Source organism: Roseibacillus ishigakijimensis, assembly GCF_016595415.1.
Classification (GTDB): domain Bacteria; phylum Verrucomicrobiota; class Verrucomicrobiia; order Verrucomicrobiales; family Akkermansiaceae; genus Roseibacillus; species Roseibacillus ishigakijimensis.
The window spans coordinates 113,082-170,752 of the sequence record NZ_JAENIO010000001.1; the positions used below are offsets into that span (position 1 = coordinate 113,082).

Here is a 57,671-nt window from a genome sequence, read left to right on the forward strand (position 1 = left end):
GCAGTCGCCTCCCTTTGGGTTGACCCCGGTCAGAGCGTGCTTTCCTTCCCCAGAGCCTGCCGGATGCGGCGGGCCACTCCAATGCGGACCTGGTGCTGCTGGCGGAAGTCGGCCAGCGAGCGCGTGAATTCCTCATCACTATAGTCGTCATCCTCCTCCACCGCGATGGCGAGGGGAATCTCCGCCACCAACTGCTCACCAAGAGCAAGAACCTCAAAGAGAGGCTCGCCTTCCGCCCTTTGCTCGAGGCCATTCAAGGCCAAATCAGCCAGCTGGTCGAAACCCAAGAGGTAGGAGAGCTGCTCCTCATCGGGGATGAGTGATTTTCTAGCGAGAAGGCTGGAGATCTGATGGCGAATCACCAGCAACTGCTCCATCGCTTTCCGGTGAGCAAGAGCACCATTGGCGGCCAGGACTTCCACCCGACCCCGAAAATACAGGGCCCGCTTCTTTTGCCAATCCCGCCACACCCGCACTCGCCGGGTCGCCCTCGAACAAGCTAGAATGACGATCTGGTAGGCGAGGGCGGCAGAAAAGACACCCCCGATCGCCAGCTTTACCGGCCAGATCAACTCCCAGGTAGTGACGAGAGGAAGAATCACCAGCGTAGTGAGGGTGAAAAATCCACTCCACCGAGTGAGCCAAGAGCGGGTCAAGGCCCGATATTCACTAGCGAGAATTTGACTCTCGCTGGGAGGGGAGGGGAGTTCCGTCATCTACTTGAAATCGATTGATACCCCTCATAACCGAAAGTAGACCCAGCGAAAAGAAGAGAAACGGTGCCGGGCTCTGATATCGGAAACGTGCCCTCCCGCCTCCCCTTTTTCGTTAATTTTTCTTAACAATCAATCGGTATTTCGCTAAGGTCCGTTCTCTAGCGTGGTGTTTTTCGTTGCAAGCACTTGACCAGAAGTTGCCTTTCCTCTAAGGGGCTTGCCCTGACGACGCCACCAACCCCCACTGAGTGAACCCCAAGACCCCGAAAATGACCGTCCGAATCTTCCTGACCGCCTCCGCCACCCTCTTACTCGGTTGGATGGCTGCAAGTTACTTGAGCGTCGCCCCTCTCGACGGCTATCTCTCCCACTCTCCCGGTGGCGAGCAGCAAGCCTTGGCTCTCTCTGACTCGGAGTGACAAGAACTCGCCGCGAATCGACTATGATTTGCGTGGAAAGATGACGCGGTGCCGTCCGCAGACAGGATTTTCCCTCGGATTTTTGGGAGATTTCTTGCTATTTGCGCACTGGACGGTTTGCTCTTACCCTCTTTCGAAGGGTTTCATCTTTCATGTCTGTTCTACTCAAATGCGCGGCCTGCGGGCACCAGGTTCCTTTTCAAGACGGCGAACTCACCACCGAAGCAATCTGCCCGGGTTGCGAGGTGTTGCTCCGACGGCGATCGTTGGATGACCTCATGGCCATCCCAGTGAGCATGGCTCTTCCGGATCGCTTCGAGCCCGCTGACCTGAATCGCGTTCCCAAGCACACCCGGGAGCTGATTCATCGCTACCGCAAAGAACCGGGCCGAGCCGGAAAAACTGGGGATCCCCTCAGCGATAGCAATCTCGTCCTTGCTCAAGCCATCGAGAGATTGGCCTTTGCCATTGAGGGAAAGGGCCTTCCCGGAACGCCGACGCAAGCTGGAGAGGAATCCTTCCAACCCCAGCGGACTTCCTTCAATGCAACCGCACCCCAGACTGGCGAGGCCGCACAAGGTCACACCCAGGAACGAGGGGCAAATGGCAAAACTGCCGCCGTCAGCGAAAGCGGAAAAGCCCTCCCGGTTGGCGCTCCCGTCCTCGTGCGGCGGGAAGCCGCGGCCGAGGCTCACCGTTTCCAGCGCCGCACTCAGGCCGATACCGACGTCAAGGGCCCGCAGAAGTCATCACTCAACCGATGGGTGGAAGACCACCCGCTGACCATGATGCTCCTCGGCCTCGCGGCCCTCATCGCGCTTGTGGTCATGACCACCATCCTGATGAATCAAATGGATGACCGCGAACAAGCTCGGGAAGCCTTCACCCCGACCATGTCCCAGGAAGCCCAGGGAGCAGATCCGGACTTTGCCCACGCCGAGCGCGAGGCCCGGGGCTTCCTCAATGCCATCGCTCTCAATCCCGCCAAACCCTACATCTATCAGGCGGACGCCATCCTTCCCAAGCTCGAAAGATTCTACCAGCCCCTCCCGGACCCGGCCAACTACACGCTACAGCTGAAAAGCCGCCAGCAGCTGGAGAATCGCGCGGTCTATATCTACCACGTCACCTCCTCCAACCGCACCCAACCTCTGGTCGTTTTACAAGAGGACAGCCGCTTCAAGGTCTTTTGGGAATTCGGAGCCGGGGTAGGGGACCTCTCTTGGGAGGCCTTTCTCACCGACGAACCCTCCGAAGCGGTGCTGATGCGCGCCTTCCTGCGACCAGAGCCCACCGCCAACGCGGCCTATCCCGCGAACACTTGGAGCTCCTGGTTGGCGGAGAACTGGGATGGCTCGCAATCCGCCCGCGTCTTCGCTCGCCGGGACAGCCCGGAACACCGGCGCTTGCAGGCTGCTTACGAGAGCCATCCCGTGAAACGACGCAGCTCTTCCTGGGTCATGGCTCAGGTCCGGCTCAAGCACTCCGGGATGGGTATCAACGCTGCCGAAGGTTCCTACGACAGCGCCGAAGTAGTGGAAGTGCCGCTGGGCAGCTGGTTGCCTGAAGAATACGTCGTGGGCGACACCATTTATTCCGCCAAAGACAAGCTCAAACCGAGCAAGGAGAACAACCAGGGCCTGCCCGACCGGGAAACATTCTAAGGCTGCATGCGGGTCCGCACCTCCCGCCCCCCGTCCTTCTCCCGAATTTCCAGCCAGATCGTTTCGGGGGGGAAAAGGTCCGGAAAGAGGTCCGCCCATTCCGCCACCACCACTCCACCAGCCTCAAGGTAGTCATCCCAACCGAGATTCAAGACCTCGGCCTCATGCTGCAAACGATACAAATCGAAGTGAAAAACCGGAAGGGAACCCCCGGAGTATTCCTGCAGGAGCGAAAAAGTCGGGCTCGTCACCACCTCCGGGCTACCCAAACCGGAAAGCACTCCTTTCGTCCAATGGGTCTTTCCCATCCCAAGCCCGCCCACCAAGGCGACAACACTGCCGGGCGCTAATTTTTGGGCGAATAGTTCAGCTTCCCTAACTAATTTTTCGGCAGTAGGGCAAAAAATTTGAAATTCCATCTTCATTTCTGTCAAAAAAAACTTGCTGTTCGAACCAGGGTATGGTGAATTCCCCGCCCGTCGCGAGACTAGACCGTTCGAACCGTGTGTCGAACCTTGCTCCGGGCAATTTCAACTTTTTCAGAGAGAACACTATGGCATACGCAGTGATCAAGACCGGAGGCAAGCAGTACCGCGTAGCGGCTGGCGACCAAATCGACGTTGATAAACTCGACCTAGAGGTCGATAGCGAAACCAGCTTCGATCAGGTCCTGATGGTCAACGATGGCAATTCCATTCGCATCGGTAGCCCCGTGGTAGAAGGAGCAACTGTCTCCGCCAAAGTCGTCAATCAATTCCGTGGTCCCAAAGGCGTGGCGTTCAAGTTCAAGCGCCGCAAGGGCTTCCACAAAACCAAAGGATTCCGCCGCCACTTCACCAAATTGGAGATCACCGGCATCAACGGCTGAATCCCCTCAACCTACAACCCTTCTAGAAAGACTTCAGGCTATGGCTCACAAAAAAGGACAAGGATCTGTTAAAAACGGACGCGACTCACGCAGCAAGCGTCTCGGCGTTAAGAAGTTCGGTGGTGAAGCAGTGATCGCTGGCAACATCATCGTGCGCCAGCGGGGCACCAAGTGGCACCCCGGCAAGAACATCGGCATGGGCAAAGACCATACTCTCTTTGCCTTGGTCGACGGCAACGTCTACTTCGACCGCGAAGGTCGCCGAGTGAACGTGGCTTCCGACCAGGAAGCTGTTGTTGCCAACTGAAGCCTGTTTCTCCTCTCACTTTCAAGAGCGGTGCTCCCTTCTGTGGGTCGCCGCTTTTTCTTTGCCATCATGTTTGAGATTGTCCTCGTCGAACCAGAAATACCCCATAATGCCGGGGCAGCAGGACGTCTGGCGGTCGCCACGGGCTCCCGCCTGCACCTCATCAAGCCGCTCGGCTTTTCTCTGGACGAGAAAGCGGTCCGGCGGGCCGGCCTCGACTACTGGAAGCATGTCGACCTCGTCGTCTGGGAAAGCTGGGCCGACTACCAGGCCGCCCATCCGGAGACGCGGCAATGGTTTCTCAGCACCAAAGGAACGGGCCACCTTTGGAAGACTCCTTTCGCCCAGGGGGACCACCTCATCTTCGGCGCCGAGACGCGGGGACTCAGCCCCGAAATCCGCGCCAGCGCCTCTCCTGGGCAGTTACTGCGCATCCCCATGGCCGCTGGTCCCATTCGCTCCCTCAACTTGTCCACCAGCATCGGCATCGTCCTCTACGAAGCCTGTCGGCAAGTCGGGGAAGGCCTCAACTGAGCCAGCCTCACTCTCATCCCGGGACGCTACAGATCCCCCTCCCGCACCTGGCCGTCGACGTTGGTCTGGAAGTAATGGCCCGTCTCCACATGCAAGCCCGTCAGCCAACCTCCCCGGCCAGGATCGGTATCGATACAAACGGCATGGCCAAGGTTGAGGGGGAGATGTGATTTCTGCGCCGTGTGGCCGCAAATCATGATCTTACCCGAAAAATGAGGCTTGGGCGGCCCATAGAGAGGGTGATTGAACTTTTGATGAAGAAGAATATAGGGCAATTGCTCGGAAACCGGAACTTCGGCCTCCAAATAGGCATGCACGAAAATATGGCTCTCGGTCTCCACGAAGGGCTTGTTGCGCAGGAGAAACTGCCAGTGCGAATCCGGCACATCCTCCATCCCCCGGGGACCGTATGAATCCAGGGTTTCCTGCCCACCCCAAACCGCGACCCAATGGGCGTGGTCAGTCTTGTCGATGCGGGAAAGCACAAACTTTTCCTCGTGATTGCCGCAAAGACAGTCAATGCGATGGCTGCGGCTCTTCTCAATGAGAAAGTCGATGACGCCCTTGGAATCGGGTCCCCGGTCGACATAATCACCAAGAAAAATCACGTGGTCTTCGGGCTTTGGAGCCAGAACGTCCCAAAGCTGTTGCAAAGGGGCCAGACAACCGTGAATGTCACTGATAGCAAGGGTTCTCATACGAATCAAAGAGGATTGGATTTGGAGCTTTACCCTAGCTTCACCGAGTGCTTTTTGGAAAGACGAAGGATGTCACCGACCTGCAGGACAGGCACGGCATTGGGATCGGTCATTTTTTCCCCGTTGATTTGCACCGCTCCCGGTAGGATGGATTGCTTCTTGAGCTCACCGTTTGACTTCTTGAGCTGGAAAGCGGCCTCATAAGCAAAGGAAGCAATCTGGAGCACCGAGCCTCCTGCCGGAAAATCCGCCAGGGGAACTTCCTTGGCCCCGGCGGCATCATCGCGTTTGGAGAAACGGGCCTCCCATGTCGCCCGGGCCTCGTCCGCCGCAGCAGAATCGTGGTAACGGGTGGTCAACTTGTGAGCCAACTGCTTCTTGGCCTCCATGGGATGGAGAGCGTCGTCCCGCTGTTCGCCGAGAAGCAATTGATAGTAGCGGTCCATCAGGGTGTCGGAAGTCGACATCAGCTTCCCGAACATCTCCGCAGCGGGCTCGGAGACCCCCACATAGTTCTGGTAGCTCTTCGACATTTTTTTCACCCCGTCCAATCCCTCCAGCAGCGGCATCGTCATCACAATCTGCGGCAGCTGACCCTCTTCCTTCTGTAGATCACGACCGACCAGGATATTGAAGAGCTGGTCGGAACCGCCGATCTCAACATCGGCCCGCACTTCTACCGAATCCCAGCCCTGCACGATGGGATATTGGATTTCGTGCAAGCGGACTTCCTGCCCGTTGTCGATGCGGCTGCGGAAGTCTTCCCGCTGCAACATCTGCTGCATGGTCACCCGGGAATTGAGCCGGAGAACGTCCTCGAAAGTCATTTTGCGGAACCAATCGCCATTGTAGACGATCTCGGTCTTGTCCCTATCCAACACCTTGAAAGCCTGGCTGGTGTAAGTCTCCGCATTGGCGAGAACCTCTTCCCGCGAGAGGGGAGGGCGGGTCACCGAACGCCCGGAAGGATCACCAATGGTCGCAGTGAAATCCCCAATAATGAGAACGGCCTGATGGCCAGCGGCCTGGAATTGACGCAATTTCTCTAAAACCACGGTGTGACCCAAGTGCAGATCGGGAGAAGTCGGGTCAACTCCCAGTTTGACCCGCAAGGGACGACCCTCTTTGGCGCAAAGCTTCAATCGCTCGCCTAGTTCTTTTTCAGAAAGGACCTGGGCCGTCCCCGCCAGAAGAGTACTCAATTCGTCGCTCATGTTGGACCGCTTTGTAAACATGACCCGCCCTCCGAGACACGTCTTCTTTTCAGGAAATCTCCCTCCTCTTCCCGCCCCGGTGCCATTCCCCTCACTTTCTCACTAAAAAATTGCTTTTTCCGCTTGAATCCCTTGGCTGGTGGAGTATGAAGCTCGCCCGCTATTAAGTTGGTGGCCGTAGCTCAGTTGGTAGAGCCCCTGATTGTGGTTCAGGTTGTCGCGGGTTCGAGTCCCGTCGGTCGCCCCATTTTCCAGGCGGGACCGTGGTTGTCCATGCTTGGGCTCCCTGCTTGCCTGTGATGTCCATCGAGTCCAATCTTTCCTATCACTTCCGCGACCGGCTCCTACTGACCACCGCCTTGACCCATCCCAGTCTGACGGCCGAATCAAAAGAGGAAATCACTGACAATCAGAGACTTGAGTTTCTGGGTGATGCTGTTTTGCAGCTTACCGTGACCGAAGAACTCTATCGCAGATTTCCTGAGGAAGGGGAAGGGACACTCACCAAATGGAGAGCGCGGCTCGTCTCCAAACCGGCCTTGGCGGAATTCGGGAACAAACTCGAGCTTGGCCAAGCCCTTCGCATGGGAAAGGGGGAGGCTGCCAGCGGGGGGCGGGAACGGCCCTCATCCCTCGCGGATTGCGTGGAAGCACTCTTGGGCGCGGTTTATCTCGACGGCGGTTTCGAAGCGGCCCGCCAAGTGGTCCTCGGTCTCATTGAGGGTGCTTTCGAAACAGTGACCCAAAGTTCTGCCAGCGGAAATCCCAAAGGCGATCTTCAGGAGATCCTACAAGCCATTGCTCCCGCTAATCCCGTCTACGAGATTCTTTCCGTCACCGGTCCCGATCACGACCGCCATTTCAAAGCCGTGGTCACGTGGAACGATCTCACACTGGGGCATGGAGCGGGCTCAAGCAAGAAACTGGCGGAAGCTGCAGCAGCGGCCGACGCCCTGAAGACGCAAAAGTGGACAACCCAGCCCTGAGAGATCCCTGCCCTTTTCTCCCCGCCATCGAACGAGTGTGGAGAGCGCGAGACTTGGCGCGCTATCGAAAGGCCGAGGATAAGCGGGACGATTTCTATCTGAGTGCCCTGTCTTTCGCCCAATCCCTCTATCTGGAAGGAAAGCCCGCCCAAGCTCTCCTCCAAATCAACAAATCATTCTTCGCCCATCACCCCAGCGAGGAGATGCTGACAATGTGGCCTCCCGCCTACCGAGCCGTTTGCTGGATCATCAGCCGCGAACAGGCGCGAGGGGAGAATGAGCTTTTCCTCGGGAACCCCGTTCGCCATTACCAGCACCTCGCCAGTCGCATCAGTGGTCCTCAGGCAAGGGCGCGCCGCTGGCGAGCCTGGGCCTGTTTCCATTTGGCAAAAAAAGTCGCACCCGGTTTCCCGAGAGACGAAAGGCAAATCGCCCAGGAAAGGCTCACGATCCCCAGTTTCCCTCACACTCTCGGGCGATTGGAAACACTGGGCTGGAGAGGGGAAGGCAATGTTCTACATGGAACATGGAAGGACTTGGTCACACCCGGCAAGTGAGACAAGCGGTCCCCACCTCAAGCCAAGCCGCGTCCAGGCTTTTTTCTCGCCCTTAGGAATCGCGTCCAGCCAAGTCCCGTTTCTTAAGCCATACCGACAGGACGGCGACGTCGGCTGGGGTGATGCCAGCAATGCGACCGGCCTGTCCCAAAGTGGAGGGGCGGATCTCGGAGAACCGCTGCCGGGCTTCCATCTTGAGACCTCCCACCGCGTGGTAATCCAAATCTGCCGGCAGAGCCAAATTCTCCAACTTGGCCATGCGCTCAATCTGTTGGGCTTGCCGTTGGATATGACCGGCGTATTTGAAATCGCTTTCCAAGACCGCCCAATGTTCCATGTGGAACTTGCTCCGGATCTCTTCGGGAAGATTTTGCCACAGATTCTCGGGGCGCCGGAACCAAGCCTCAAGTTTGGTGCCTTCGTAAGTGGTTTCCCGAATGAATTTGCTTCCTTCATCAAGAAGACTCTTTTTTGTGCTGAAACGCTGCCAACGCTCTTTGCTGATGAGTCCGGCCTCGTGGGCGAGGGGCGTCAAACGCTGATCCGCCGTGTCCTGCCGCAGCAGGAGACGGTGCTCGGCCCGGCTGGTGAAGAGCCGATAGGGCTCGGTGCAACCCTTGGTGACGAGGTCATCAATCATCACCCCAATGTAGGCTTGGTCACGCTGAAGAATAAGAGGATCCCTGCCGAGCACCTTTAGGGCAGCATTGGAACCAGCCAACAAGCCCTGCGCGGCTGCCTCTTCGTAACCCGAGGTCCCGTTGATCTGACCGGCGAAGTAAAGACCAGCCACCCGTTTGGTCTCCAGAGTGGGGTAGAGCTGGGTCGGTGGGCAGTAATCATATTCGACCGCATACCCAGGCCGAATGATCTCCGCCTTTTCCAACCCCGGAATGGAGCGGATAAAATCGAGCTGAACGGAATAGGGGAGGGAGGTCGAGACCCCGTTCACGTAAAACTCCCTCGTGTGACGGCCCTCGGGTTCCAAGAAGACCTGGTGGCGCTCCTTGTCGGCGAATTTGACGACCTTGTCCTCAATGGAAGGACAGTAGCGCGGCCCCACCCCCTCGATGGAGCCCCCATACATCGCGGAGAGATGAAGATTATCCCGGATATGATCATGGGTTTGCCCATTGGTCCAGGTGATCCAGCAGGGGAGCTGTTCCACATGGAACAAGCCATCCGCAAAGTGATTGAGCGAAAAAAGATCGTCCCGACCCTTGACCAACTCTTCGGGGTGGTAGGAAAACAAGCTGGGCCTTTCGTCACCATCCTGTCGCTCGCAGCGAGAAAAGTCCAGCGAGCGCCCGTTCAGACGGCAAGGAGTGCCGGTCTTGAATCGCGCGACTTCAAAGCCCAGTTCTTTGAGAGAATCGCTCACCGTTGAAACGGCATCCCCTGTGCGACCCCCGCGTTCGGTCTGCTTGCCCACGTGCATCAATCCCCGCATGAAAGTGCCCGCCGACAATACGATGGACTGGGTGACCAAGTGCAGCCCCATGTTGGTTTCGAGGCCCACCACGGCGTCGTCTTCCACCAACAGGCGAGTGACGTTTCCCTGATGCAGATCCAAGTTTGGAGTGCTCTCCACGATGTTTTTCAGGCGAAATTGATAGGCCTTCTTATCACATTGGGCCCGCGGAGCCCGCACACTGGGCCCTTTGCCACTATTGAGCAGCCGCCATTGGATGGCAGTGGCGTCGGTATTTTGCGCCATGATGCCCCCAAGGGCGTCAATTTCCCGCACGACATGGCCCTTTGCCAAGCCCCCGATAGCAGGGTTGCAACTCATTTGCCCGATGGTGTCGAGATTTTGGGTGAGCAAAGCAACCTGGCAGCCCATGCGGGCCGCTGCCAATGCCGCTTCTACTCCCGCATGACCAGCGCCGATGACGACGACCTGATAGGATTTGGGAAAGGTGAACACCGCGCCATCATAGCGACCGGGGCGGGGGAGGGGAAAGCCAATATCGCGGCCTGCCTTTTCCCGTGATCACGAACACCGGGGATCATGTTTCACATGGAACATTCCCTCTCCAAATCCCTGCTGCTGCGGTAGGCTTGGCGCGGAACAGCGGCTTCTCTCACGAAGCAGTCCTTGTTCCGATTTCGGTTTGGCATGGCGCGGGACTATGCTAAACACCGCTCCATGACTCCCACAGTTCGCAGCGCTCTCTTCGTCGCGTTTCTCTTGGTTCTCCTATTCGGACGCCAAGTGGCAACGCACTACGAAATTCAGCATTTCCAGCCCTACCTCGCTCTCTGCTTCGCCTTGGCCGCCCTCAAGCCAGCGCGCTGGCTCGCCCTTCCATTTCTCGGTTACTTGCTCTCCACCCTCTTCACGCAGGGCAACCTCGGGATCTGGGCCCTTCCCACCCTGCTCAGCTTCGCCCTGATAGCCCTCCTCGGCCGTCAGTTCCGCCAGATCCGCCGCACCTCCCTCTTGCTCGCCGGATCCCTGGCAGGCGCAGCCGTTTTCTATCTCGTCACCAATTTTGCCAGCTGGCTCGCTTCCCCGGGTTACGCGAAAAGCTGGACCGGACTGGCCCAGGCCCTTTGGACCGGTCACCCGGGATATCCTCCCACGTGGAGCTTTTTCCGCAACGATGCCCTGTCCACCCTCCTTTTCACCGCCCTCATCCTTGTGGCCAATCGCCTCGCTTTCCCAAAAAGCCTCGCGGCCGAAGGCGAACTCACCCCGGTAGCCGCCCGCTGAATGCCGCCCAAAAGGCCACCGGAGCCACTCGGGATTTTCATCAGGGGAGGGGAGAGCCACCAGTAGGGGCACCAGAGTGACCCCGATTTGACTTCCCTTTTCTCCCGACGCCCAAAAAACCCTGCCTTTGGGGGTCAAACGCGGCTTGCCTGATGGGCATGGAGCGGGTATTCCCTCCCTGTAACATGATCGCATCACCCCAAACGAACGAAGGACTCGACTTCTCCGATTCGCCCATCAACAAATCACTGAGCAGCGAAGAAAAGATCGAACTCTACCGCACCATGATGCGGATTCGGCGCTTCGAGACCATCTCGCTGAAATATTACAACTCAGGAAAAATGGGGGGATTCCTCCACCTCTACACCGGGCAAGAGAGCATCGCCACCTCCTGCGCCTCCTTGATGGGGGATCACGATCACATGATCACTGCCTACCGCTGCCATGGTCATGCCCTCGCAGTGGGCATGAACATGAAGGAATGCATGGCCGAGCTTTACGGGAAGAAAACTGGCTGCTCCAAAGGCAAGGGAGGCTCCATGCACTTTTTTGCTCCTGACAAGAATTACTGGGGCGGGCATGGCATCGTGGGTGGCCAGATTCCCCTCGGAATCGGTCTTGCCTACGGCATCAAATACAACGAGCAAGTGGGCTGTTCCCTCTCCTTCATGGGCGACGGGGCAGTGAACCAGGGAGCCGTGCACGAATCCCTCAACCTCGCCGCGCTCTTCGAGCTTCCTGCCGTCATCATCATCGAGAACAACGGGTATTCCATGGGCACCTCCCAAAAGCGCTCCTCGGCCTACCGCGATTGCCTGGCGCAACGGGCCGAATCCTATGACATGGCCTGGGACCTCATCAACGGCGAGGACATCTATGAACTCCGCGCCAAACTTCACATCGCCATGGAACGGGCCCGCAAGGAATCCCTGCCTACCGTTCTTGAGATTCAGACCTACCGCTGGTATGGCCACAGCGTAGCCGACGCCAACGCCAAGAAATACCGCACCCCGGAAGAGATTCAAAAATACAAGGATGAACACGATCCGCTCATTCTTTGGGAAAAGAAGCTCATCGCGGAAGGTCTCCTCACCGAAGAAGAAGCCAAGCAAATCGGCAAGGACGCACTCCAAGAAGCTACCGAAGCGGCCGAATTCGCCGAGAGTTCACCCGCCCCCACCGCCGAAGACATTCAACAGCATGTCTACTGGGAGAGCGACAATGACACCGAGGCCTCCAAGATTGGCCGTCACTTCTTCAATGATTAACCTGGCCTGTTCCACGTAGAACACCGAACGAAACCAACTTTTACCCTTACTGAACAAATGCGCGAAATCGAATACCGCGATGCTCTCAATGAAGCCTTCGACGAGGAACTGGAACGCGATCCCAGTGTCGTCCTGATGGGCGAAGAAGTGGCTCAATACAACGGAGCCTACAAAGTCACCCGTGGCCTCTGGGAAAAATGGGGCGACAAACGAGTGGTCGATACCCCCATTTCCGAGGCCGGCTTTATCGGCATGGGCATCGGAGCCTCCATGCTCGGCGTCCGCCCGGTGATGGAACTGATGTTCTGGTCCTTCCACTCCGTTGCCTTCGACCAATTGGTCAACAACGCCGCCTGTGTCCGCTACATGTCGGGCGGCCTTATCAATTGCCCCATCGTGATGCGAGGCCCGGCCAATGGCGGCACCAATGTGGGCGCGACCCACTCCCATTGCCCGGAAGGCCTCTTTGCGGCTTTCCCCGGCCTCAAAGTCGTGGTGCCAGCTACCCCAGCCGATGCCAAGGGCTTGATGAAATCGGCCATCCGCGACAACGATCCGGTCTACGTGATGGAGAACACCCTGCTCTACGGAAACAAGGGCCATGTGCCTGATCCTTCCGAAGGGGACTTCACCATCCCTCTCGGCAAGGCAGACATCAAACGCGAAGGAAGCGATATCTCCCTCATCGCCCATGGCCGCAGCGTCCTCCACGCCCTCGAAGCCGCCGAGACCCTGCAAAAGGAGCACAACATCTCGGCCGAGGTCCTCGACCTCCGCAGCATCCGGCCCCTCGACCAAGATGCCATCATCAAGACCGTGCAGAAAACCAATCGTGCGGTCCTGGTCGACGAGTCCAAGCCCTTCAATGGCGTCTCCTCCCAGATCGCCACTCTCATCCAGGAACACGCTTTCGACTACCTTGATGCCCCGGTGAAGCGCGTTTGCACCGTGGACGCACCCGCCATCTACTCCCCGCATATCGAGAACGAGCAACTCCCCAATCCTCGCCGCGTGGTCGAGAAAGTCCTCGAAATTGCTTGAGGCCGGCTTCCTAATCTCTAGTTATTCCAAAAAGCCTAACTGTGCCCGTTCTTTTCTTGCGGGGACTGTTAGGCTTTGTTATTTAACTAGGGATGAAATTGGGACGTCGCCTTTGGTCCGCACTTTTGGGAAGCCTGCTTTTCCTGAGCTTTGTGGCCCTGGCCGTCGCCCCCATTCCCAGCGTGAAGGCCCGCTGGTTCATCTGCGCTCTCGGCCTCTTCCTCCTCCTTCTCCTTTTTCTCGACTGGAATCAGCCCCGTCGGCATGAACACGACCTCCTCAAGCGCCTTCGCGTTGCGGAACGGGAACGGGACGAAGTCGAACGCTATTTCTCGGCCTTGATGGACTCCGTGCCCTCGAACATCTACTTCAAGGACCTGGAGTCCCGCTTTGTCCGCGTCAATCAATCCATGGCCCATTGGGTCAAAGTCGGCCACCCCCGCGACCTCGTGGGCAAGAGCGACCACGACCTCTTCAAACCCGAACACGCGGAACAAGCGCGGGCCGATGAGCTGGAAATTATCCGAACGGGGAAAAGCATCGAAGGATACGTGGAGAAAGAAATCTTTCCGGATGGCAAAGAAGGCTGGGTCCTCAGCACCAAGTTGCCTTTCCGCGACCACGGAGGAAAAATCGTGGGAACCATGGGGATCTCCAGCGATGTGTCCGAAATGGTCTTCACCTCCAAAGCGCTCGAAAGGGAAAGAAACACCCTGCGCTCCCTCATCGACAGCATCCCGGACAATATCTACATCCGTGATCGCGACGGAAAATACGTCGTGGTCAACAAAGCCCTGGCAAACTTTGTCGGTATCGATGATCCAGAAGCGGTCTGCGGGAAAACACCGGGAGAACTCTTCGGCCCGGAAAAAGGAGAGGCCTTCATCGCGGAAGACAAGCAAGTGATGGAAACAGGCGAGCCCGTTCTCAACCGCCGCAGCCAACTACGCAACAACAAAGGGGAACTCCGCGACCTCCTCATCTCAAAAGTGGCTGTCCGCGACGAAGAGGGGAAGGTCTTCGGCATCGTCGGCATGAACCGGGACATCACTGCCGAGATCAGCGCGCGGAGGAAACAAAAACAGGCCGAACGGCAGATGCGCGAAATTCTCGAACACAGCCCCGCGCCCATTTACGTCAAATCGCTCAGTGGCCGTTACCTCATGGTCAACGAGCGTTTCGAGCGGCTCTTCAACCTCAAGGAAGAGGATATTCTCGGGAAAGAAGACAAGGAAGTCTTCAAAAACATCGAATCAGCGGAAACCGTTCGCGAACTGGACAGGCTGGTTATTGAGTCCGGGAAAGCTCATCAAACCGATGAAGAACTCATCACGCCGGAAGGACCCAGAACCTACGTGTCCTCCAAGTTCCCCATGCGCGACGCCCAGGGACGCATCTATGCCGTAGGGGGCATCTCAATCGACATCACAGAGCGCAAGGAGGCAGAGGAAGCCATCCGAAAAATCAACGATGAGCTGCGCCAAGCCAATGAGAACCTAACCAAGGCCCATGAACAACTCATGATGGCTGAAAAAATGGAATCCGTCGGGCGCCTTGCAGCCGGCGTGGCCCACGAGGTCAAAAATCCCCTCGCTATGATCGGAATGGGACTGGAGCTCCTCGCGCGGCGTATTCCGGAAGAAGACACCAAAGCAGCCGATACCGTGGAAAGAATGCGGCGGGGGATTGAGCGGGCCAAAACCATCGTCAAGGGATTGGTCGATTTCTCCTCCGATCGTTCCCTTGACATCAAACCAATCTCTGCCAAGCACATCATCGAGAGCTCCCTTGATCTGGTCGACTACGAGCTCCAAAAGGCCCAAATCAAGATCATCTGGGAGCAGGACGAACCGCTACCCGAAATCCTCGTCGACCAGGTAAGGGCCGAGCAAGTTCTCCTCAACCTCATCATGAACTCCATCCACGCCATGGAGGGACCCGGAAGCATCACCATCGAAACAGATATCGTAACCTTGGAGGGCGTGATTTTTGATGCCGGTTCCCGCCAGCGCGAGCGTCCTAAAGATGGCGATCTGCGGCTCCGCATTCTTCTCCGCGACACCGGACCGGGAATTCCCGAGGAAGTCCTCGACAAAATCTTCGACCCCTTTTTCACCACCAAAGAAACAGGGAAGGGGACCGGACTTGGCTTGGCGGTCTCTAACAAAATTATTGAACTGCACGGTGGGAAGCTGGCCATGCGAAACCGCAGCGATGGTGCGCAAGGAGCGGAGGCCGAAGTTCAATTCAAAATCGCCACCGGCAAAGAATTCTCCTGAAAGAATCACTATTAACCTGAACCTGAAGACCAATGATACTAAACCCACGGAAGTCAGCCAAAAAGAACCTGACCAAAATCCTGCTCATCGATGACGAGAACGACTTCACCGAACTGCTGGCCGCCAACTTGGAAGAAGCCGGCGACTTCGAAGTCAAGCAAGTCAATGATCCCCGCCAAGCTCTTCCTACTGCCCGGGAGTTCAAGCCCGACATTTGTCTGGTGGACCTTGTGATGCCCAAAATGGATGGTGGAGACGTCGTCAACGCCCTGCAAAAAGATCCCAACCTCAAAGAAACCCCAGTTGTCATGCTCACTGCTTTGGTGGAAGAAAGCGCCGACAATCCAGGGGAGGCACAGGTGAGGGGAGGCCTCCCTTTCATCTCGAAGACTTCCGACCTCAGCGTGATTCTGAAAACGATTGCTGACCGCGTCCAAAAGTCGGCTTCTTGAGAAAAGCCGCCCAGAGCCTCCCTTTCCTCTTGTCAAAGAAGCCGCCCTGCCGATTGCTAACGGCAACCGCCGTGAAACCAAAAAAGTCTCCTTCCTCCCAACCAAGTGCGCCCCTTGACCATAAGGAAACGAACGGGCAAAAATCCCTCCGGCCCCTCAACGGCTGGGGGGCATTTCTCGTCTTCGCCCTCCTCCTCTTTTTGCCCGCTTGGCTCATTGTCGATATTTGCCAACGCATCGACTGGCGCTACCCGCTGGCCTACCTCGTTCTCATCTCGATCTTAACCGTCACCTTTTACCTCATCGACAAACGCAAAGCCCGCGACAACGCGTGGCGCATCCCGGAAGCCAATTTGCACCTCTTCGAGTTCCTGGGAGGCTGGCCAGCAGCCCTTGTCACTCAACGATTTCTCCGTCACAAGACGCGTAAAAAACGCTACCAAATCGTCTTTTGGGTCATCATCATTAGCCACCAAATCATTGCCTTTGAATTACTTACCGGTGGCCGGATAACACGCAGCCTCTCTGAGGCGCTCAAAGCCGCCTAGAGGCCAGCAGCCACCCGCGACCCACCTGATTAAAAAAAGAAGCCGTTCCGGGCTTTCTTCCGTCATAATTTGTTTGCATCGCTTCATCATTTCTTCGTAGCCTCAAGTCCACACCATGAAACATTTCGCACTCATCGTTACTTCGGTCTTCGCTGCATTGGTTTTCACCTCCTGCTGCGGGTCACCATTCAGCCTCTGCGGTAAAAACGTGGAACTCAAGAATTGCTCGGACTGTGGACACAAGCAGACTTTCCCCCATCAGGGTTGTGAAAATCAGCGCTACGTCGAAAAGCAGATCACTGAATATGTCGAAGAACAAGTCGTCATCGAAGGCAAGGGTGGCAAAGGCGGCATGACCACCGAAACCATCACCGTTCGTCGTCCCGTCGTGAAGACCGTGCGCGAAGAAGTGCATTGCGGTGATTGCGGTTCCAAGTTCTGCGCCACTCCCGATTGCTGCGGAATCGTTCCCGTTTCCGTTCTCAGCCGTGCCACTGCACAAGGTGCCACCGGCGAACCCCACATCGGAACCATTCCGACCATGAAGGTTCTCGTCGAAGGCGCGCGTGAAAACAGCTCGCTCTAAGAATCTCTTCCCCTGGTGAAAACTTTCAAAGAAGCCGGACCACTAAGGTCCGGCTTTTTTGCGTCCCTTCTTCTGGCCACGACTATCCTCAACCAACTATCCTGCCAGAACCAGCAAGGTCCCCTGAACCACCCCCAGCCCAACCAAAGGGACAGGCCTGCGAGCCATTCCTTTCTCGGCCTCACCGAGCAAGAAGCCAACAGCCGGGCCCAGCAATTGGGATTGCAAGCCCGGGTGACCCGCCGCGATGGCCAAAGCTTCATCATCACCAAAGAATTGCGGCCCGATCGAATCAACTTCGAAATCGACCGCAACCAGGTCACCAAGGCCGACTATTACTGAGGCTCTTCCCCAGCCAATAGTGGCGTCACCGCCGGGAAGGAATCCGAAACCTGCTTCATACCCCCGGATAGGATGCGGGAATGAATCTTTGTCGCCCCAGGCAAATCGCGAAAGAAAAGAGGATCCACACAAGCAGCAGTCGCCAAGGGGTCGGCCATGAGTCCATTTTCGGCCACTACGGTAGCCATTAAGGAGTCGGTCAGACCAAGCCCAGTCTTGGAATCGATGATGTGGGAATAGCGACGGGAATCAATCACAACAAACTGCTCCAGATCCCCAGAGGTCGATACCGCACACTCGGATACCGAGATCGTCCCCGCGATTTCACCTTTCTCTCCTCGCAAGCCAACCACCCAGCCCGCAGCATTGGGCGGAGCAAGACCGCAACGAACGTCGCCCCCAATCACCACCAAAGATTGAGGCAAGCCGCTACTCTGCAAGGAAGCCAGCATTTGATCCGCCGCATAGCCTTTGGCCAGTCCGCCCAAATCAAGCCGCAGCCCTTCGGCCAAGCGCCGCACCCGACTTTGATCAAAATCGACCTCGATCTTCTGCCAACCACTGGCCTCCAGCGCGGCCTGCAGAACCTCATTGGCCGGCAAAACCCCCGACTTTTTCGTCTCCCGCCAAAGATGAGTGGCCGTTCCCAAGGTCGGATCGAAAGCTCCCTCCGTTTGCTCGGCCAATTCCACCGCATAGCCAACCATCATCACGAAATCAGAAGACGCCTCGAACCACTCCTCCACCGGACTGCGATTGAAACGACTCAACTCGCTATCTGGCAGGTAGTCTGAAGCAATTTGGTTAATCATTTCCCCCCGCAAGAAAGCCTTCTTCATCGCAGCTTGCGCGATTTCCTCGTCTTCCGCATAGACCGTGATTTGAACTGTCGTTCCCATCAGGGCCTGCTGCTCGTGAAAGCGGAGCTTCTCGACCACTGTCGCCGCCGACTTTTCCCAAGGCTTCACCTCGTTCCGCGACAACCACCACACCAGCCCTCCCAAGAAAAAAACCAGAGAGAGAAAAGTGAGAAATTTTGCTTTCTTGCGACGAGGGCGTATAGATGAGGACATGAAGAGATTGATTGCTTTCTGGACGAGTTTAATCGCAATGACCGGATTGGTCCAAGCCGGAGAATTGGCAGTCGGAGCCAAGGTTCCCACTGTTAAAGTCAAAAATCAAAACAACGAAACCGTCGATATTGCCCAACAAGCGGCAACGGGTTGGACTCTCATCTATTTTTATCCCAAGGCAGACACCCCTGGCTGCACCAAACAGGCCTGTTCCCTCCGCGATTCCTACGCCCAACTGACTGAGCAGAGGATCAAAGTCTTCGGCGTCTCCACCGATTCCGTGGCGGACCAGAAGAAATTTGCCGAGAAATACGAGCTCCCTTTCGATCTCTTGGCCGACAAATCCAAAAAGCTCGTCACCGCCTTTGGAGTGCCCGCTGGAATGGGTTTTGCCAAACGCCAAGCCTACCTCTTTCATGAGGGCAAGCTTGTCTGGCGCGACTTGAAAGCCTCCACCGAGCAGCAGGCCGCCGATGTCCTTGCCCAAGTGCGAGAAGACTGACAAAGCGAGAAAAGACATTGCCAAGCCCCCGCCGTCTCCCTTGACTTCAGCCATGGAACACCATGTTTACTTTTGGCTGAAAGAGGAAAAGCAGGATGCCGAAAACCGGGCCGCGTTCGAAAAGGGCTTGGACAATCTTTTCAAAATCGCGGGAGTAGCAGGAGGCACTTGGGCTGTTCCTGCCGACACCGCCGTCCGTCCGGTCACTGAGAAATCCTGGCACTACGCCCTCTCAATGAAGTTCGACACCATGGAGGCGCACGATGCTTACCAGGTCGACCCCGACCATGACGTTTTCATCGACCAGTTCAAAAGCTGGTGGGACAAAGTCCAGGTGATGGACTTGGCAGGCCAACGATAGTTCCACCACCCACTTGCAGGAACTGGCAGCCGATCTATCTTTTCAGCAATATGAAAAGAATACTTGCTGCCATTGATTTTTCGGACGTCAGTTCCGAAGTGCTGGCCCAGACGGCCGCTCTTGCCCAGGCCACCGGAGCTCAGGTGACTCTCGTTCATGGTATCGAACAGCTTGCGGCTTTTTACGATATCTACGGCTACACCATCCCGGATGTCACCTCTTTCGAAACCCACGCCCGGCAACGGGCCCAGAAGGCTTTGGAGGAACGAGCCCAAGAACTCCAACTCAGTCCCGATCGCTATCAAACCCGGGTCTTGACCGGCCCTCTCGTCGATAGCCTCATCGACTGTGCCCGCGAAATTGATGCCGACCTCATCGTGCTGGGTAGCCATGGCCATGGCATCGTGGCGCGCATGTTATTAGGGTCGACCGCCCAGCGCATCGTCAACGAAGCGGTCCTGCCTAGCCTCATCGTCCCGGCCTGATTGAAAAACCATTTCCCGGATGGTGCCCCTCCCCGAAACACGCTACCTTGCGAGTGTGAAAGAAGCACGCTTGCGATTTCTCCATCGGAACTACAGCCGGACCGGACGTTGGGGCTGGCGGATGAGCAGACGCATCCGGCCCTTTGGTTGGGGAATCCTTCTCCTCACCATACTTGCTGCCGTCCTTGGAGCGAACATCGAAAACTCCGCCGTCTATATGATGTTCACCCTCGGAGTCTCCTCCATGGGTTTGGCTCTTCTCTGGTTGGCCTTTCGCCAAGGAAAAATTTCCGGTCACCGCCACTTGCCGGAGTTCGCCAGCGTGGGGGAAGAGCTCCACTACACGGTCACAATTAAGAACGAGCACCGCCGGAAACTCGTAGTCATGCTTTTCGAAGAATGGCCCCCTGATCCCAGCCCCGATTACAAAACCTTTGCCACGACCCCGGAACCGGGGGAGGAGAAGAGAAATCTCGTCGATCGATTTCTTCTCTACTACCGCTGGACTTGGCTTCAGGAAAGAGAAAGAGGGTTTTCCCTCATTGAGGCCCGGCAATCCCCGCGTCAACTTGCTTCCGGAGAGGTAGGACATCTCCATTTCACCCTAATACCCCAACACCGGGGCCTTCTGAAAATCGAAGACTTGAGACTCCTCTTACCCGACCCCATGGGTCTCTTCCAACGCTCTCTGCCCACCCGCATTCCTCCGGAGCACATCGTAGTGCTGCCCAAGCGCTATCCCATCACCAACTTGCATCTCCTGGGAGCCGCGCATCACCATCTGGGGGGTGATTCAGCTTCCAACCGTTCCGGTGACAATGGGGATTTCCTTCATCTCCGGGACTATCAAAACGGCGATGCCATGCGATCAGTCGATTGGAAATCCTGGGCTCGCACCGGACAACCGGTCGTTCGCGAATACGAAGATAACTATTACCCGCACTATGGCATCATCCTTGATACCAATGCCCCACTCCACCAGGCGTTCGAAGAGGCCGTCTCGATCGCCTCATCTTTTGTGGTCTCAATGAACACTCAAGAATGCCTCTTGGACCTCCTCTTTCTCGGTGATCAGAGCTATCGCTTGACCGCAGGGCAAGGAGTGGCAAGGAGAGCCAAGCTGCTTGAAGCCCTGGCAACGGTCACAAGCAACCAGCAGGACAATTTCAAAGATTTGGAAGCCCTCATCAAGAAGGAAAGCTCCCATCTCACCGCCCTCATCGCCATCTTTCCCGACTGGTCACCCAGCCGCCAGCTTTTGGTCCAGTCACTCCAGGCGCGTGGAATGGTCATTCATTCTCTCATTGTCGGGGATGATCAGGTGAGCGCGACCTTCGAACAATTTCCCGTGCCTCAAGCTCATCTTCTTTCCCTTTCTCAGATTCCAGCCGATTTGGCACGGGCCACGCAAAAATTTGCCCCATGACAACGACCTCTCCCTCTTCCTATCCTGCGCCCCCCAAATTTCTTCTGGGTCTCGCGGTCATTATCTGGGGTCTGCTCACGGACCATCTCTTGACGGGTTTGGTTACCGCCCTTCTGGTGGAAGGCCGCCACTGGTTGAACTGGAGATGGCAATTCAAACTCCGGGGCTACTCGCGAGCTTGGATTCTCTCACTCATCGTCCTTGCCGGTGTGGTGGCCTATCATTCCCTCAACTTATCCGGGCCGACCGCCGCTTTGGCCTTCATCGAATGGCTGCCCTTAATCTTTCTGCCCCTTATCCTTGCCCAACAATACGGTGAGGAAGAAGCAGTGCCGACAACCGTTTTTTCCCTCGTCGCCCGCCGTCGCTTGCAACGAGAACGTCGTCTCGGAAAGATCATTCCCGAGTCCTACATCCAGCTCGGTTATCCCTATTTCGCCTTTATCCTCCTGGCCACCGGCTTCACCGCCAGCGGGCAAAGGGATCAACTCACCTTTTTCCTCATTCTCATCGCTCTCGTCGCATTTGCCTACTACTTTGGTCAACAACGAGATCAACGACGACTCTGGCCAACAGTGGTGGCCATGATTCTCGTTGCCACAAGCTCCTATTTTATGAGTCAGGGTCTGGTGCAGCTCTATTACTGGCTCAAACATGGTCACTTCCTCTCCAGCCAAGGCAAGGATCTGCCGATTCAACAACGAACAGCCATTGGTCAATTGGGCGAACTCAAGCAAACCCGCCGCATCCAATGGCGCCTCAACGTGCCTAAACAAACCCGGCCTCCCAAGTTGCTCATGACCGCAGGCTACAACGCCTATCGAGCGGGAAAATGGCAGGCCTGGGATCCTGATTTTCCTGATCAGGACCGAACTTACGTGGATCTCCTGACTCTAGCTGGAGAAGAGAATGAAGGAGAATTTGCCTTCGATACCCAGGGTTTCGAACTCAACAACGACGACAGCCCATCACCACCTCCCATCCGAATTCGAGGGGCCATTGCGACCAACGAGAAAACCCTACCTGCTCCCTCTTCACCGGGTCTCTTTGCCCAAGCCCACGAAATTGATAGTATTGAACAAAATCGACTCGGCACACTACTTGCCATCAATGCCGGCAGTGTTGTCGACTACCATGTTTGGGAAAGCCGCCATCCAGAATGGCGAGAGGCTCCTCCCATGGAGCAAATTCGCCCCAACGAAGAACCTGAGATCATTGCGCTATCCCTCCCGAATAAAAACGAATTCTATAACGAACGCCAAGCCATTGAAGAAGTCGCGGAAGGGCTGAAACTGGCAAGCCTCCCAGAGGAGAAACGAATTCAGACTCTCAAGGATTACTTTCAAGAAAACTTTCGCTATTCCACCCATTTGCGCATCTCCGGAGCAGATGGTCGAAGTGCCTTGGCGGATTTTCTCACTGAAACCCGGGAGGGACATTGCGAATATTTTGCCACTGCCACCACTTTGCTTCTGCGTGCCTCGGGAATCCCCGCTCACTATGTAGTCGGCTACGCAGTGCATGAAAATTCCAAAGAACCAAACGAATACGTCCTGCGAGGAACCCACGCCCATGCCTGGTGCCGCGCTTATCTGGGAGGAAAAAGTGAAGTCATCGTTGATGAACGCCAGGTCGAAAAAAATGGAGAATTGACCACTCTCTCCTTCACCCGAGTGGTTTGGAGTGGAGGACAGTGGACCGACATTGATTTGACCCCGCCCAATTGGTTCCAAATCGACTCACCTCCTCCCAACTGGAAAGAACGTCTCGCTGACCAACTTCAACGGGGTCGAGAGGATTTTCAGGTTTGGCGATCCAATGAAGCCAACCGGGGCTGGGTGAATCTTCTCTTGGCCGTAGTTGCTTCCGCAGTGCTCATTTTTATTGGCTGGCGTCTCATGACCACGCGACTGAAAAAAGATTCTCCCTCACCCCATTCAAGAGCCGAAAATTTCGGTTCCAGAACTCTTCTGAATGAGAAAATTCCTACCTTGGAACACCACCTCGGCAAGCGTCGGCCCGGAATGAGTTTGGATCGCTGGCTTGCCGAAAATCTCCCTGATTTCCCGGAGTCGAATCTCGCAACGATTTTGAGCTATCAAGCAGAACAACGCTTTGCCGATCGCAAGTTGACTCACAGCGAATATGTGGAATTCGAGCGCTTGATCGAGAGTCTCGTGGAAAGTTGTTCCCAGAGGAAGGAAAGGTCTTTTTAAATTTGGAAAGAAAACCCTTCTTCCTCTCCTTGTGAATAAGCTCTCAAAAAGTCTGTTCCTCGTTGATTTCATCAGTGTTCCCCAAGGCCAACAAGTTCTGAAACAACTGGGAGAATCCCAGCCATAAGCCCGTAAAGTTATTCACAGAAGAGTTGCTTCCAAATTGCTCCCAACTTATTCACACCCTTTTTCGCAGCTTTGAGTAGTTCTTCACAATCGGATTTGATGGCCCAGGCAATCGTCGAGGGAAGCAAAGGGGTGGGCTTGACCGCGCCCAATCCCTCCGTTGGCGCAGTGGTGGTTCGCGAAGGAAAAATCGTTGCCCGTGGGTTTCACCGAGGCGTTGGTCAGCCTCATGCCGAGATCGAGGCCATTGCGGATGCGGACCGCAAAGGGGTCAATCTGAAGGAATGCGAAATTTTTATCACTTTGGAGCCGTGTTCAAGCTACGGTCGCACTCCACCTTGCACGGCAGCGCTCATCGCAAACGGCTTTCGGCGTGTTGTTTGGGCTGCTGACGATCCCAACCCCAACCATAGTGGTCGGGCTTGGGAAATTCTTCGAGACGCTGGAATCGAAGTGGACAGGGGTCTACTTGCAGAAGAAGCGGCTTATCTTCATCGTGCTTTTTTCAAAGTTCAGCGAAAAGGTCTCCCTTGGTTGATTGTGAAGACCGCGATGAGCCTTGATGGTCGACTGACCCGCCCGCCGGGTGAAGGACAATGGTTGACCTCGCCTTCAGCCCGCGAGGATGTTCAGAAGCTTCGGGGGGAAGCCGATGCCATTCTCACTAGTGGAGAAACAGCTCGCTCGGACAATCCCCGTCTCAATTATCGCGGACCCAGAGCGGAAAAAAAACAGCTCAAGCGAGTCGTCCTCACGCGTATTCCCGAGGCGGGTTTATCTGCGGGTGCTCACCTTCTCAATCCCACTGAGTCTGGTCCGACCCGTTTTGAGGGGGGTGACATTGAGCAAATTTTGCGCAATCTTGCGCAAGAAGGAATCCAGACCATCCTGGTAGAGGCGGGAGGTCGTCTGGTCGGAGATTTATTGAAACTGGGGCTGGTCGATGAATGGGTCGCTTACTATGCCCCTCTTGTCTCGGGAGGACCGGTGCCTTCGGTAGGCGGGGGTCAGGAGTCTCATCTTCCGCGACCTCTGAGCTTGAAAAACCTGGTCTATGAACAAGTGGGGCCAGATCTGAAAGTGAGAGGGTTGATTGGACCGCAGTTGCTCAAAAAATCGGAATCTTTGCGGAGAAAAGGAGAGACAGAGTAGCAAATCACTTTATTATAACCGAGATGAGAAATGCAATTTTTGCCACGATTTCCGCAGGAGTCTTGAGTGCGGAAGCCAGCAAGTGGGTTTATCCAGAATCGTTTCCAGAAGAGCTTGTTGAGACCATTCATGGAGTTGAGGTGGGCGATCCCTATCGATGGTTGGAGGATTTTAATACGGAAAAAGCGGCTCGCTGGGCTCAGGAGCAGAATGCGTTGACGGATTCGTTTTTAAGCACGGTGGAAGGGACTGAGGAAATCAGCGCGCATTTGACCGAACTGTGGAATTATGAGCGCTATGGATTGCCCTATCGCGAGGGTGGTCGTTACTTTTTCTCTAAAAACGACGGTCTCCAGAATCAATCGGTTCTTTATACCTGTTCTGATCTGAAGGAGGAACCTCGTGTTCTTCTGGATCCGAACCAGCTTTCTGAAGATGGCACGGTCGCCTTGAGCGGCTATTCCGTTTCTCCCAATGGCGACTATCTGGCTTATGCGATTTCGAAAGCTGGTTCGGACTGGAAAGAATGGAAGGTGCGCCAGGTGAGCACCGGCGAAGATTTGGAGGACCATCTCGAGTGGTCAAAATTCTCCGGAGCTTCCTGGAGCAAAGATAGCAAAGGGTTTTATTACGGTCGATTCGAGCAACCGGAAGAGGGTGACGAATTCACCGCTAAAAATACCAATAAGAAAATCTATTATCATCGTTTGGGAGAGAAACAAGAAAGCGACCAATTGGTGTATGAGCGTCCTGACCATCCTCTCTGGGGGTTAAATGTGGGTGTTACTGACGATGGGCGCTTTCTTATTTATTCCATTACTCAGGGGACGGATACCAAGAATGGTCTTTTTTATCAGGATCTCACTCAAGAGGATTCGGAAGTTATCGAGTTGCTTGCTGACTTTGATGCCTCTTATCGATATGTTACTCATGACGAGAAAACCTTGTATATTCAGACCGATTGGCAGGCTCCCAAGCAACAGTTGATCGCAGTCGACTTGCATGAGCCGGAGCGCGAAAACTGGCGAACCGTCATTCCAGAGGGAGAAGCGACTCTGCGAGCGGTCAATTATGTCGGGGGTGTCCTCTTTGCAAAATATATGAAAGATGCTCACAGTCAGGTTGTTCGATATGGCCTTGACGGAAAGAGCCTGGGAGAGGTGGCTCTCCCGGGCTTGGGTAGTGTGGGTGGGTTTGGCGGGGAAGCTGATAGTGAGGAGACCTTTTATTCCTACTCTTCCTTCACCAGTCCCGGCACGATCTATCGTTATGAGATCGCGAGTGGAAAATCTGAGGTCTTCCGCCAAGCCGAGGTGAAGTTCGATCCTGAAAATTACGAAACCAAGCAAGTTTTCTTTTCTTCCAAAGATGGCACCAAGGTGCCGCTTTTCATCGTGCACCGGAAGGATGTCCTCCTCAATGGGAAGAATCCGACTCTTCTCTATGGCTATGGCGGGTTTAATATTTCACTCACACCGGGATATTCTCCGGTTTTAATGACTTGGCTTGATATGGGTGGAGTCTATGTCACTGCCAATCTGAGAGGGGGCGGGGAATATGGCGAAGATTGGCATCAGGCAGGTATGCTTGACCAGAAACAGAACGTTTTCGATGACTTCATTGGTGCGGCTGAATATCTGATTGCCGAAAAATATACGAGTTCTGATAAGCTGGCGATTTCCGGGGGATCCAATGGTGGCCTCCTCGTGGGAGCTTGTCTCGTGCAACGTCCCGATCTCTTTGGAGCCTGTCTTCCCTCGGTGGGCGTGATGGACATGCTTCGCTTTCACAAGTTCACCATTGGTTGGGCTTGGCAGGCCGAGTATGGCTCTCCTGACAAGGCGGAGGATTTCAAAGTCCTGCGAGCCTATTCTCCGTATCACAATTTGCGTAAAGGGGAGTCCTATCCCGCCACCATGGTGATGACTTCCGATCATGATGATCGGGTGGTTCCTTCGCACTCTTACAAGTTCGCTGCCGCCTTGCAGGCCGCCAATGAAGGACCCAATCCGATGTTGATTCGAATCGAAACCAAATCGGGCCACGGCGCCGGGACACCCACCAGCAAGCGTATCGAGCAGGCAACTGATAAATTCGCCTTCCTATCCAAAGCTCTCGATTTTCCTATAAAAGTAAAAACAGCCGGGCGTAGCAACGGTTGAAACGCCGATGAAGCCTTCCCTGCGCACTGCTCTTCTGTTGGCCGCCTTTGCGGTTGCCGTGCTACTTGCTACCAAGGTGGGCGCGCAAGTTGAGCTTTGCCCGGGGATGCCCAACGGGCCGTTGATTTCCAATCCGGCAGAGGCCAGTTGTGTCTACGATGCCTCTAGTCATTCGGCAGTGGTGACCTTTAATCAAGCCACGGTGCTGGAGTGGCCGCAGCTACGACAGGGTGCGGAGAGCGAAATGACCTTCACCTTTCCCACGGCCGTCTCCAATGCCACTGTGCTCAATCGGTTGGGTCGACTATCGAATGGCCAAATGCATCGTCTTGACGGCACTTTGCGATCCAATGGGCGGGTCATTTTCTTGAGTCCCCACGCCGGACTTTCTCTTGCTGGCGATTTGCAGGCGAGAGAATTCGTGGCGGTGGCAAGTGGCGTCAGCGCGAGCGGGATAGACGGTCTCCTTGCGGGTGATACCGAAGTGGTCTTCGAGCCTTCAGGAGGGACCCAGGGTGGTGGCCAACTTTTGACAGTCTCCAATGCCCGAATCGAGGCGACCGGGGGCGATGTGGTTCTGGGAGCGGCGAGGGGGGTCATCATCAGCAACACCGTATCGAGGCCGTCGCTGATTGTCTCGCAGGAGGCGACCCGGATCTTTGCCGGTGATGGCATGCGCTACGATCCGACCATTAGTGGTGGCGAGCAACTCTCCCCTGTGGTGGGCAGCCGGGCCAGCGTAGTTAGTCATAGTGGCCGCATCACGGCAGGCACGGATGTGGAGATTCGTGGTAGCGAGAGCAGTGAGCTGCTCATCACGGGTCCTATTTCGGCAGGGGAAGGAGGGCGGATTTTCCTGAGAGTGAGCGAGGGACGCATTGATTTGAATCCGCAGGCTACGCTGGCGGGAACTCTGGAGTCGACCGGAAGCTTTTCTTCTTTGCTTCTGGAGGGGAGCTCCGGAGATACGCCGGGTGCGAGCAACCCGGCGACCAGTCTCTTTCCTTCTTTGCGGAAAGAGGGCGCCACCGATCGGAGTGGCGGTCGCACCAAGGCAATCAAAGTGCATCGCGGCGCACCCGTGGTGGCGAATGCGGGCTTCCGGCGGGAAGAGCAAGCAAGGGGCAATCGAGAACGCGTGCGGGCCGCAGCGGAAGGGCAGCGTCGGCAGACTCTGGTGCAGCGCTCGGGCTTTTTTGGCCTTCGTCGCAGTGAGAAACCTACCCAACGCTAGTAGCCTTCCCTTTCCGCTTGCGGGCGGAAACGAGGCCAAGGATCCCGGCGAAGATGAGCAGGGCACCAAGGGTCCAAGGATGAGGTGTTCGGCTGGGGGGCGGGTTCGTGCTCGTTTGCAGACTGGTGAGCTCTTTGAGGTTCACTTCGTCGGCTGGGATCAAGGCTGGCAGGGGGCCCTGATGGGTCATGAGGAAAGGCCCGTAGCGGAGGACGGCTTCTTCAAGCCCGGCATCCGAGTTGCTCTTGTCGATGGACTGGCGTAGGAGGTGAGTTTGCAGTCGCCAGAGATTTTGATTGGGATTGGGATGAAGTCGGCTTAGTTCGTAAAAATCCCTCATAAAGTGAGCAGTCGAGAGGTCGGGAACTTGCCAGAGGGTCATCAGCACGCTGCGGGCACCGGCAAGCATGAAGGCGCGGCGGAGACCCAGCACGCCCTCCCCGGTGAGAGGAAGTCCGCGACCGGTATGGCAAGCCGAGAGGGTGACGAGGTGGGTGTCACCGAGGGGCAGCCGGGCAATGTCGGCCGGGTAGAGTTGCTGCTTGTGACTCAAATGAAGGCCGGAGCTCTGGAGAATCTCGGGCTGGGCATCGAAGTCGCCTCGAAAATGAGCTCCTTCTTTTTCCCCCTGATAAAAGGCGTGGGTCGCCAGGTGAAGAACCGTCCCCGGCGAATGCTGCTTCAGGAGGATTGCCAAGGGATCCCTTGGATCGAGGGCGGTGATGCTTCCCTTGGGGGCGAGTTTGCTGATCTCGGCCAGTTCTTCCGCCACTGAGGGCAAATCCGAGAGGGGATGATTATCCGGCATCTCGGGGGAGGAGAATTGGGAAAGACCAAGCAGGGTCCAAGGGCCGGCGAAGAGATCGAGGGGAAGATGCGCCTCCGAGAGCGCACGCCGGGAGCTGACAAAGAGAACCTGAGGGTAGACTTCGCCTAGAAGTTTTCCCTTGGCATCAAGTAAACTGTTGTAGGGAAGGAAGTGCAAGGCCCCATCCGGGCAGAGAAAAAGGGTCTCGGTGCCTGCAGGTAGCCGGGTGAGGGCAGGAGCAAGAAATCGCTGGTGGATTTGCTTGAGGACTGCCTCCAGCCGTATCGGCGGGGCTTGGGAGGGGGAACCGCCGAGGATGACGCTGCGGTGATTCAAGCGGGCGGTCAGGGCCTTGAGCCATCGATTAAGAGTCTGCTCGCTAGCCAGTTCGCAAAAGTGAATCTCGCTCTGGGTTTCAATAATTGCTCCGTAATGATAGTGCCACTGCCCGTTCTGTGGCTTGCGGTAGCGGATGAAATCAATGAAGGCTGCTGAAGGAGCCAGGGCGTGTGCTTCTGCGGTGTCAATCTGTGTTTCGGCATTTTCCCTCGATATCAAGCTATCCTGCAGAAGACCTTTGTTGGCCGCGAGAAGACGGTGCAAGCGGCGGGCGTTGCCCCGGCAAGCGGGGAGGGAATAGAGGTCGAATTGAGAAAGAAAATTCAGCCGTTCTCTTTCGCTTCCGTGATTGAGCAGGTGCTGGAGGGCGGCTTCCGCTTGTTCGCAGGCGATTGCGGTGGCTTGGCGGGCTTCTTCTTCCCATCCGGCCAAGTGGGCGTTCCAAGCGAGATTTTGCAACCATTCGGCGCGTTGCTGATGTCCGTGCGCCAGGCCCTTCATCTCGTTTTCAATGGCCTGCAGAGCCGATTCCATCTCCTGGCGGGCGAGTTCATGATTGTGCTGAAGCATGGCCGCAAAGCCGATGTTGTGGTGGTAGCTGGCCAGGGCGGGGTGGTGGCGGGGAAAGTAGGGGCCGAGGAGGGCGAGGGCCTCGCGGAAAGTGGCTTCCGCTGCCTCGGGATCATTGGCGAGCTCGAATTCTCCCGCCTTGTTGAGAATTTCCGCTTCCGCTCGGGCCCGGGTGTAGCTTTCAGGCTGCTGCCGAATGAGGGTGAGAGCGGTGATGAGCGAGTCTTGCGCCGCGCCTTCTTCCCCGGCCCGGTGTTGGCTGAGTGCGAGCAGATCGTAGAAGGGAGCGAGATTCAGCCCTTCCACTTTTTGGCCGAAGGCGATCGCTTGCTGGGAATGCTCGCTTGCGCGGTGGTAGTTCCGGATGGTGAGGAGATAGCGCGCTAAATGGTGGTGCCGTAATGCCCGCAGTTCGACCTCGTCAACGGGGGTGGCTGCCAGGGCGCGGGTTAATCGGGACCCAGCTTCTTGATACTTGCCCGCCGAGAGGAGTGTGAGAGCGAGGTGATCCGCAGTGATGCTTTCCCAATAGGCGGCCTCCTCACTGGGCACCTGCTGCCAATAGTGGAGGGACGAGCGGAAGGCGGCTTCAGCCTCTCCCAAGGCGCCGCTTTCCTGACAAGCTTGCCCAAGCAGATCGGCGAGGCGCGCACGCAGTTTTAACTCGATATCAAGGGAATTGGCTTCGCGGAGGGCCTGCTCGAGGACTTGGCAAGCGAGACCGGATTGTCCATCCGCGAGGAGGGCCATCCCTTGGGCGAGGCGGGTGCGGGCGAGTTCCTCATTGTCATCCGCACTTCGCTTGGCGAGGGAGAGAAGTTCGCTTTCCCGGTGGCGGAGCTCTGCGATGGCTTCCTGGTAGCGGCCGGTGGCGAAGAGCTCACTCGGGCTCGGTGCGGCCGTCGCCGGACAAAGGGCGAGGAGCAAGGAAGCGAGGACGAGAATGGAAGGCAATCTCACGGCAGGGTGGAAATGAGCCTCACGGCTCGTGCGGAGGAGAGATGCGCAGATCTTCCACCGGCTTTCCGCCGAGTAGGTGTTCCTGAATGATACGCTCGAGATTATCCGGATGACAATGACGATACCACACGTCGTCGGGATAGACGACTGCGACGGGTCCTTCCACACAGACGCGGAGACAGTCAGCCTTGCTGCGGCGGATTTCTTGGCTCGGCTGGGGGAGCTGGAGTTCACCCAACCGCTTTTTCAGATAGTTCCAGGCAGCTTCCCCCTCCGGGGGTTGGCAGCATTTTCCTTTTGTGGGCAGGGCACAGAGGAAGATGTGCCGCATGTTGGATTGGGGCAATGGGCTTTGCTTTAGAGGTCCTTTTTCCATTCGTCTTGACAGCTTGCCAGCTTCTCGCGTCGCTCGCGCACAAGGCGAACGACGAGGGAAGTCCAGCCGGTTTGATGGGAGGCACCAAGGCCTTCACCGGTTTCGCCATGGAAGTATTCGTAGAAAAGAACAAGCTCTTTCCAATGTTCGTCCTCCTTGTAACGGGGATCATCGCCATTACAGGGGCGGCGGCCGTTTTCATCAGGCAGAAAGAGGGAGATGAGTCGATCGCAGAGGTCAATGGCAACCTCCCGCAAGGTCGCGCTTTGGCCGGATCCGGTCGGATACTCCACTTGGAGAGAGTCACCGTAGAAGTAGTAGTAGCGTTCAAGAGCTTCGATAATGAGGAAGTTTGTCGGGAACCAGATAGGCCCTCGCCAGTTGGAATTGCCGCCAAACATGCCACTGTCCGATTCGCCCGGAACGTAGCTTACCGTGTTTTTCTTGCCCTGGTGCTCGAAGACAAATGGACTGTGGCCATGGGCTTTGCTCAGAGAGCGGATGCCGTAGTCGGAAAGAAATTCCTGCGGATCGAGGAGACGCTTGAGGGTCTTGAGGAAGCGATCTTCGGGAGGAATGGCCAAGAGCACGCGGTTGGGATTCTTCTCCCCTTCCGCCCGTCGCACGTTGATGTATTTGAGCAATTCCGGCTGATTGGTGAGAAACCAGTCCATCCGTCTGCGGAATCCGGGCAGGGCATCGATGGTCTTTTGCTTCAGCACGGTGACCCCGATCATGGGTAGGAGACCGACTAGCGAGCGAATTTTCATCGGGATGGGCTTGTCGTCTCCCACGATGAGGTTGTCGTAGTAGAAACCGTCTTCCTCATCCCACAATCCGCTTCCTCCCAACGAGTTCATCGCATCTGTGATACTTACGAAGTGTTCCAGGAATTTGGAAGCGATGTCTTCATAGGGCGGCCGGGTGGGGGCCAGCTCCAGGGCCATGGCGAGCATGGTCAGGCAGTAGGAGCCCATCCAAGCGGTGCCGTCGGCCTGCTGGAGGACGGAGCCGCTGGGCAAGCTGTGTGAGCGATCAAAAACCCCGATATTGTCGAGGCCAAGAAAGCCTCCGCCGAAGACGTGGCGCCCCCCCACGTCCTTGCGGTTGACCCACCAGGTGAAATTGATGAGGAGCTTTTGAAAACACCGTTCGAGGAAGTCGAGGTCTCGTTGTCCCTTCCGATCAGCGATTTTATACACCCGCCAGACCGCCCAAGCGTGCACGGGGGGATTGACGTCTGAGAAGTTCCACTCGTAGGCGGGGAGCTGACCATTGGGATGCATATACCATTCCCGCAGGAGCAAAAGCAGCTGGTGCTTGGTAAAGCCCGGGTCGAGAACGGCGAAGGGAATCATGTGGAAGGCGGTGTCCCAGGCGGCAAACCAAGGGTATTCCCACTTGTCGGGCATGGAGAGGATGTCGCGCGCGAAGAAATGCGACCAATCCGAATTTCGCCCGGCCAATCTTTCGTAGGGTGGGGGAGGGCCATCGCGATCTCCCTTCAACCAGTCCTTGATAACGTAGTAGAAAAACTGCTTGGTCCAGAGAAGTCCGGCGTAGCCTTGTCGGCACATGTTTTCCTCTGCGGCCGAGAGATTACGAGGAATGACCTCCTGGTAAAATTCGTTCGCCTCCGCGATGCGTTCGGCAAAGGTTTCCTCAAAATGGTCCAATTCCTGAAAACCATTGTCCTCCTTCAGTTCGTGCAGCCGACAATGAACCACCACGGTTTCCCCGGGGGCGATGAGCAGCTTGAAGTGCGCGGTGGCCTTCGTTCCCTTTTCCTCCGGATTGATGGCATCGACTTCCTGATTGATGAGGTGGCGATGAAAGGCATCTTTGACATAGGGGCTGGGACCCGGGGTCTTGAAGACGCGTGGATAATTGGTCTCGTTCTCGGTAAAGAGCCAAGCCGTCTCGCTGCAGGCTTGGTCGGCCAAAGAAGCGTAAAAGCGGAATTTCCCCAGATTGCCATGCTGGGCTTCCAAGCCCGCCCCCTTGCGCCGAATATCCGGTCGCCGCACTGGTTCTTCGTATTCGTTGCCCCACTTCCAAGTGTTCCGGAACCAGAGATGGGGAAGGAGGTGGATTTCCGCGGTTTCGGGGCCCCGGTTGGTGAGGGAGATCTTCCACAGGAGGTCTTGGGGTGAGCGCTTGGCGACTTCTTGCAAGACGTCAAAGTAGCGCCCGTCTTGGAAGGCCCCGGTATCAGCCAGCTCTAACTCCCGATCGAGATAGCCTCGCTTGCCGTTTTCATCCCGCAATTTGACGTAGGGAAACTTCGCCTGTGGGTATTTGTAGAGAGCCTTGGTGTAGGAGTGTGTGGGCGTGGAATCCAGGTAGTAATAGCATTCTTTAACGTCCTCGCCATGATTCCCCTCCGGCCCAGTCAGTCCAAAAAGCCTTTCCTTCAAGATATCGTCCTGGCCATTCCAGAGTGCGGGGGAAAAGCAGAGCCGGCACTGGCGATCGCACCACCCCTGCAAGCCGTCTTCACCCCAGCGATAGGCCCGGCTGCGGGCGTGGTCGTGGGGAAAGGCACCCCAACTATTCCCGTCGGCCGAGTAGTCCTCCCGCACGGTGCCCCATTGCCGCTCACTCAAGTAAGGGCCCCACCGCCGCCAGTTTTTCTCCCGAGCCGCCTCCTCAGCCAATCTAGTCCGTTCCTGAATCATAACTGATGGCTTGGCTTTTAGCAGGATCCAGCCCAATCGGCGAGCGATACCTCTGCAGAAACTCCCGGAGGAGGGTCAACGGATTGACACCCCGGTTCCACTGTGAGATCGTCGCTCATGGCTGCCGCGCAACCGCGAACCGCCACTTTGGTGGGACTTTTTATCTTCATTGGTCTGGTCGTGCTCGCCTGGCTCATCCTCCTCGTGGGTCGCTTCGAGAATCGATACGAAGAGACTTACACCATCAGGGTTGAGCTCGCCGATGCCAGCGGCGTCGTCAAGGGCACCCCGGTCAAGCTTGCTGGCGTGCGCATCGGATCCGTCGTGGGCCCTCCCCGGCTGCATTCCGTCTCACCACCTCGAGTCATCGTGCCGGTTGGTATTGATTCCAGCCGCAACTTGCCAGTGGATGCCCGCTTTCGGGTGCAAAGCGCCACCGTCCTAGGGGACAAACTTCTGACCGTGACCATTCCGCCTTCCCCGGCAGCCCGCAATCTAAAGGATGGCGACCTCGTGGAAGGAGGAGGGCAAGCTGGTCTGGAGGCCATCACCAATGATGCCCTGGCGGTTGTCCACGAAACCCGCACCCTCGTTACCGAGGCCCAGAGCAGTTTACAGAGTTTCGACAGTGCGGTGGGTGAGATTCGTGGCGTCACCCGGCGTCTGGGAGAAACCGTTGATACCGTCAATCGTGAGCTCTTGAACGAAGCGAATATCCGTTCTATCAGTTTCACTATCAGCCATGTCGAAGATGCCTCGTTGGGCATTCGCAATGCCAGTGCCGAGTTCCAGCCCGTCTTGGCTGCGGTCCGGGAAGCGGTCAATCGGGTCAGTGCCCTCGCCCAGACGGCCGAAAACACCTTTAGCGAAATCGATCAGCAGCTGACTCAGGTCGGCCCGGCCATAGAAGAAGTGCCCGCAACCATGAGGTCGCTGCGGAGAGCGGCTGACCAAGCGGGGGAAGCGGTGGTGCAGGCCGAGAAAACCTTCGCCAAAGCAGGAGACACCCTCGATACCCTCACTGGGGAAGAAGGCCTGGTCGGGGCTCTCACCCAGGATGCCGAGGTCTCAACCGACACCAAGTCCTTTATCCGCAACCTTCGCCGTCACGGTATCCTGGGCTACAAGGACGAAGAAACCCCGGCCGATGATCCACGTGAACGCTATCAGGGACGCCGCCGGTAAAAACTGGCCCGCCCGCCAATTCTCTAACAGCCAATTTGGTGCAATAACTTTTCAGCTATTTCTACTTGCTATTTGTTTAATCTAATGTAACACGGGCTCGTAATTAGCTGTTTTCAGCCAATTACGTTGGGATCAAGTAGCAAAATGGCCTTCCTCCGACTGGGGGGTTGGAGGAAGGCCGACTTGAGTCCGACCACTCTTGATGGAGCGAATAGGAAGCTCCGTTGGCAAGGCACTGAATTCTTCAGGGTGTGCCTTGGAAAGAATGCCCCGTCAATTCGTGCGCAGGGAAGAGATTCACAGGAGGAGTCGACGAGGATAGAATCGGCTTTGATTGAGTAAAGTAAACAGACTCCGGCAGGATTTCTGGCTTCCCTTTTCAAACTGCTCGCAGCCCCTCCTTGTGATCCATTTCATCCAAGTGAGGCCTCTAGGGGTAGTACGGAATGCTGGCATGGTGGTGATTAGTGGCCAAGAAGTGGTGCTTCTCACTTTCTATCAGATAAAGAAGATAGAAAGAAAGTCACTGACTGGATTTCTAATGGCACCCCATCGTCCGAGAGCACGATCATTTCACTCGTAGGTGAGGAGAGTGCTTCCCGGTTCCAACTCCTTCTTGAAACTGTCTTAAATAGACATTACTATATATTTAATGATATATCAAAAAAGGCGACAATGCCCTTGGTGATTGCCGGAAAAAATGGAGATGATGGGAGGGGTTATTTGTGTCTTATTTTCAGAGGTTTAAGAAATACGTAACTTATAGTTTTTCGTGAAAAGATAAGAGTTTTCCTGTGTTTGTGATTGACTAAATTGAAGAGTTGGACCTTTAGTGAAAGTAACGATACGCAAACAACAACGCTTACCAATGAAGACTTTTCTTTCCTTCCTTCAGTCGCCGCGAGTTGCTTCTCCTATGGCTGGATTTCTAATGTCAGGTATTCTTCCGGCGGAGGTTATCCGCGTTCCGTTGGATCAGACAACACTTCCGGCGGCCATTTCCGCTGCTGGGCCGGGCGATCGTATTGAACTTGCGAATGGAACTTATTCCCTGTCAGGAACGCTAAATATCAATAAATCATTAACGATTGTCGGGGAAAGTGAGTCCGGAGTCATCATTGATGCTTCGGGAAACGGAGCCAGCTGGGGAATCAAAGTGCAGGCGGATGACGTCACTCTCGACACCTTTACAATGAGACCTCCTCTCGTGCCTGGTTCAGTGGGGACAAGCGGAGGGGGAGGGTATGCTATCCATGCTCAATTCGATGCGGGTATCCCGCAAGCGCATAAGAATTTGACTCTGGCCAATATCACGATTCGGGACGGGAACCGGAGTTCTTTCGATGTCAACGGCTATGATGGGGTGACCTTGACGAATCTGACCGCGACCGGAAATGCCGTTGGCAACGGCATTCAGGTCTCTGGTTGCACTGACGTCATTATGACCGGCTGCGAGGTGTCCGGGAATGCTTGGGGAGCGATTGCGGTTTATGTTTCAAAGCCTGGGCAGCTGAATCGGCCTAGCAGCAATGTGGTATTTGACTTTACGGCCAATCCCGATTTGGAGGGAATCTTTTATATTGAGGATCAGGATGGCCTTACGAATAGCGGGATCGCGGTGGATGGAGCCAGTCATAAGGTAGTTGGCAAGGGGTCAACGACCCAACACCTTTTCTTGAATACGGGCGACGAAGACGATGCTTTTGCCCTCATGGATGCGATCGAGGCTCGCTTTCCCACCAGCCTGGCCGCCTATGACCTGGCAACCGGCCATCTCATTGTCAATCCGGCAGGAGAAGCAGGGGTGATTCAGGCTGCTATCGATGCCGCTGAAGAGGGAGACGTCATCGCTCTGCCTGCGGGAATTTTCACGGAGGAATTGGTTATCGACAAAAGAATCTCATTGAGGGGTGCCTTGGCGGGAAAATCGGCAGGGATTGTGACCGACAGTCTTTGGAATGATGAGCAAAACAGGACAATTTTGGATGGTGGAATCATCGTTAGGGCAGCTCAGGCCGGTGTCGATGGAATCGATATTCGCAACGGGCGTGGCTACGGCTCGCGAAAAGTGGGTATCGCGGTTGAGGCCGAGCGGGTTTCCATTCGGAACGTATTCATCTCCGATGTTTATGTCGCTTCCGAATCGAACTACGATGGCCTGGTTACGACCCCGAGCACGAACCACTTGCTTTTCGCTGACTCTACTGTCCTAAGCTGCTGGCGTCCGATTTATCTGAACCCTGGTGATGGCCATGTGGTTGCTGGAAACTTTTTGGAGGGACCAAGTGGCTCAGGGGTTGGAATTGGCTCGGACGGACTTAGCAGCTTTTCCCTGGTGAGCAACCGCATCACGGGATTTACCGAAGGCTGGGGCAGCAGTGCGGTCGGCCAGAATGTGCGGGCGAGAAACAATGATCTGGACGGAAACTTCATCGCGGTTGGCCAATATTCCGGCGATCCCATTGATGCTCGGGAGAATCTTTGGGATAAGCCTACTGGCCCGGATGAGAACGATGTCTTGGGATCCGTGGACGCGGCCGATCACTACACGACGGCGAGCCAGGTAACCAATCAACCGATAACTAACTCCCGTACTGGCGTCGCTTATTCTCTCATCCAGGACGCACACAATGCGGCGGCTCCGGGCGATACCATCCTCGTGGGCGATGGCACGTATGTAGAGGATCTGTTGCTTAGCAAACAAGTATCCTTGCAGGGCTCCGGGCCTGATACGTGCATTCTGTCCGGTGCCATTGGCGGAGGCCAGGCCACGGTGCGCATCGAGACCTCGGAGGTCTCCGTCAGCGGATTGACCATCACCCGCGAAGGAAACAATCCCACCGATTGGAACGACAGCAGTCTCAATTTGGCCGGCATTGCTATCCAAGGCCAAGGTTTCACTGGCATTGCCGTCCACGACAACCGAATCACCGGAAACCGGACCGGCATCGACTTGAACAATACGAGTGGGCACACCATCCGCAACAACGTCATCGACAACAATCATACCGGGACCATTCTCCGTAATCAGACCGATGACCTCCTGGTGACGGAGAACTTTATCACCAACAACCGCACGGTGGGTATCCTCTTCCTCGATGCCAGCGGTGGAAGCAATTCCCCCTTGCAGCAGGCTCAAAATGCCAACTTCTCAAACAACGATATCAGCGGCAACTGGTATGGGCAGGTCGTCGACCGACAGGCCGGAGGTTCTCTCCCCGCACCTGGTGGAAACCTCAAGAACTTTGCTAACAACTGGTTCGGCACAACCAATCCGTCCTTCACCAACAGTAATAGCGGCGAACCCGGCTATGCCGTTCTCATTCCTGTTGCTTACGGAGGAAGCGCCGAGGCCCCTGCTTCCTCGCAGCCTGATTTCGCGGGTCCGGCTTCAGCGAACCTTACCATTGTTCCGCTTTTCACTGATGGAACCGATACCGATATCGATTCTGGCAATGGCTGGGGCATTTACGGATTTCAAGGGGAAGCCACTTCCGTGGGAACCCCAGTTTACAACGTCACACAAGACACCCATCATGCGACCCTGGAGCGAGCGATCGCGGCGGCAGTTGCCGGGGATGAACTTGCCCTTTCGGGCACCTTCACCCTCTCAACCACCGTCACCCTCGACAAGGAACTGGTCTTGAATGGAGATCACGACAACGAGGGAACCAACGCCCTCATCACCGGCACTGCCGATGCCCTTTTTCACTTCGGGGCGGGCTCGGATAGTTCGGAAATCAAAAACCTTGACTTCGATGCCACCGGAGTCACCGCCCTCTCCTTTGAGCCCAACCTCTCTGGCTTGAGCATCACCGACTCGACCTTTGCCAATCTCACTGCACCGGCAACCTTTCCTCAGGGCGTGATTGCCACCGTGAGCACAAATGACACCTCCAACACCAATGGCTGGATGGTCGAAAACGGAGCATTCGTCACCTTCACCGGAAACACTTGGGGCAGTGGCAACACTGCTGACATCACCCTCCTCGCCCCTGCCAGTTCATCTGATGCTATCCACTATGGGGCCCCCTACGACACGCCAGGTCTTTTTCCGCAAGAAGGATCCCTCGTTGCGCTTGCTCAGGCCAATGATGGGGCGAATATCGTCGATCAGCGGGGTATTGTTTCACTCAATCTGACCCAGAGTCGCGGCTATACGACCATCCAGAATGCCATTGATGAAACCGACTCTGCGGACACCGTCGAGGTTTATCCCGGAACTTATGTCGAGAACGTCGTTACCACCGTTCCCGTTACCCTACGCCAGGCGACGGGGACCATGGGTGTCGTTACCATCGCCCCTGCTACGGGTATAGGCGTGGATCTCGCAGATGGTATTGATGCGGCCACCCGCAGCATACTTCAAGATGTGACGATCCAAGGTCCTGGAAGCTCCGGGATCAGTGCCGGCTCATTTGTGACCGTCGCCAATGTTACTTCTTCCGGCTTCACCTATGGGATTAATATTCGGGAGGGACAAGACGTCTGTCTCGAGAATAGCCGTTTTGATCAGAACACAAGCGCCGGGCTTAAGATCCCATCGACCGTTAGCCTGACCGGCCTGAAGATCGGGGGCTGCAACTTCGACAACAATCAGTTTGGCTTCTACGCTGATGCCAATAAGTCTGCCGAACCCGACCTTGGCGACGTCTTGATCTCAGGCAGCAGTTTCAGCGACAACAGTGAGAAGGGCATCTACTTGGAGCGCCTCAGCAACGCTGTTTTTTCTGGTTTGCAAATTGTGGGCAATGGCCAGGGCAACACCGCATATCCGGGAATGGGTATTGACCTGAACCTGAAGTGGAAGGCTTATAGCAACATCACTATCAAGGACACCTTCTTCAGCGGAAATGGATTTGACAACGATCCCGTCAACTACAACCCGCAGGGTGCTCTGGGTATCAAGGCCCGGGACGACGGCCCAAACTATGGTTCCAAGTCTGCGTCCATTGACAACCTCACCATTATAAACAATGTCTTCGAAGACAATGGTATGGGTCTCACCCTCGGCGAGCCCGGACAAGATAATCCTACCCCCACCACCCTCACTATCGTTTACAACAAGTTCCTCGGGGACCAAGAGAAGTCTCTTGCCAACCATAATGTATCCCCGGTTGAAGCGGGCCTCAACTATTGGGGAAGTGCTACCGGTCCTGCCGCTGGCACAATAAGCGGTGCCGTTGACATCGCCCCCTTCTACACCTCTTATGACAGCACCAATTGGCCAACCGAGAACGGACTCGAGGGACTCGATGCGCCTGTCGTCAACCTCAGCCAGACAACTTACCACGACACCATTCAGGAAGGGATCGACGCTGCAGTTCCTGGCGATACCCTCCATCTTAAGGGCACTTTTGGGCCCTCCTCCACCATCGAACTCGACAAGCCCCTCACCATCGATGGTGATGGTGATAGCGATGGCAACAAGGCCCTCGTCATCGGCAGCTTCGGAAGCCCAGCCGGTTATTTTCTGCACGCCACCGCCTCCTCGGCTGGCTCGACCCTCAAGAATATCGCTTTTGAAAAGAGCGATAAAAACGGTACCCAAAATCTCATTTACGTGGGAGGCGATGACCTCACTTTTGATGCTCTTAACTTTGACGGCCAATATGAAACCGGCGATGGTGAAGTGAGTCGAGCCTTCGAGGTCGCTGGGGGGGCCACGGGGCTGACCATTTCCCATTCCACCTTCGATAAGCTTCGCCAGCCCGCCTATATCAATCCCGGCGCCGAAGTCGCCGTCACCAACAATTCCACCAAACGCTCCAAGGGATGGGTCATTGGCAATGGCGCGGTCGTTACTTTCTCCGGCAACACCTGGGGTATGGAAAACGATCCCGAAGAAAGCGGCGTCGATACCCGTAACATCACCAGTGCTTCACCCCTTGTCATTACCGACATCGCCTTGCTGGGGTCCAACGCCAACCCTGCCGATCCCGCTGAGGCCCGCTACTATGGTGCCCCTTACGACACCCCTGGTCTCTTCCCCCAGAACGGTTCCCTCGATGCCCTGGTCGCCGCAAACAACGGAGCCAGCATCGACGACCAGCGCGGCATTGTGGCTCTCAATACGACCCAAAGTCTTGGCTACACCACCATTCAATTTGCCATTGATGAAACCATCGCTGGGGACACCGTCGAAGTCTATCCCGGCACCTACGATGAGAACGTGATCACCACCGTTCCGGTTACCCTGCGCAAAGGCACCGGAACGACCGGCGCGGTCATCATTGCGCCTACCTCTGGCAACGGGGTCTTCCTTGCCGACGGCAGCGATGCCATGACCCGGAGCATCCTGCAGGATGTCACCGTGCAGGGCTCGGGTGGCTCAACCCGCGGCATCCAGGCAGGCTCTTTCGCGACCCTCTCCCATGTCATTTCAACCGGAAGCCGCTACGGAGTCGAACTTACCGGAGGGGAGGACCTCGCCATTGAGAACAGCAGCTTTGACAACAATACCAGCAGCGGCCTGAAGATTCCCTCGACCGTGAACGTCACCGGCCTCACTGTTGAGGGCTCGACCTTTGATGGCAACGGGTTCGGATTTTATGCCGATGCCGACAGCGGGGTCCAACCTGACTTGGACGGCGTTGTCATCACTAACAGCAGTTTCAGCAATAACACCAACAAGGGAATTTACACGGAGCGTCTGAGCAATGCCGTTCTTTCCGGCCTGACCATCTCACACAATCTGAGCACCGGCAGTGCGGGTATCAGCATCAGCGTGCTGCACAAGTCCTACGCCAACCTCACCATCAAGGACTCGCTCTTCAGTGGCAACACCGGAGCTGCCCTCGTGGTCAAGGCCTTGGGAGCAGCAACCCTTTCCAACGTGACCATCTGTAACAATGTCTTCGAGGGCACTAATGGAAAGGGACTTGTGATCGGGGAAAATGGCATGGCAAGCCCGGCCCCCTCGGGCTTGCTCATCAAAGACAACAAGTTCTTCGAAAACACGGATAGTTCGCTCGAGAACCACACCGGAACAAGTATTAACGCGGACTTCAACTTCTGGGGCTCGAGCGCGGGTCCCGAAGGCAATGACCTGGTCGGCGACACCATTGGCATCGCCCCCTTCTACACCAACTACGATGGCACCAACTGGCCGACCGTCACCGGACTCTCTGGCCTCGATGCCCCCGTCGTCAACGTCACCGCAATGCCCGATCCCACCTACCATGACACCATCCAGGAAGGGATTGATAGCGCGACGGATGATGACGTTCTTCATCTGAAGGGCACCTTCAATCCCACCTCCACCATCGTTCTCAACAAAAAACTGACTCTTGACGGAGACGGAGATACCACCGGGACCAAGGCCCGCATCGTGGCCAATTCCAGCGCTCCCGCAAGTAATGTGATGCGAGTCCCTGCGGCAAGTGGAGACGGGTCACTCATCCAGAACATCGAATTCGAGCTTGCGGACGACATCTCAAAGAATCTCATCACCATCCAAGGCAGTGACCTGATCTTTACGAACCTCGATTTCTCGGGCCAATGGCTATTCCCATCCAATCGGGTCAGCCGGGCCTTCGAGGTCTCGGGTGGAGTCAGTGGCCTGACCATCTCGGAGTCCACCTTCGACAAGCTCCGCCAGCCCGCCTACCTCAACCCGGGTGCCGAGGTCACGGTTATCAACAATTCCACCAAGCGCACCAAGGGCTGGGTCGTTGACAATGGCGCGGTCGTCACCTTCTCCGGCAACAGCTGGGGCCTGGAAAGTGACCCCGCGCTAGGAGACGCCGACACCCGGAACATCACCGATACCTCCTCCATTCCCTTCACCGTGACGGACATTGCCTTGTTGGGCCATAATTCCGATCCCTCGGTGCCCCGCTACTACGGTGCCCCCTACGATACCGAGGGCGAACTTCCCGAAGAGTCTCTCACCGCTCTGTCTGACCTCAACAATGGCGCCCTCATCGACGACCAGCGTGAAATCAGAGTCATTAATCTGACCGAAACTGACAACAATCTCCGTGGTTCTACTGGAATTCAATTCGCTATCGGTAGAGCCGGTGACAATCATGAGCTGCTTGTTGCTCCGGGGACTTACGAGGAGTTTGTTACCATCGACAAAAGCGGCCTGAAACTCACTTCCGCGGAAGGCAAAGGCATGACCACCATCAGTCCTCCCGCCGGACATCCTGGCACTGCCTTGGGCACCGTGCTGGTCACCCCCAATACCGATGGAGTTCAGCTGGGAGATTTGGATGCGGGCTTCACTATCGTCGGATTCGACGGAGCGAGTTCGGGCATCGAGTCGGCCGCCGTTTACTTCCAGGGCGCGCACGCCGGAGCAACCGTGACTGGCAACTGCCTCGTTGCGGATGGAGACTCAGCCTTCCTTACGGAGTATAATTTCATAAACTCGGACTTCATCCTCTCCCACAACGAATTTACGGGAACGACCTTTACTGGTGGCTCTCCGGGAGGATCTTACGGAGACAGCCAGTGGACCACGGCAAACTACCCCCGCATCCTTGTCGCGGTAAATGGGCCCTTGGCCACGAACGTTAGTTTCACTAACAACGAGATCACCGGAATCGCGGGCAATGGCACCGACCATGGGGCATCGCTGGTGATGTTCTATGACAGCATCGCAGGGCTGACAGTAAGAGAAAACAACTTTGGGGGCATTACCGCTGGGGGCGCAGGCACCGCTTCCCCTCGCAGTTCTCTGGTCCTTCACGGGACAGGAGTGGAGGTAGAAAATAACGTCTTCTCCGCCACCGCTCCAATCGCCTTCCGCACTCTTTCCGCAGTTGACTCCCTCAAGGACAACAGTTTCATCGGAAACAACGCATTCTATACGGTTGCCAATGACTTCGCCGGAGAACTCGATGCCAGTGAAAACCACTGGAACAGTGAGAACGGTCCCACCGATGAGATGAACAAACTCTATGGTGATGTCATCTTTAGTCCTTGGTTTGCCGCCAGCAACGGCCTTCCTGCCCCGGATCTCGAGCTGAGCGATCTCCGGTCCACCCTCGCAAACGATAACATCGACGACATGGAGATCGATTCTCCCGTCGTCGTCTCCGGCTCCTTCCACATCGCCAAAGGTCAGACTATCACCGTCACCCCCGAAGGTTCTCTCACCGTCCCCTCGCTTACCAGTGCGGCCGGAGATGGCGCCCTTGAGGGCGGGAAACTCATCGTGGACCGGGGGTCTCTGACCATTGGCGACCCCTCCGGAACCTCCATCTTGAACGGTTCCTTCATCGTCTTCAATTCCTTTGGTTCCATGGACATCACCGACGACACCACCATCACAAGCACCGGGTTTGGTCTCACTTGGGTTTCAGACATTCATGTTGCGGCTGGAAAGACGGTCACGGTTGAAGGTCTGCTCTCTTGGGATGGTTGCGTGATTGATTCCCAGACTCCCACCAGCCCGTTCAATTTGATTGTGGCAGATGGCGGAAGACTGGTCTTGGCTCGTTCGGAGGTCTCCGATGCTGCCGTGACTATCGACACAGGGGGTGAAGCAGACATCTATGACAACCTCATTCTAGCGGGGTCCACAATCACCGGGAGTCCGGGTTCAGATGCTCATGTCTACCACAATATTATCCCCAACGATCTGGCTCCTTTCCCTGCGGTCCTCATGGGTGATCTGACGACTGCGGAGAGCGGTTGGAGCAATGTTTCGGATCGAATCGACACGCGAAACAATCTCACCCTCGAGTTTCAGCAGCCTGACGATGTCACTCGGACCCTGGAGATGAACGCGGTCACTGGACTCTATGACCTCTACCTGCAGCCGGGAGATGGCTTCAAGGTTGGCCTCGATGTGAGTGCGTTGACCGAAGCGATCGATACCGTCGATGCTAAAATTGCTTACTCTTACTCTCTTCTGGAGCCTTGGAACCCTGCCAACCCAAATCCCGATTACGAGCTCGATGCTCCCTGGGGGAATATGCATGCTGTATCCGAGGACTTGGAGGGCGTGATTGGATTAATCAGTTCAGGGACTGGGCAAAGCTTGGAGTCCAGTAGTCCCACCGCCGAGGATGATCAGGTGGTGCGATATCTTCTCACAGCCAGAAGCGATGCTCCAGACACTGTCTCTGGTATCTTCTTCCGCCCCGATCTCCATGACTCCGCGATTGCAGAGACAGAATTCGACAACCCCGCGAGCACGAACGAATTGTCCCGCCCCAGCGGTGCCAATCCGTCGGAAGCCATTAGATTGACACCCTTCACTGCGAATACTGGACGATTGATCATCGATGGCACCACGCCTGAGGTCGACTATGCGACTGCACCCACGGGGTATCAGGCACAGGCCTCCATAGGTTCTGTTGATGTCTTCGGGTCCGGCGAGCTTGCGGTGAGGGAAGCAGGTGCACCCATCGTGATCCATTTTCTCACTGCTGACAATTTGGCGGGAATTGATGATGAGGATGTCGTGGTTACTGCCACCTCTGGGTCAACGACTTTGACTGCCGATCGGTCTTCCTCCGATTTGGGGATTGATGACGACGACCACACCTTCGATTTGGCTGTTCCTAGTGTGGGAGCACCAAGCGGGACCTATTCTGTGAACGTTGAGGTGCGCGATCGTTCCGGCAATGTGGCGAATTTTCCTCTGGGAACGTTCACACTCACCGACGAGGTTCATGCCACCGTGCAGTTGGATGGCTTCGAGGGTGCTGCCCGGGAAGTGACCTTCAAGGCTACGGATTCCTCAGGTGCTGTCTTAGGGACTTGGGAGGATGTTCTGGTGGACTTTACTGCTGATCCGATGGGTGAAGGAAACTTCGGGATGGTGTCTCTTACAAGCATTCCGGCGGGTACTGTGGCAATCAGTGCAAAGACTGACTGGACTCTGCGCAAGCGCCTTTCGGTTTCACTCACCGATGGCTATGGTTCGATTAGTTTAACCGCAGCTCATGATAATCCTTCTGATAGTCATGATGGCATGCTGACTGCAGGAGACTTCGATGGTGATAATATCGTGAAGGGCACTGATTATACTCTTCTTCGGCACGTTTATAACAAAGTGCTCAATGAAGAAGAAAATATTTTCCCTGAGATTGGAGATATCACCGGTGACGGCGTAACCACGAGAAGTGACTACGATCAGTTTGTGATCAACTATTTTACTGTCGGCGCTCCCGAATAAGCACATCAATCTTCTTTTAAAAACTGTTTGTGGTTCAAATAATAATATTCTATGAAAAGCTCATTCATTTTCTCTGCCTTCATCCTGGCGTCAGCCAACTCGACCGCTTTCGGGGCTTCACCCCTGTGGGACGGCGATGCGACGGCAACTCAACAACATTATCTCTTTACGAATAATGATGATACTGGATTGAGTCCCGATTCCGCCAGCAATCCTTACGGGACCGCGATGGTCGATGTCTTTCACCCGAATCCGTTTGCATCCCATTGGCAAGATCCGGGGGTTGATAGCGATTACTCGGGCCCTCCTTCGACGGCAGATGGGACTTGGGGAATCGGCCCGGATGGGGAGATCTCCGCCAGCGTCCCCTTCACGAACGAAAGCATTGGGACAGGAGAGACTTTCGTGGTCGAATTCTACATCTCGACTATCTGTTATATCGATGACTTGGCAGCCTTTCCCTATTTGGAAATCGTTGACTATTCTGTGATTGGTTTGTCCGAGAGCACGACTCACGTTGAAGACGATGACTCTCTTGCGGGTGGAGACTGGAACGAGAGAGTATGGACGGGTAGGATTGAAGGGGTTACCACCGACATTCTCACTTTCAAATTGGCCACGCCTGATAGCGACGGGTCTTCTCCCCGATTTGATTACTTCGTCGATGATCTGGAGATATTCACTAATTTTACGGTTGTTCCGGAGCCATCTTCCTTTTTCCTCCTAGCGGGGTCAGGGATGATTCTGTTTCTGCGTAGATTGCGCTGATCCCGATTAGAAATCCTCTGGTGAAAGGGAGAATCTGCACGCGATTCGGCGACCGGACAGTAGCGGGCGTTCATAGCTTCTTGCTTTCTATCCGGTCCCGATGCGCGTGCTCCTATCCAAGAGCGACTCGAGTCTTTCTGGTGACGGGCTTCATGCTGACCTCGGGAAAACTATTTCCGGTCGAGGCTGAGTTCGTCACCACCCGGGGATCATTCACGGTTGATCTTCACCTGTCAGAGGCGCCCTTGGCGGTTGCTCATTTTGTAGACTTGGCGGAAGGGGAAAGGCTGTGGATCGATACTTCTTTGGCAATTCCTCGCCGGTTTCCCTATTACAATAACAGAAGGGTTACCGTTGTAGAAGGTAGTGCGGGTGACCGTCTTGGGATTATCGGAGGAGCTGATCTGATGGGCGATCGGGAATTGGGCTATGTCATTCCTGATGATTACGGGGAGAGGGCCGCTGAATGTGCTTATTCCCTGGTGATGGAAAGCAATGGGCCGAACGCCAATGCGGGCCGCGTTGCGATTCTTGGCGGAATCGTTCGGACGGAGGAGAGGAGTCACCGTCTTCTCCTCGGACGTATTATAGCGCAAGATGACCGGGAAGTGATCGATCAGATTCTTTCCGCCGATAATGAAGAGGTTCTGGTGAAAGAGGTTCTGATTACTCAGAATGAGAGCGAGCGAACCCGGATGAAGGAGATGCTGACGGGTTTACCGCGAGTCGAATTTCCCGTGCTGCACCCTCGAGTCGCGGTAGAGCAAATCGTCTTTTCTTCTCCGCAGCCCTCCTTTTCCGTTTTTTGGTCGGCTCAAAGTGATAACTTAACGATTTGGCGTCGCGCGCACCGGCACTACCAAGCGGGAAACTTGGATTTTTCTTCTTTTCCGCCCCTGGTTGCCAACGGGCCACAGATGTTTCTGCGTTCCGCCCTCGTGATCTACCCGGAGTCGGTTGCCCCCTTGGCAATTTCCACTTTGTCCGAACAGATATTGACGGTTACCAGTGAAGATTTGGGACAGATTCGCTATCATTTCGATGGAAGCGGCGAGTCCGGAGATTACGAAGTCTTCGTCTCGCCAGATGAACCTCCGGTTTTTGTCGGAGAATTCTCTCTCGGTGCTGAAGAGCGCTACGCCACTCCCTATTCCCTCACCTTGACGATATTGGCTCCCGGGCTGGGGGGCTCGGCCCGGCAGAAAATATCCTTGGGCTGGGATGAGAGGCAGAGTGGGATTCTCCGAGGGCGTCACCGCACCGAGTTGTTCGGTGATGCCGGGCAGCTCTTCTTCGCGGACTGGGGTGGAGCGGAGCTGGCTCCTAATTGAGGCAGCACTTCTTGTATTTCTTTCCGCTGCCGCAGGGGCAAGGGTCGTTGCGGTTGATCTTCGCCTTCTTCTCGGGCTGGGGTGTGGCGGGGGTTGGCTCGGGAAAAATATCTTCCGCTGATTCATACAGGCTCAGTCCGTCGAAGCCTCCCTCGCCAGTGGCGAAGGTTCCGCTGGCGAGCAGGTGGTCCATGAGGCGGAACATGGGGTTGTCGTCCCTATCCTCGAGGAGGCGGATCCCTTCTTCTTCTGCTTCCAAGATTTCGAAGATCAGTTCATTGATGAAGGCGTATTCCTCTTTTTCGGGATTCTCGACAAAGACGTCGTAGCCACGTCCGAAGCCGTCCGTCCAGTTGGAGAAGTAGGGGGCCTCGGGGTCCATGGAGTCCTCGGCGTCGGGCCAGGGAAAGACGAGGGGGAGATAGCTGTCGTCGCGCAGGCCTTGTTTGACGGTCTCGTAGTGGGTCTTGAGGAGTTGGCGCCAGAGCTTGGCTTCCTTTTTGTCACGAAAGTCGGGGATGGCTATCTCATCCCCGTTTCCGAGACTCCAGACGGCGGCTTCGATCTGGCGGAAGGGGGGGTCATCGGGGCTCATGGCAGCGGCCAGCAGAAAGCCGTCCAGCTCGTCGATGCCGCTGAGGCTTTGCGAGGTCGCGTGGAGGCTGAGCAAGTATTGCATCTGGGCGTGGGGATTGCTGTCCGCCGGAAATTCGCCGAGGAAATCGAGGCGTTCCTGCAGGGCCAGTTCGTTCTCCAGTTGGAAAAAGTTCGGCCGGGCAGTTTCACGTTTTTCCCGCAGGCCGAGGGCAATCTGAACCTCTTCCCAATCGCCGTTCAGGCTGACGTCGACGCGATTGTTGGCAAAGGCTTCTTCGATTTGCCCGGCCATCTGCTTGGCCTTCAGCTCGATAAAGGCCGAGATGAGGCAGGAGCGCGTCTGGCGGTCGAGAGATTCCTTTTGGAAGAGAGGGAGGAGCTGCTCGGTAGCGGAGATCCGTTCTTCTTCGTTGCTGGGAAGGGCGGTGATGGCATCGATGAGGGAGGAATTGACGAGAATGTCGTCGCCGATGAGTTCCCGCAAGACGGGCAGGATGTCCATGCCGAGGGGGGCTAACAAATGAGGGAAATCGTTGGGATACCAGTCATCATCAATGGCACTGGTCGCGTGGAGCAGGGTGATGAATTCGGCCAGATTCTCGCGACGAGCCTGGGTAGCCAGCGCGCGCCAGGCGTGGATGGAGACTGCGGATTCCTCGTCATCTTGCTCAGGGGCCAGGTGGTATTCGTCGATGAGATCGAGCAGGGTTTCTTCGTCGGCCTCGGTGAATCCCAGGGCGGCGTAGTCCGGCCAGTCCTTGCGCTTGAGGGTGGGCTCCGGGAGGCCGGCCAGCTTGCTGTAGATCTCGTCCGCAGTCATGCGGGTGACTTTAGGCGGGGAAGGGTAGGGAGGAAAAGGGGATTCCCGGGGGGAGGGGAGCTTTTTCTCGCGGGACAGGCTTTCCTCTTTCGGACTTGTCCTGAATCGCCTATCGTGCCCCGGTGAGCAAAGCGGAGATCACTTTTCCCGACCGGCGGCTGAGCCCGGCAATCGATCAAGTGGGGGTCGAGGAGCGGGCGGCCCGCTTTTGCACGCGAAGCATTAAGAAGGAGAGCAAGCTATCAGCCCTGCGCTTGGCGGTTTCCTTACTCGATGTCACGACCTTGGAAGGGGCTGATTCAGTGGGGAAGGTGCGCCAGATGTGTGCCAAGGCCCGCCATCCCTTGCCGGGGGACGCCTCGGTAGGCCCGGCGGCGGCGGTCTGTGTGTATCCGCGCATGGTCCGGATTGCCGCCGAAGCGGTGGCTGGCAGCGGGGTGAAGGTCGCCAGTGTGGCCACGGCCTTTCCCAGTGGGCAAATGCGCCTCGCCGAGCGCCTGGACGAGATCCGCTACGCGGTGGGGGAGGGCGCGGATGAGATCGACATGGTCATCTCGCGCGGGCAATTTCTGCAGGGGGAGTATCGCGCCATTTTTGACGAGATTGCCGCTTGTAAGGAGGCGTGTGGCGAAGCCCACCTCAAGGTCATCCTCGAGACTGGGGAGTTGGCGACTTACGATGCCGTTCGTTGGGCCAGTGACTTGGCGATGGCGGCGGGGGCCGATTTTATCAAAACCTCCACGGGCAAGGTCAGCCCGGCGGCCACCCTGCCGGTGACCCTCGTGATGCTGCAGGCCATTGACGACTTCTACCACCGCACTGGCCGCATGGTGGGGATGAAGCCGGCGGGCGGAATTTCCAATGCCAAGCTCGCCTTGCAGTATCTCGTCATGGTGCGCGAGGTCCTGGGTCCCCGCTGGCTCACCAACGAATGGTTCCGCTTCGGGGCCAGCTCCCTGACCAACGACTTGCTGATGCAAATTCGCAAGCAGGAGACGGGGCGCTATCAAGCGCCGCAGTATTTCTCGAAAGATTGACCGGGCGAGCCGACCATTCGGAAAAATCGAAATTTCAAAAACTCAAAAATCCAAGTCCCTCTTCCCTGCGCGACTTTTCGCCTTGGCGGTTCACCTTTTTACCCTCCCTATTTTTTCATGCCCGGTTCCCATGATTTTCTCCTAGGCGATTATGCGCCTGCTCCCGAGTCCGCTGACCACGTCAAGCTCGCTTCCCGTTACGACCACTACATCGATGGCTCGTGGGTGAAATCGGCCAGCCGTTTTGAGACCTGCAATCCGGCCACCAACGAGGTTCTCGCCGAGGTGGGATTGGCGAAAAAGAAAGAGGTCGATCTCGCGGTGGCGGCGGCCCGCAAGGCTTATGAGGGCGATTGGGGCAAAATGTCGGGAGCCGAGCGGGGCAAGTATCTCTTCCGCATCGCGCGGCTCATCCAGGAGCGGGCCCGGGAATTTGCCCTCGTCGAGACCCTCGATGGCGGCAAGCCCATTCGGGAAAGCCGGGATGTCGATCTCCCCCTGGTGGCGGCCCATTTCTTCTATCACGCGGGTTGGGCCGACAAGCTGGAGTATGCCTTCCCCGGCAAGACGCCTCGTTCGCTCGGGGTGGTGGCGCAGGTCATTCCGTGGAATTTTCCCCTGCTGATGGCGGCTTGGAAAATCGCACCTGCCCTCGCCTGTGGCAATACGGTGGTGCTCAAGCCTGCCGAGACCACCCCCTTGACCGCCCTCAAGTTGGCCGAGCTCATCGAGGATGCCGGACTACCGCCGGGAGTGGTCAATATCGTCACCGGAGCCGGGGAGACCGGGCAGCTCCTAGTCGAGCACCCCGGAGTGGATAAAGTGGCTTTCACCGGATCCACCGAGGTCGGCAAGGCCATACGCCGGGCGGTGGCGGGCACGGGCAAGCGTTTCACTCTCGAGCTGGGGGGCAAGGCCGCCAACATCATCTTTGAGGATGCCGCCATCAATGAGGCCGTGGAGGGCATCGTGAACGGCATCTTTTTCAATCAGGGCCATGTCTGTTGCGCGGGTTCGCGCCTTTTCGTGCAGGAGAGCATCGCGGGGGAGGTCGTGCGCAAGCTCAAGAAGCGGGTGGAAACCCTCATCGTGGGTGATCCGCTGGACAAAAACACCGACATCGGCGCCATCAATTCCCCCGAACAACTCAAGCGCATCAAGCTCTTGGTCGATGCCGGGGAAAAGGAAGGAGCTTGTCTCTGGCAGCCCGAGGGCAAATTGCCGCGCAAGGGGAACTGGTTTCCGCCCACTCTCTTCACCGATTGCGCGCAGAGCCATCGCATTGTGCAGGAGGAGATCTTTGGCCCCGTGCTCGCCATCCAGACCTTCCGCACCCCGGCCGAGGCCATCGCCAAGGCCAACAACACCCCCTATGGGCTCAGTGGCGGGGTGTGGTCGGACAAGGGAGCCAAGGTCTTTCAGATGACCAGTCAGCTGCGCGCGGGAGTGGTCTGGGCCAATACTTTCAACAAATTCGACCCCACTTCCCCCTTCGGTGGTTACCAAGAGTCCGGCATCGGACGCGAAGGGGGGCTCCAGGGACTGGCCGCGTATCTCGCTCTTTAGCGGAGTCCGGGAATATTTTCGCGCCGGAGGTAAAGGATTCCCAAGCTGGCTCCGAGACAGACAAAGGCGAGCATGGCGAACATGCCCAAGGCCCCGGCGAAGCCAAAGCTAAAGACGTGCCCCAGAATGGCCGCGGTCATGATACAGGCTGCCAGCAGCGCTCCCGCCACGACGGTGCCGGGGATGAGGACGAGGATGACGGCCGCCATTTCGGCGAAGCCGACCAGGTAACGGCCGAGAGGCTCCATCTTGAGCGAGGTGAAAAGATCGACTTCATCCGGATGACTGCTTAGCTTCATGTAAGCGGGATAGACGAGAATACCCGCGACGATGATTTGCAGGACGAGGGAGACGGTGTTGGTCTTTTTAGTCATGGTTTCGGTTCGGTTTTGTTTCGGTTTAATGAACAATGGGTTGGCGGGGGAAGTGGTGCCCTTCGTGCTGGATGTGATCCAGGATGTGGTGGAGAGCGTGGCCACTGGGGATGTAAAGGTGGTTGATGTTGAGCTCCTCCTCCGAGCGCACTCCGGCGGCGGCCAGCAGTTCGTCGAAGTCGTGCAGCAGCCCATGGACGTAATTGGCCACCCGTTGTGATTTCACCTCGATATCCAGCCCGCGATTGAGGCTGGGGTCGTGGGTGGTGATGCCTACCGGACAGGTGTTGTTCCCGCATTGCAGAGCCTGGATGCAGCCCATCGCCAGCATGAAGCCCCGGGCGGTGTAGCAGGCATCCGCCCCGATGCAGAGGGCGATGATTTGTCGCAGCGGGGTGATGAGCTTGCCCCCGGCAATGAGGTGAATGGATTCCCGCAAGCCCTCTTCGCACAGGATGCGGTTGACGTGGTAGAGGCCGACGTAGATGGGCACGCCCACCCCATCGATGAAGGCGGTGGGGGCGGCGCCCGTGCCTCCCTCCGCTCCGTCCACGGTGATGAAGTCGGGTGTCACTCCTTGTTTTTTGAACTCCTGCATCAAGGCGCGAAATTCTTCAGGATTGCCCAGACAAATCTTGAAGCCCGTCGGTTTGTCCGCGATCTCTTGCACCCGGCGGAAGAAAGTGACCGTGCTCTGTGCATCGGTGCACTCCAGATGCCGCGGCGGGGAGACCACGTCGAATTCCCGGCTCACTCCACGGAGCTCCGCGATTTCTTCCGAGATTTTTTCCTTCGGCAGCAGCCCTCCCTTACCCGGCTTGGCCCCTTGCGAAAATTTCACCTCCACCATTTTGACCTCAGGCTGTTCCACAATGGCGCGGAACTTCTCTTCATCAAGGAAGCCTTTCTCGTCGCGCGCCCCGAATTTGGCCGTGCCCAATTGGAAGATGAGGTCGCAACCTTCCATGAGGTGGTATTTGGGAAAGCCACCTTCCCCGGTATTCATCGCGATGCCGGAACGCTTTGCCCCCCGGGCCAAGGCGCGCACTGCCGGGGCGGAAAGAGCGCCATAGCTCATTGCGCTGATCAAGGTCGGGTGGTGAATGGTGTAGGAGTTGGCAATGCCCCGCTGGGCACCGAAGGTCAGGGAGAATGGCTGCCGCTCATTCTGCGGAATCGGGAACATGGAATGGCGCAGCTTAATCTCGCTGGCATCATATTCACGCTGGGAGCCGAAGCTGGCGGCCGAGTCGATGGCTTTCGATTTGCGGTAGACCTCGGCCCGTTCGTTGCGATTGAAAGGCCGTTCCTCGGTATCGTTGGCGAAGAGATACTGCCGCATTTCCGGGCCAATGCTTTCCAAAAAATAACGCGCCTGGCCGATTAGGCCAAAGTTTGCCAGCAGGGTGTGGTCCTTTTGTCCATAGAGGTAGAGGAAGTTAAAGGCCGTGACCAGCAGGAGAGGCGCACTTAGAAAGTGGAAGTAGAAAGAGATAAAAATACCCGCAAGGACCATCAGAACGGTCACCGTGGGGAGAACGAGATTGAAAATTTTCGCCACCGCGTGCAGGTCCACGGTTGCTGTCTTGGAGCCACGAATCATCACTAACAGGTTTTACTAAATTGTCGGATTTTGGCTAATATTTTTTCATGGAAAATGGGATCATGTTTTCGGTGTCCCTGGGGCCGGACACGCACCCACCTTGACAATCTGCGGCTTGGGCCCCTACCGTGCCATCGTCTTCACTGAGTTCGCGCGGGCTCGTCTCTTCCCTTCGATCGCTCATCGTCACCATGTCCTCTCTCGCTATTCCAAAAACCTATAAGCTCTTCATTGGCGGGAAGTTTCCCCGCACCGAATCCGGGCGCTACCGCGAGATGAAGGACGGGAGCGGCCAATTCTTGGCCAACGTCTCTTGGGCCAGCAAGAAGGACCTCCGCAACGCGGTGGTGGCCGCGCGCGCGGCGCAGAGTGGCTGGGCCGGGCCCTCGGCTTACTTGAAGGGGCAGATTCTCTACCGCATCGCGGAAGTCCTGGAAGGTCGCGCCAGCCAGTTCGTGGACGAGCTTTTCCTGCAGGGAATGAGCGCCCAGACCGCTGAAGCCGATGTGCGGGCAGCGAGTGACCTCCTCGTTCACTATGCGGGCTGGAGTGACAAATACACCTCCCTCTTTTCCAGCGTAAACCCCGTGGCCAGCGCGCATTTCAATTTCTCCTGCCCCGAGCCCAGTGGTGTGGTCGGCCTCGTCGCTCCGCAGGCCGGTTTGTCCGGACTGGTCTCCGTCCTCGCGCCCGCTCTGGTGGGGGGGAATACCGTGGTCGCGCTTGCCTCCGAGCAATTTCCCCTCAGTGCCATCTCTTTTGCCGAGGTTCTCGCCACTTCCGATGTCCCCGCTGGCGCGGTCAATATCCTGACCGGCCTGCGCGAAGAATTGGTCGGGGGGCTGGCCAGCCATATGGATATCAACGCCCTCCTTCTGGCCTTGGAAGAGCCCGAGATGCGCCAAGCGGTCGAGAGGGAAGCCGCCGAGAACCTCAAACGGGTGATCACTCATCCCGACCAAGCCTTGGCCCCCAGCCCTTATCACATCCTTGATTTGCAGGAAATCAAGACCACCTGGCATCCCGTGGGCGGGTGAGTTGCCCCGGATTCTCAAGGAGCGTAGGCGTCCCGCCTGCGTTCTTCACTGACGCAGGTCAATTTCATCGAATCCACCTCTTGGCGGGGCTGTTGAAGAGTAGGTGAAATGACACAGCCTCCCATCAGCACAAAACGCCCTTTTATCTTCCCCTCGGAAGATAATTCATCTTTCATCAAGAAAGGTCTTGCCATCCCCCCCCGCCCCCCTCCCCATGTCAACATGATTTTGCTATCAAGAGATATTTTCCATGAAAGATTCTGATAGTCCTATCAATACCACTCGTCGCTCCTTCATGAAAAGAAGAGTCGTGGAAACAGTGGCCGCGTCTTTTTGATAAGATGAGAAGTAAATATCAATTTATCTAAACTTTTGAGTATGACTAAGTGCGCCATATGCTTTCCTCTCGTCGCCTTGCTTGCTTGTGAGAGTAAAAACGAAAGAGAAAAAGGTAATATTCCTGAAAGGATAGAACCTTCTCATCTTGGGATTGAGAAGGTTGACAAATCGAACGATGAAGGTTCTGAAGATGGCCAGATCGACGGGTTGTTAAAGGCGGGAGAAAATTTAGATGTAGAGGCGATCAGGAGTAAGCTACGTTCGCTGCCTCCCGGTGAGGTTGAAAGTGCGTGGGATCTACTCATCCAAGAAAATCTGGATTCCAATCGCTTACAGTATCTATTGGCGGCTTCAATTAGTGAATTAAAACACGCTGGGAAGATTGAGTTTGCTTTTGATTTGGTTAACCAAAAATTTGGCCCTGGCTCTATTAGAAATAACCTAATTGAGCATTGTTTTAGAAACCTTGATAACGCTCTTAATCGGTTTCCATCGATGTATATGTCACTCGAATCTGATGTTGAAAGAGAGCGAGCGCTAACGGGCCTGGAGCAGGCTATGGCCTATACAGATAATTTGGTGTCGTCGGATTTCCGAGGAGTGGATTTACCTCCTCTAGAATTCGAAGAGTTTCTTCAAGCAACTCTCTCTTATCGATTACGTGCCACAAGCAAAGATCGTCGATTAGGTATTCTTAATGACTCGTTCAATTTATTGGAAGAAATGAAAGCGGATGGAACTATTTCTTCCACATTTAAAAACGAATTCCTGTTAGCCACGGCTGAAAAGATGCCTTTTGAAATCTGGAAGATGGTCTCTGAGGAGAATTTCAAGCTTGAACCCTCTGAGATGAATAAGATCGCAATCGAGTTAGCTCGCGCGAATCCGCTCAAGGCTCTCAATGCGCTTGCTAAGACCAGTCAAAATGAGAGTTTAAGTCATGCTTTCGAACAGTGGTTGAAAATGGATAACCAAGCTGCAAGCAAGTGGATGGAGGTCCACCGGAATGAGCTTAGCCAAGAAAAGTTGGAAATGCTGGATGCTTCTTTTGTAAGGTTTTCTTTGTTCTCAAAAGATTTGTCGGCAGCCAAACATTGGTATTCGAGAATTGAAGATACGAAACTCAGAGCGAACTTGGATGGAAGGATATGGCACGCCGAAAACGCATTGGTGAGTCAGGCCGCAAGAAATAGTCCCGAAAAAACTGTGCTAGAAATGGCAAATGGGACTTCTGAATTTGAGCCGCTCTATCTTCCAACCGCTCTCAATGCTTGGATGAAGGAGGATGGGGAAGCGGCGGCCCAGTGGGTGGAACGGGAGGGAGTGAATCTACCCCCTGAAACCCGCCAATTTGTGGCGATGGCCTATGCGCGGGAGGCGGCCAATCAGGGTCAAATCGACCTCGCCGAGCAGTGGGCTGAACTGATTGTGGATGAGGAGCGGAAGGAACGGGTGATGCAACACATTAATAACAAACGCTAATCAGTCTGGTCCCATGGGCTAGAAGGCCAAGATGGCAGAACCCTTTCACGTCATTGTCTCTACGATGCGCTCCGGCAGTTCGCTCTGCGGGCATCTTTTGGCCGAGGCGGGCTGGATTCTCTATGCGGGGGAGACTCATACCCAGTTGGGGGGTGAGGACGGCGTGGCAGAGGCGATTGCAAGGATTCGAGAGCAAGGACAGGGGAGTCGCTGGGATGCGCCGCCTTGCGACAAGGTTTTGGGGCATGGGCATCTGCCTGATGAGGGTGAGTTCGTCGCCAAACGGGCGGAGCGGATCTACCTTCTCCTACGTCATCCCCTGGCAATCTGGCGTTCACAGAAGGAGACCGGCTGGTCCTTTTGCTCCTTGCAGGCCTTGGCGGATCAGTTGTCCTTGATGCGCTTATTAATCGAGAAGGTGTCCTTGGAGAGGTTGACGGTGTTGAGCTATTATGAGCTGACGCAGAAGGAAGGGCGCAGGCAGCTTTTTGGGCAGTCCATCGAGGGCTATACTCCGAATGCGAAGGCGGGCCAGCCTGTGTGGGGGGATCCGGGCGAGCTTATTGCAAGTGGGAGGATCCGGGAGTGCTCGCTTAGGGATGATGTGGAGAGGGCTTTGCCGGAAGTGTGGATGGATCTAGGTGATTTTGATTTTGCACGGGCGATGGCGGAGTTTGATAGGATTCTCGAGCTGACGGGGAAACGGGATCTCGCGGTGAATTGGTGGGACTCCGC

At 56.1% G+C, this 57,671-nt stretch carries 44 protein-coding genes and 1 tRNA gene (1 of these 45 only partly in view); 32 read left to right on the forward strand and 13 right to left on the reverse strand.

Annotated elements, in window-relative coordinates:
• Window positions 1–29 precede the first annotated feature (29 nt).
• Complete coding sequence (locus JIN78_RS00440; RefSeq protein ID WP_200389945.1) at window positions 30–716, reverse strand: hypothetical protein; 687 nt, start codon at window positions 714–716, stop codon at window positions 30–32.
• Window positions 717–985: 269 nt separating this feature from the next.
• Here JIN78_RS00440 and JIN78_RS00445 point away from each other — a divergent pair, with 269 nt between their 5' ends.
• Together JIN78_RS00445 and JIN78_RS00450 are read left to right on the forward strand one after the other, a co-directional pair.
• Window positions 986–1,135, forward strand: coding sequence for a hypothetical protein (locus JIN78_RS00445; RefSeq protein ID WP_200389946.1), 150 nt, complete (start codon window positions 986–988; stop codon window positions 1,133–1,135).
• 152 nt (window positions 1,136–1,287) lie between these two features.
• Window positions 1,288–2,799 carry a hypothetical protein gene (locus JIN78_RS00450; protein WP_200389947.1) on the forward strand — a complete coding sequence of 504 codons (1,512 nt, stop codon included), beginning with the start codon at window positions 1,288–1,290 and terminating at the stop codon, window positions 2,797–2,799.
• Here the strand turns inward: JIN78_RS00450 and tsaE are convergent.
• Window positions 2,796–3,224 (reverse strand): tRNA (adenosine(37)-N6)-threonylcarbamoyltransferase complex ATPase subunit type 1 TsaE, encoded by a 429-nt coding sequence (gene tsaE, locus JIN78_RS00455; RefSeq protein ID WP_307832964.1) that lies wholly within the window; start codon window positions 3,222–3,224, stop codon window positions 2,796–2,798. The two genes, JIN78_RS00450 and tsaE, sit on opposite strands and share 4 nt — an antisense overlap.
• A gap of 128 nt (window positions 3,225–3,352) precedes the next feature.
• Between tsaE and rplU the strand changes: the two genes are divergently transcribed.
• The 3 genes from rplU to JIN78_RS00470 all read left to right on the forward strand — a co-directional run bounded on the left by rplU (window position 3,353) and on the right by JIN78_RS00470 (window position 4,508).
• Window positions 3,353–3,667 carry a 50S ribosomal protein L21 gene (rplU, locus tag JIN78_RS00460; protein ID WP_200389949.1) on the forward strand — a complete coding sequence of 105 codons (315 nt, stop codon included), beginning with the start codon at window positions 3,353–3,355 and terminating at the stop codon, window positions 3,665–3,667.
• A gap of 40 nt (window positions 3,668–3,707) precedes the next feature.
• Window positions 3,708–3,974 (forward strand): 50S ribosomal protein L27, encoded by a 267-nt coding sequence (gene rpmA / locus JIN78_RS00465; protein WP_200389950.1) that lies wholly within the window; start codon window positions 3,708–3,710, stop codon window positions 3,972–3,974.
• Between the two features lie 69 nt (window positions 3,975–4,043).
• On the forward strand, window positions 4,044–4,508 hold the full coding sequence (locus tag JIN78_RS00470) for a tRNA (cytidine(34)-2'-O)-methyltransferase (protein WP_200389951.1): 465 nt from the start codon (window positions 4,044–4,046) through the stop codon (window positions 4,506–4,508).
• A 26-nt stretch (window positions 4,509–4,534) separates the two neighbouring features.
• Here JIN78_RS00470 and JIN78_RS00475 read toward each other — a convergent pair whose 3' ends face one another.
• Entirely contained in the window at window positions 4,535–5,206 is a 672-nt protein-coding gene (locus JIN78_RS00475) for a metallophosphoesterase family protein (RefSeq protein WP_200389952.1), read from the reverse strand.
• A 29-nt stretch (window positions 5,207–5,235) separates the two neighbouring features.
• Window positions 5,236–6,420, reverse strand: a complete 1,185-nt coding sequence (gene tyrS, locus JIN78_RS00480) for a tyrosine--tRNA ligase (RefSeq protein ID WP_200389953.1) — start codon at window positions 6,418–6,420, stop codon at window positions 5,236–5,238.
• Window positions 6,421–6,591: 171 nt separating this feature from the next.
• Between tyrS and JIN78_RS00485 the strand changes: the two genes are divergently transcribed.
• Window positions 6,592–6,667, forward strand: a tRNA-His gene (locus tag JIN78_RS00485).
• Window positions 6,668–6,719: 52 nt separating this feature from the next.
• Window positions 6,720–7,406 carry a ribonuclease III gene (rnc, locus tag JIN78_RS00490; RefSeq protein ID WP_200389954.1) on the forward strand — a complete coding sequence of 229 codons (687 nt, stop codon included), beginning with the start codon at window positions 6,720–6,722 and terminating at the stop codon, window positions 7,404–7,406.
• A gap of 173 nt (window positions 7,407–7,579) precedes the next feature.
• On the opposite strand, the gene JIN78_RS17460 is transcribed toward rnc, so the two are convergent.
• Together JIN78_RS17460 and mnmG are read right to left on the reverse strand one after the other, a co-directional pair.
• Window positions 7,580–7,714 carry a hypothetical protein gene (locus JIN78_RS17460; protein ID WP_267906980.1) on the reverse strand — a complete coding sequence of 45 codons (135 nt, stop codon included), beginning with the start codon at window positions 7,712–7,714 and terminating at the stop codon, window positions 7,580–7,582.
• 301 nt (window positions 7,715–8,015) lie between these two features.
• Window positions 8,016–9,890 carry a tRNA uridine-5-carboxymethylaminomethyl(34) synthesis enzyme MnmG gene (gene mnmG, locus JIN78_RS00495; protein WP_200389955.1) on the reverse strand — a complete coding sequence of 625 codons (1,875 nt, stop codon included), beginning with the start codon at window positions 9,888–9,890 and terminating at the stop codon, window positions 8,016–8,018.
• Window positions 9,891–10,112: 222 nt separating this feature from the next.
• Between mnmG and JIN78_RS00500 the strand changes: the two genes are divergently transcribed.
• The 8 genes from JIN78_RS00500 (at window position 10,113) to JIN78_RS00535 (ending at window position 17,195) form a co-directional block, all read left to right on the forward strand.
• A complete protein-coding gene (locus JIN78_RS00500; protein WP_200389956.1) occupies window positions 10,113–10,679 on the forward strand; it encodes a DUF6580 family putative transport protein in 567 nt (188 codons plus the stop codon).
• 185 nt (window positions 10,680–10,864) lie between these two features.
• Window positions 10,865–11,947 carry a thiamine pyrophosphate-dependent enzyme gene (locus JIN78_RS00505; protein ID WP_200389957.1) on the forward strand — a complete coding sequence of 361 codons (1,083 nt, stop codon included), beginning with the start codon at window positions 10,865–10,867 and terminating at the stop codon, window positions 11,945–11,947.
• A 57-nt stretch (window positions 11,948–12,004) separates the two neighbouring features.
• Window positions 12,005–12,988 carry an alpha-ketoacid dehydrogenase subunit beta gene (locus JIN78_RS00510; RefSeq protein ID WP_200389958.1) on the forward strand — a complete coding sequence of 328 codons (984 nt, stop codon included), beginning with the start codon at window positions 12,005–12,007 and terminating at the stop codon, window positions 12,986–12,988.
• 92 nt (window positions 12,989–13,080) lie between these two features.
• The gene (locus JIN78_RS00515; protein WP_200389959.1) at window positions 13,081–15,267 is read left to right on the forward strand and encodes a PAS domain-containing protein; all 2,187 of its coding nucleotides are present in this window, start codon (window positions 13,081–13,083) and stop codon (window positions 15,265–15,267) included.
• 32 nt (window positions 15,268–15,299) lie between these two features.
• Entirely contained in the window at window positions 15,300–15,719 is a 420-nt protein-coding gene (locus tag JIN78_RS00520; protein ID WP_200389960.1) for a response regulator, read from the forward strand.
• A 71-nt stretch (window positions 15,720–15,790) separates the two neighbouring features.
• Window positions 15,791–16,267, forward strand: coding sequence for a DUF1294 domain-containing protein (locus JIN78_RS00525; RefSeq protein WP_200389961.1), 477 nt, complete (start codon window positions 15,791–15,793; stop codon window positions 16,265–16,267).
• A 115-nt stretch (window positions 16,268–16,382) separates the two neighbouring features.
• Complete coding sequence (locus JIN78_RS00530; RefSeq protein WP_200389962.1) at window positions 16,383–16,853, forward strand: hypothetical protein; 471 nt, start codon at window positions 16,383–16,385, stop codon at window positions 16,851–16,853.
• Between the two features lie 15 nt (window positions 16,854–16,868).
• Window positions 16,869–17,195, forward strand: coding sequence for a hypothetical protein (locus tag JIN78_RS00535; RefSeq protein WP_200389963.1), 327 nt, complete (start codon window positions 16,869–16,871; stop codon window positions 17,193–17,195).
• Here JIN78_RS00535 and JIN78_RS00540 read toward each other — a convergent pair.
• Window positions 17,189–18,268, reverse strand: coding sequence for an FAD:protein FMN transferase (locus JIN78_RS00540; protein WP_200389964.1), 1,080 nt, complete (start codon window positions 18,266–18,268; stop codon window positions 17,189–17,191). The genes JIN78_RS00535 and JIN78_RS00540 overlap by 7 nt on opposite strands.
• On the opposite strand from JIN78_RS00540, the gene JIN78_RS00545 reads away from it, so the two are divergent.
• The 8 genes from JIN78_RS00545 (at window position 18,267) to JIN78_RS00580 (ending at window position 27,932) form a co-directional block, all read left to right on the forward strand.
• A complete protein-coding gene (locus JIN78_RS00545; protein ID WP_200389965.1) occupies window positions 18,267–18,770 on the forward strand; it encodes a peroxiredoxin in 504 nt (167 codons plus the stop codon). The two genes, JIN78_RS00540 and JIN78_RS00545, sit on opposite strands and share 2 nt — an antisense overlap.
• A gap of 52 nt (window positions 18,771–18,822) precedes the next feature.
• Window positions 18,823–19,131, forward strand: a complete 309-nt coding sequence (locus JIN78_RS00550; RefSeq protein ID WP_200389966.1) for a Dabb family protein — start codon at window positions 18,823–18,825, stop codon at window positions 19,129–19,131.
• Between the two features lie 50 nt (window positions 19,132–19,181).
• Window positions 19,182–19,616 carry a universal stress protein gene (locus JIN78_RS00555; RefSeq protein ID WP_200389967.1) on the forward strand — a complete coding sequence of 145 codons (435 nt, stop codon included), beginning with the start codon at window positions 19,182–19,184 and terminating at the stop codon, window positions 19,614–19,616.
• Window positions 19,617–19,671: 55 nt separating this feature from the next.
• The gene (locus JIN78_RS17650; RefSeq protein WP_200389968.1) at window positions 19,672–21,042 is read left to right on the forward strand and encodes a DUF58 domain-containing protein; all 1,371 of its coding nucleotides are present in this window, start codon (window positions 19,672–19,674) and stop codon (window positions 21,040–21,042) included.
• Window positions 21,039–23,258 carry a transglutaminase-like domain-containing protein gene (locus JIN78_RS00565; RefSeq protein WP_200389969.1) on the forward strand — a complete coding sequence of 740 codons (2,220 nt, stop codon included), beginning with the start codon at window positions 21,039–21,041 and terminating at the stop codon, window positions 23,256–23,258. Before JIN78_RS17650 ends, JIN78_RS00565 begins: the two co-directional genes overlap by 4 nt.
• A gap of 222 nt (window positions 23,259–23,480) precedes the next feature.
• Window positions 23,481–24,536: a bifunctional diaminohydroxyphosphoribosylaminopyrimidine deaminase/5-amino-6-(5-phosphoribosylamino)uracil reductase RibD gene (gene ribD / locus JIN78_RS00570; protein WP_267906983.1), complete on the forward strand. Its 1,056-nt coding sequence runs from the start codon at window positions 23,481–23,483 to the stop codon at window positions 24,534–24,536.
• Between the two features lie 23 nt (window positions 24,537–24,559).
• Window positions 24,560–26,698: a prolyl oligopeptidase family serine peptidase gene (locus JIN78_RS00575; protein WP_200389971.1), complete on the forward strand. Its 2,139-nt coding sequence runs from the start codon at window positions 24,560–24,562 to the stop codon at window positions 26,696–26,698.
• Between the two features lie 7 nt (window positions 26,699–26,705).
• Window positions 26,706–27,932, forward strand: coding sequence for a hypothetical protein (locus tag JIN78_RS00580; protein ID WP_200389972.1), 1,227 nt, complete (start codon window positions 26,706–26,708; stop codon window positions 27,930–27,932).
• On the opposite strand, the gene JIN78_RS00585 is transcribed toward JIN78_RS00580, so the two are convergent.
• The 3 genes from JIN78_RS00585 to JIN78_RS00595 are packed head-to-tail and all read right to left on the reverse strand — an operon-like array spanning window position 27,919 to window position 33,663.
• Entirely contained in the window at window positions 27,919–30,609 is a 2,691-nt protein-coding gene (locus JIN78_RS00585) for a CHAT domain-containing protein (RefSeq protein ID WP_200389973.1), read from the reverse strand. The genes JIN78_RS00580 and JIN78_RS00585 overlap by 14 nt on opposite strands.
• A gap of 19 nt (window positions 30,610–30,628) precedes the next feature.
• On the reverse strand, window positions 30,629–30,940 hold the full coding sequence (locus tag JIN78_RS00590; protein ID WP_234037686.1) for a (2Fe-2S) ferredoxin domain-containing protein: 312 nt from the start codon (window positions 30,938–30,940) through the stop codon (window positions 30,629–30,631).
• 26 nt (window positions 30,941–30,966) lie between these two features.
• The gene (locus JIN78_RS00595) at window positions 30,967–33,663 is read right to left on the reverse strand and encodes an MGH1-like glycoside hydrolase domain-containing protein (protein WP_200389975.1); all 2,697 of its coding nucleotides are present in this window, start codon (window positions 33,661–33,663) and stop codon (window positions 30,967–30,969) included.
• Between the two features lie 102 nt (window positions 33,664–33,765).
• On the opposite strand from JIN78_RS00595, the gene JIN78_RS00600 reads away from it, so the two are divergent.
• From JIN78_RS00600 to JIN78_RS00615, 4 genes are all read left to right on the forward strand, one after another.
• Complete coding sequence (locus JIN78_RS00600) at window positions 33,766–34,848, forward strand: MlaD family protein (protein ID WP_200389976.1); 1,083 nt, start codon at window positions 33,766–33,768, stop codon at window positions 34,846–34,848.
• A gap of 916 nt (window positions 34,849–35,764) precedes the next feature.
• Window positions 35,765–45,982, forward strand: a complete 10,218-nt coding sequence (locus JIN78_RS00605; protein WP_200389977.1) for a right-handed parallel beta-helix repeat-containing protein — start codon at window positions 35,765–35,767, stop codon at window positions 45,980–45,982.
• A gap of 51 nt (window positions 45,983–46,033) precedes the next feature.
• Entirely contained in the window at window positions 46,034–46,750 is a 717-nt protein-coding gene (locus JIN78_RS00610) for a PEP-CTERM sorting domain-containing protein (protein ID WP_200389978.1), read from the forward strand.
• Window positions 46,751–46,890: 140 nt separating this feature from the next.
• On the forward strand, window positions 46,891–48,081 hold the full coding sequence (locus JIN78_RS00615; protein WP_200389979.1) for a hypothetical protein: 1,191 nt from the start codon (window positions 46,891–46,893) through the stop codon (window positions 48,079–48,081).
• On the opposite strand, the gene JIN78_RS00620 is transcribed toward JIN78_RS00615, so the two are convergent.
• Window positions 48,074–49,498, reverse strand: coding sequence for a YecA/YgfB family protein (locus JIN78_RS00620; RefSeq protein WP_200389980.1), 1,425 nt, complete (start codon window positions 49,496–49,498; stop codon window positions 48,074–48,076). The genes JIN78_RS00615 and JIN78_RS00620 overlap by 8 nt on opposite strands.
• A gap of 122 nt (window positions 49,499–49,620) precedes the next feature.
• Between JIN78_RS00620 and deoC the strand changes: the two genes are divergently transcribed.
• Entirely contained in the window at window positions 49,621–50,535 is a 915-nt protein-coding gene (gene deoC, locus JIN78_RS00625) for a deoxyribose-phosphate aldolase (RefSeq protein WP_307832965.1), read from the forward strand.
• Window positions 50,536–50,652: 117 nt separating this feature from the next.
• Entirely contained in the window at window positions 50,653–52,101 is a 1,449-nt protein-coding gene (locus tag JIN78_RS00630; protein WP_200389981.1) for an aldehyde dehydrogenase family protein, read from the forward strand.
• Here the strand turns inward: JIN78_RS00630 and JIN78_RS00635 are convergent.
• Window positions 52,098–52,475, reverse strand: a complete 378-nt coding sequence (locus JIN78_RS00635; RefSeq protein WP_200389982.1) for a DoxX family protein — start codon at window positions 52,473–52,475, stop codon at window positions 52,098–52,100. The genes JIN78_RS00630 and JIN78_RS00635 overlap by 4 nt on opposite strands.
• Window positions 52,476–52,500: 25 nt before the next feature.
• Complete coding sequence (locus JIN78_RS00640) at window positions 52,501–54,078, reverse strand: FMN-binding glutamate synthase family protein (RefSeq protein WP_200389983.1); 1,578 nt, start codon at window positions 54,076–54,078, stop codon at window positions 52,501–52,503.
• 191 nt (window positions 54,079–54,269) lie between these two features.
• Between JIN78_RS00640 and JIN78_RS00645 the strand changes: the two genes are divergently transcribed.
• From JIN78_RS00645 to JIN78_RS00655, 3 genes are all read left to right on the forward strand, one after another.
• Complete coding sequence (locus JIN78_RS00645; RefSeq protein ID WP_200389984.1) at window positions 54,270–55,115, forward strand: aldehyde dehydrogenase family protein; 846 nt, start codon at window positions 54,270–54,272, stop codon at window positions 55,113–55,115.
• Window positions 55,116–55,493: 378 nt separating this feature from the next.
• The gene (locus JIN78_RS00650; protein ID WP_200389985.1) at window positions 55,494–56,936 is read left to right on the forward strand and encodes a hypothetical protein; all 1,443 of its coding nucleotides are present in this window, start codon (window positions 55,494–55,496) and stop codon (window positions 56,934–56,936) included.
• A gap of 31 nt (window positions 56,937–56,967) precedes the next feature.
• Window positions 56,968–57,671 carry the 5' portion of a class I SAM-dependent methyltransferase gene (locus tag JIN78_RS00655; RefSeq protein ID WP_200389986.1) on the forward strand. The gene runs 520 nt beyond the window's last position, so only the first 704 of its 1,224 coding nucleotides appear in the window; its start codon is at window positions 56,968–56,970; its stop codon lies off the right edge, out of view.

Coding starts and splice junctions, on each gene's coding strand:
- JIN78_RS00575 (WP_200389971.1), top strand. CDS start 24,560: ATGAGAAATGCAATTTTTGCCACGATTTCCGCAGGAGTCTTGAGTGCG.
- JIN78_RS00630 (WP_200389981.1), top strand. CDS start 50,653: ATGCCCGGTTCCCATGATTTTCTCCTAGGCGATTATGCGCCTGCTCCC.
- JIN78_RS00555 (WP_200389967.1), top strand. CDS start 19,182: ATGAAAAGAATACTTGCTGCCATTGATTTTTCGGACGTCAGTTCCGAA.
- JIN78_RS00500 (WP_200389956.1), top strand. CDS start 10,113: ATGACTCCCACAGTTCGCAGCGCTCTCTTCGTCGCGTTTCTCTTGGTT.
- JIN78_RS00605 (WP_200389977.1), top strand. CDS start 35,765: ATGGCTGGATTTCTAATGTCAGGTATTCTTCCGGCGGAGGTTATCCGC.
- JIN78_RS00545 (WP_200389965.1), top strand. CDS start 18,267: ATGAAGAGATTGATTGCTTTCTGGACGAGTTTAATCGCAATGACCGGA.
- JIN78_RS00595 (WP_200389975.1), bottom strand. CDS start 33,663: ATGATTCAGGAACGGACTAGATTGGCTGAGGAGGCGGCTCGGGAGAAA.
- JIN78_RS00475 (WP_200389952.1), bottom strand. CDS start 5,206: ATGAGAACCCTTGCTATCAGTGACATTCACGGTTGTCTGGCCCCTTTG.
- JIN78_RS00520 (WP_200389960.1), top strand. CDS start 15,300: ATGATACTAAACCCACGGAAGTCAGCCAAAAAGAACCTGACCAAAATC.
- JIN78_RS00610 (WP_200389978.1), top strand. CDS start 46,034: ATGAAAAGCTCATTCATTTTCTCTGCCTTCATCCTGGCGTCAGCCAAC.
- JIN78_RS17460 (WP_267906980.1), bottom strand. CDS start 7,714: ATGGCGAACGGGGTTCCCGAGGAAAAGCTCATTCTCCCCTCGCGCCTG.
- rnc (WP_200389954.1), top strand. CDS start 6,720: ATGTCCATCGAGTCCAATCTTTCCTATCACTTCCGCGACCGGCTCCTA.
- JIN78_RS00510 (WP_200389958.1), top strand. CDS start 12,005: ATGCGCGAAATCGAATACCGCGATGCTCTCAATGAAGCCTTCGACGAG.
- JIN78_RS00440 (WP_200389945.1), bottom strand. CDS start 716: ATGACGGAACTCCCCTCCCCTCCCAGCGAGAGTCAAATTCTCGCTAGT.
- JIN78_RS00580 (WP_200389972.1), top strand. CDS start 26,706: ATGAAGCCTTCCCTGCGCACTGCTCTTCTGTTGGCCGCCTTTGCGGTT.
- JIN78_RS00470 (WP_200389951.1), top strand. CDS start 4,044: ATGTTTGAGATTGTCCTCGTCGAACCAGAAATACCCCATAATGCCGGG.
- JIN78_RS00515 (WP_200389959.1), top strand. CDS start 13,081: ATGAAATTGGGACGTCGCCTTTGGTCCGCACTTTTGGGAAGCCTGCTT.
- rpmA (WP_200389950.1), top strand. CDS start 3,708: ATGGCTCACAAAAAAGGACAAGGATCTGTTAAAAACGGACGCGACTCA.
- JIN78_RS00590 (WP_234037686.1), bottom strand. CDS start 30,940: ATGCGGCACATCTTCCTCTGTGCCCTGCCCACAAAAGGAAAATGCTGC.
- JIN78_RS00550 (WP_200389966.1), top strand. CDS start 18,823: ATGGAACACCATGTTTACTTTTGGCTGAAAGAGGAAAAGCAGGATGCC.
- JIN78_RS00450 (WP_200389947.1), top strand. CDS start 1,288: ATGTCTGTTCTACTCAAATGCGCGGCCTGCGGGCACCAGGTTCCTTTT.
- JIN78_RS00565 (WP_200389969.1), top strand. CDS start 21,039: ATGACAACGACCTCTCCCTCTTCCTATCCTGCGCCCCCCAAATTTCTT.
- JIN78_RS00635 (WP_200389982.1), bottom strand. CDS start 52,475: ATGACTAAAAAGACCAACACCGTCTCCCTCGTCCTGCAAATCATCGTC.
- tyrS (WP_200389953.1), bottom strand. CDS start 6,420: ATGAGCGACGAATTGAGTACTCTTCTGGCGGGGACGGCCCAGGTCCTT.
- JIN78_RS00620 (WP_200389980.1), bottom strand. CDS start 49,498: ATGACTGCGGACGAGATCTACAGCAAGCTGGCCGGCCTCCCGGAGCCC.
- JIN78_RS00540 (WP_200389964.1), bottom strand. CDS start 18,268: ATGTCCTCATCTATACGCCCTCGTCGCAAGAAAGCAAAATTTCTCACT.
- JIN78_RS00530 (WP_200389962.1), top strand. CDS start 16,383: ATGAAACATTTCGCACTCATCGTTACTTCGGTCTTCGCTGCATTGGTT.
- JIN78_RS00645 (WP_200389984.1), top strand. CDS start 54,270: ATGTCCTCTCTCGCTATTCCAAAAACCTATAAGCTCTTCATTGGCGGG.
- JIN78_RS00640 (WP_200389983.1), bottom strand. CDS start 54,078: ATGATTCGTGGCTCCAAGACAGCAACCGTGGACCTGCACGCGGTGGCG.
- rplU (WP_200389949.1), top strand. CDS start 3,353: ATGGCATACGCAGTGATCAAGACCGGAGGCAAGCAGTACCGCGTAGCG.
- JIN78_RS00650 (WP_200389985.1), top strand. CDS start 55,494: ATGACTAAGTGCGCCATATGCTTTCCTCTCGTCGCCTTGCTTGCTTGT.
- JIN78_RS00505 (WP_200389957.1), top strand. CDS start 10,865: ATGATCGCATCACCCCAAACGAACGAAGGACTCGACTTCTCCGATTCG.
- tsaE (WP_307832964.1), bottom strand. CDS start 3,224: ATGAAGATGGAATTTCAAATTTTTTGCCCTACTGCCGAAAAATTAGTT.
- JIN78_RS00445 (WP_200389946.1), top strand. CDS start 986: ATGACCGTCCGAATCTTCCTGACCGCCTCCGCCACCCTCTTACTCGGT.